The 44,977-nt window shown below is 64.6% G+C and carries 51 protein-coding genes, 1 tRNA gene and 1 pseudogene (1 of these 53 running past the window's edge); 35 read left to right on the top strand and 18 right to left on the bottom strand.

The window, feature by feature from the left end; translation table 11 throughout:
- The 4 genes from OLX23_RS22195 to OLX23_RS22210 form a co-directional block, all read left to right on the top strand.
- On the top strand, positions 1-717 hold the 3' portion of the coding sequence (locus OLX23_RS22195; protein ID WP_264447409.1) for a dicarboxylate/amino acid:cation symporter. It extends 597 nt beyond the left edge of the window; 717 of the gene's 1,314 nt are visible here — the last part of the coding sequence; the start codon falls outside the window, past its left edge; its stop codon occupies positions 715-717.
- A 49-nt stretch (positions 718-766) separates the two neighbouring features.
- Complete coding sequence (locus tag OLX23_RS22200; RefSeq protein ID WP_264447410.1) at positions 767-1,693, top strand: alpha/beta fold hydrolase; 927 nt, start codon at positions 767-769, stop codon at positions 1,691-1,693.
- A 47-nt stretch (positions 1,694-1,740) separates the two neighbouring features.
- Positions 1,741-2,457, top strand: coding sequence for a tRNA (guanine(46)-N(7))-methyltransferase TrmB (gene trmB / locus OLX23_RS22205; protein ID WP_264447411.1), 717 nt, complete (start codon positions 1,741-1,743; stop codon positions 2,455-2,457).
- Positions 2,458-2,555: 98 nt separating this feature from the next.
- Positions 2,556-3,320, top strand: a complete 765-nt coding sequence (locus tag OLX23_RS22210) for a sulfite exporter TauE/SafE family protein (protein WP_264447412.1) — start codon at positions 2,556-2,558, stop codon at positions 3,318-3,320.
- A 258-nt stretch (positions 3,321-3,578) separates the two neighbouring features.
- Here OLX23_RS22210 and OLX23_RS22215 read toward each other — a convergent pair whose 3' ends face one another.
- Together OLX23_RS22215 and OLX23_RS22220 are read right to left on the bottom strand one after the other, a co-directional pair.
- Positions 3,579-4,559 (bottom strand): acyltransferase family protein, encoded by a 981-nt coding sequence (locus OLX23_RS22215; RefSeq protein ID WP_264447413.1) that lies wholly within the window; start codon positions 4,557-4,559, stop codon positions 3,579-3,581.
- Between the two features lie 96 nt (positions 4,560-4,655).
- Entirely contained in the window at positions 4,656-6,917 is a 2,262-nt protein-coding gene (locus tag OLX23_RS22220) for an NADP-dependent malic enzyme (RefSeq protein WP_264447414.1), read from the bottom strand.
- 190 nt (positions 6,918-7,107) lie between these two features.
- On the opposite strand from OLX23_RS22220, the gene mutS reads away from it, so the two are divergent.
- Both mutS and OLX23_RS22230 read left to right on the top strand, forming a co-directional pair.
- Positions 7,108-9,711, top strand: coding sequence for a DNA mismatch repair protein MutS (gene mutS / locus OLX23_RS22225; RefSeq protein WP_264447415.1), 2,604 nt, complete (start codon positions 7,108-7,110; stop codon positions 9,709-9,711).
- 23 nt (positions 9,712-9,734) lie between these two features.
- Entirely contained in the window at positions 9,735-9,956 is a 222-nt protein-coding gene (locus tag OLX23_RS22230) for a hypothetical protein (protein WP_264447416.1), read from the top strand.
- Positions 9,957-9,971: 15 nt separating this feature from the next.
- Here the strand turns inward: OLX23_RS22230 and OLX23_RS22235 are convergent, their stop codons facing one another.
- The 5 genes from OLX23_RS22235 to gluQRS all read right to left on the bottom strand — a co-directional run bounded on the left by OLX23_RS22235 (position 9,972) and on the right by gluQRS (position 12,948).
- The gene (locus OLX23_RS22235) at positions 9,972-10,295 is read right to left on the bottom strand and encodes a hypothetical protein (RefSeq protein ID WP_264447417.1); all 324 of its coding nucleotides are present in this window, start codon (positions 10,293-10,295) and stop codon (positions 9,972-9,974) included.
- A gap of 52 nt (positions 10,296-10,347) precedes the next feature.
- The gene (locus OLX23_RS22240) at positions 10,348-11,217 is read right to left on the bottom strand and encodes a 3-hydroxyacyl-CoA dehydrogenase family protein (RefSeq protein WP_264447418.1); all 870 of its coding nucleotides are present in this window, start codon (positions 11,215-11,217) and stop codon (positions 10,348-10,350) included.
- 85 nt (positions 11,218-11,302) lie between these two features.
- On the bottom strand, positions 11,303-11,872 hold the full coding sequence (locus OLX23_RS22245) for a cob(I)yrinic acid a,c-diamide adenosyltransferase (protein ID WP_264447419.1): 570 nt from the start codon (positions 11,870-11,872) through the stop codon (positions 11,303-11,305).
- A gap of 3 nt (positions 11,873-11,875) precedes the next feature.
- The gene (locus OLX23_RS22250) at positions 11,876-12,097 is read right to left on the bottom strand and encodes an HIG1 domain-containing protein (protein WP_264447421.1); all 222 of its coding nucleotides are present in this window, start codon (positions 12,095-12,097) and stop codon (positions 11,876-11,878) included.
- Positions 12,094-12,948, bottom strand: coding sequence for a tRNA glutamyl-Q(34) synthetase GluQRS (gene gluQRS, locus OLX23_RS22255; RefSeq protein ID WP_264447423.1), 855 nt, complete (start codon positions 12,946-12,948; stop codon positions 12,094-12,096). Before gluQRS ends, OLX23_RS22250 begins: the two co-directional genes overlap by 4 nt.
- A gap of 314 nt (positions 12,949-13,262) precedes the next feature.
- Here gluQRS and OLX23_RS22260 point away from each other — a divergent pair, with 314 nt between their 5' ends.
- Together OLX23_RS22260 and OLX23_RS22265 are read left to right on the top strand one after the other, a co-directional pair.
- The gene (locus OLX23_RS22260; protein ID WP_264447424.1) at positions 13,263-13,871 is read left to right on the top strand and encodes an HNH endonuclease; all 609 of its coding nucleotides are present in this window, start codon (positions 13,263-13,265) and stop codon (positions 13,869-13,871) included.
- Between the two features lie 254 nt (positions 13,872-14,125).
- Positions 14,126-15,196, top strand: a complete 1,071-nt coding sequence (locus tag OLX23_RS22265; RefSeq protein ID WP_264447425.1) for a hypothetical protein — start codon at positions 14,126-14,128, stop codon at positions 15,194-15,196.
- Between the two features lie 93 nt (positions 15,197-15,289).
- On the opposite strand, the gene OLX23_RS25775 is transcribed toward OLX23_RS22265, so the two are convergent.
- On the bottom strand, positions 15,290-15,652 hold the full coding sequence (locus OLX23_RS25775; protein WP_319641341.1) for a DUF2171 domain-containing protein: 363 nt from the start codon (positions 15,650-15,652) through the stop codon (positions 15,290-15,292).
- A 94-nt stretch (positions 15,653-15,746) separates the two neighbouring features.
- Positions 15,747-16,469 carry an alpha/beta fold hydrolase gene (locus OLX23_RS22275; RefSeq protein WP_264447427.1) on the bottom strand — a complete coding sequence of 241 codons (723 nt, stop codon included), beginning with the start codon at positions 16,467-16,469 and terminating at the stop codon, positions 15,747-15,749.
- Between the two features lie 73 nt (positions 16,470-16,542).
- Between OLX23_RS22275 and OLX23_RS22280 the strand changes: the two genes are divergently transcribed.
- From OLX23_RS22280 to OLX23_RS22290, 3 genes are read left to right on the top strand one after another with little or no spacing between them, the layout of a single operon-like run.
- On the top strand, positions 16,543-17,319 hold the full coding sequence (locus tag OLX23_RS22280; protein WP_264447429.1) for a glutathione S-transferase family protein: 777 nt from the start codon (positions 16,543-16,545) through the stop codon (positions 17,317-17,319).
- On the top strand, positions 17,312-17,767 hold the full coding sequence (locus OLX23_RS22285) for a cupin domain-containing protein (protein WP_264447431.1): 456 nt from the start codon (positions 17,312-17,314) through the stop codon (positions 17,765-17,767). Before OLX23_RS22280 ends, OLX23_RS22285 begins: the two co-directional genes overlap by 8 nt.
- 20 nt (positions 17,768-17,787) lie before the next feature.
- Positions 17,788-18,228, top strand: a complete 441-nt coding sequence (locus tag OLX23_RS22290) for a cupin domain-containing protein (protein ID WP_264447433.1) — start codon at positions 17,788-17,790, stop codon at positions 18,226-18,228.
- 119 nt (positions 18,229-18,347) lie between these two features.
- On the opposite strand, the gene OLX23_RS22295 is transcribed toward OLX23_RS22290, so the two are convergent.
- Complete coding sequence (locus OLX23_RS22295; RefSeq protein ID WP_264447435.1) at positions 18,348-18,521, bottom strand: hypothetical protein; 174 nt, start codon at positions 18,519-18,521, stop codon at positions 18,348-18,350.
- A gap of 107 nt (positions 18,522-18,628) precedes the next feature.
- Here OLX23_RS22295 and OLX23_RS22300 point away from each other — a divergent pair, with 107 nt between their 5' ends.
- Together OLX23_RS22300 and OLX23_RS22305 are read left to right on the top strand one after the other, a co-directional pair.
- Positions 18,629-19,366 (top strand): glutathione S-transferase family protein, encoded by a 738-nt coding sequence (locus OLX23_RS22300; RefSeq protein ID WP_264447436.1) that lies wholly within the window; start codon positions 18,629-18,631, stop codon positions 19,364-19,366.
- 557 nt (positions 19,367-19,923) lie between these two features.
- The gene (locus tag OLX23_RS22305) at positions 19,924-20,982 is read left to right on the top strand and encodes a ribonucleotide-diphosphate reductase subunit beta (protein ID WP_264447438.1); all 1,059 of its coding nucleotides are present in this window, start codon (positions 19,924-19,926) and stop codon (positions 20,980-20,982) included.
- 28 nt (positions 20,983-21,010) lie between these two features.
- On the opposite strand, the gene OLX23_RS22310 is transcribed toward OLX23_RS22305, so the two are convergent.
- Positions 21,011-21,826, bottom strand: coding sequence for a hypothetical protein (locus OLX23_RS22310; protein WP_264447439.1), 816 nt, complete (start codon positions 21,824-21,826; stop codon positions 21,011-21,013).
- A 171-nt stretch (positions 21,827-21,997) separates the two neighbouring features.
- Here OLX23_RS22310 and OLX23_RS22315 point away from each other — a divergent pair, with 171 nt between their 5' ends.
- The 7 genes from OLX23_RS22315 (at position 21,998) to OLX23_RS22345 (ending at position 25,709) form a co-directional block, all read left to right on the top strand.
- Entirely contained in the window at positions 21,998-22,261 is a 264-nt protein-coding gene (locus OLX23_RS22315; protein ID WP_264447440.1) for a DUF1294 domain-containing protein, read from the top strand.
- 73 nt (positions 22,262-22,334) lie between these two features.
- Positions 22,335-22,562 carry a hypothetical protein gene (locus OLX23_RS22320; RefSeq protein ID WP_264447441.1) on the top strand — a complete coding sequence of 76 codons (228 nt, stop codon included), beginning with the start codon at positions 22,335-22,337 and terminating at the stop codon, positions 22,560-22,562.
- Between the two features lie 186 nt (positions 22,563-22,748).
- The gene (locus OLX23_RS22325) at positions 22,749-23,705 is read left to right on the top strand and encodes an endonuclease/exonuclease/phosphatase family protein (protein ID WP_264447442.1); all 957 of its coding nucleotides are present in this window, start codon (positions 22,749-22,751) and stop codon (positions 23,703-23,705) included.
- A gap of 111 nt (positions 23,706-23,816) precedes the next feature.
- Positions 23,817-24,017 carry a hypothetical protein gene (locus OLX23_RS22330; RefSeq protein ID WP_264447443.1) on the top strand — a complete coding sequence of 67 codons (201 nt, stop codon included), beginning with the start codon at positions 23,817-23,819 and terminating at the stop codon, positions 24,015-24,017.
- Positions 24,011-24,535 carry a DUF2314 domain-containing protein gene (locus tag OLX23_RS22335; protein ID WP_264447444.1) on the top strand — a complete coding sequence of 175 codons (525 nt, stop codon included), beginning with the start codon at positions 24,011-24,013 and terminating at the stop codon, positions 24,533-24,535. Before OLX23_RS22330 ends, OLX23_RS22335 begins: the two co-directional genes overlap by 7 nt.
- Before the next feature lie 278 nt (positions 24,536-24,813).
- Entirely contained in the window at positions 24,814-25,242 is a 429-nt protein-coding gene (locus tag OLX23_RS22340) for an MAPEG family protein (RefSeq protein ID WP_264447445.1), read from the top strand.
- A gap of 206 nt (positions 25,243-25,448) precedes the next feature.
- Positions 25,449-25,709, top strand: a complete 261-nt coding sequence (locus OLX23_RS22345; RefSeq protein ID WP_264447446.1) for a YjhX family toxin — start codon at positions 25,449-25,451, stop codon at positions 25,707-25,709.
- 151 nt (positions 25,710-25,860) lie between these two features.
- On the opposite strand, the gene OLX23_RS22350 is transcribed toward OLX23_RS22345, so the two are convergent.
- A complete protein-coding gene (locus OLX23_RS22350; protein ID WP_264447447.1) occupies positions 25,861-26,445 on the bottom strand; it encodes a nitroreductase family protein in 585 nt (194 codons plus the stop codon).
- A gap of 81 nt (positions 26,446-26,526) precedes the next feature.
- Entirely contained in the window at positions 26,527-27,225 is a 699-nt protein-coding gene (locus OLX23_RS22355; RefSeq protein WP_264447449.1) for a pirin family protein, read from the bottom strand.
- 105 nt (positions 27,226-27,330) lie between these two features.
- Here OLX23_RS22355 and OLX23_RS22360 point away from each other — a divergent pair, with 105 nt between their 5' ends.
- The 3 genes from OLX23_RS22360 to OLX23_RS22370 all read left to right on the top strand — a co-directional run bounded on the left by OLX23_RS22360 (position 27,331) and on the right by OLX23_RS22370 (position 31,075).
- A complete protein-coding gene (locus tag OLX23_RS22360; protein WP_264447451.1) occupies positions 27,331-28,233 on the top strand; it encodes a LysR family transcriptional regulator in 903 nt (300 codons plus the stop codon).
- A gap of 134 nt (positions 28,234-28,367) precedes the next feature.
- Positions 28,368-29,411, top strand: a complete 1,044-nt coding sequence (locus OLX23_RS22365) for a rod shape-determining protein (protein ID WP_264447452.1) — start codon at positions 28,368-28,370, stop codon at positions 29,409-29,411.
- Positions 29,412-29,566: 155 nt separating this feature from the next.
- Complete coding sequence (locus tag OLX23_RS22370) at positions 29,567-31,075, top strand: class I adenylate-forming enzyme family protein (RefSeq protein ID WP_264447453.1); 1,509 nt, start codon at positions 29,567-29,569, stop codon at positions 31,073-31,075.
- Between the two features lie 14 nt (positions 31,076-31,089).
- Here OLX23_RS22370 and OLX23_RS22375 read toward each other — a convergent pair whose 3' ends face one another.
- Positions 31,090-32,538: an AMP-binding protein gene (locus OLX23_RS22375; protein WP_264447455.1), complete on the bottom strand. Its 1,449-nt coding sequence runs from the start codon at positions 32,536-32,538 to the stop codon at positions 31,090-31,092.
- Between the two features lie 2 nt (positions 32,539-32,540).
- The gene (locus OLX23_RS22380; RefSeq protein ID WP_264447456.1) at positions 32,541-33,425 is read right to left on the bottom strand and encodes an enoyl-CoA hydratase; all 885 of its coding nucleotides are present in this window, start codon (positions 33,423-33,425) and stop codon (positions 32,541-32,543) included.
- 173 nt (positions 33,426-33,598) lie between these two features.
- Here OLX23_RS22380 and OLX23_RS22385 point away from each other — a divergent pair.
- Positions 33,599-33,674, top strand: a tRNA-Thr gene (locus tag OLX23_RS22385).
- 244 nt (positions 33,675-33,918) lie between these two features.
- Here OLX23_RS22385 and OLX23_RS22390 read toward each other — a convergent pair.
- Both OLX23_RS22390 and OLX23_RS22395 read right to left on the bottom strand, forming a co-directional pair.
- Complete coding sequence (locus tag OLX23_RS22390; RefSeq protein WP_264447457.1) at positions 33,919-34,917, bottom strand: restriction endonuclease subunit S; 999 nt, start codon at positions 34,915-34,917, stop codon at positions 33,919-33,921.
- Positions 34,904-36,841 (bottom strand): class I SAM-dependent DNA methyltransferase, encoded by a 1,938-nt coding sequence (locus tag OLX23_RS22395; RefSeq protein ID WP_264447458.1) that lies wholly within the window; start codon positions 36,839-36,841, stop codon positions 34,904-34,906. The genes OLX23_RS22390 and OLX23_RS22395 overlap by 14 nt, the downstream gene beginning before the upstream one ends.
- Positions 36,842-37,347: 506 nt before the next feature.
- On the opposite strand from OLX23_RS22395, the gene OLX23_RS22400 reads away from it, so the two are divergent.
- The 10 genes and pseudogenes from OLX23_RS22400 to OLX23_RS22440 all read left to right on the top strand — a co-directional run bounded on the left by OLX23_RS22400 (position 37,348) and on the right by OLX23_RS22440 (position 43,397).
- Positions 37,348-37,929 (top strand): DUF805 domain-containing protein, encoded by a 582-nt coding sequence (locus OLX23_RS22400; protein WP_264447460.1) that lies wholly within the window; start codon positions 37,348-37,350, stop codon positions 37,927-37,929.
- 70 nt (positions 37,930-37,999) lie between these two features.
- A complete protein-coding gene (locus tag OLX23_RS22405) occupies positions 38,000-38,374 on the top strand; it encodes a hypothetical protein (RefSeq protein ID WP_264447461.1) in 375 nt (124 codons plus the stop codon).
- A 125-nt stretch (positions 38,375-38,499) separates the two neighbouring features.
- On the top strand, positions 38,500-38,889 hold the full coding sequence (locus OLX23_RS22410; RefSeq protein WP_264447462.1) for a hypothetical protein: 390 nt from the start codon (positions 38,500-38,502) through the stop codon (positions 38,887-38,889).
- Complete coding sequence (locus tag OLX23_RS22415) at positions 38,886-39,125, top strand: hypothetical protein (protein WP_264447463.1); 240 nt, start codon at positions 38,886-38,888, stop codon at positions 39,123-39,125. Before OLX23_RS22410 ends, OLX23_RS22415 begins: the two co-directional genes overlap by 4 nt.
- A gap of 248 nt (positions 39,126-39,373) precedes the next feature.
- Positions 39,374-39,634 (top strand): hypothetical protein, encoded by a 261-nt coding sequence (locus OLX23_RS22420; protein WP_264447464.1) that lies wholly within the window; start codon positions 39,374-39,376, stop codon positions 39,632-39,634.
- A gap of 17 nt (positions 39,635-39,651) precedes the next feature.
- Positions 39,652-40,935 (top strand): virulence-associated E family protein, encoded by a 1,284-nt coding sequence (locus OLX23_RS22425; RefSeq protein WP_264447465.1) that lies wholly within the window; start codon positions 39,652-39,654, stop codon positions 40,933-40,935.
- Between the two features lie 265 nt (positions 40,936-41,200).
- On the top strand, positions 41,201-42,373 hold the full coding sequence (locus OLX23_RS22430) for a tyrosine-type recombinase/integrase (RefSeq protein ID WP_264447466.1): 1,173 nt from the start codon (positions 41,201-41,203) through the stop codon (positions 42,371-42,373).
- Positions 42,374-42,431: 58 nt separating this feature from the next.
- Positions 42,432-42,830 (top strand): hypothetical protein, encoded by a 399-nt coding sequence (locus OLX23_RS22435; RefSeq protein ID WP_264447467.1) that lies wholly within the window; start codon positions 42,432-42,434, stop codon positions 42,828-42,830.
- Positions 42,831-42,908: 78 nt separating this feature from the next.
- A pseudogene (locus OLX23_RS25860) lies at positions 42,909-43,094 on the top strand (helix-turn-helix domain-containing protein); the annotation flags it as partial.
- A gap of 57 nt (positions 43,095-43,151) precedes the next feature.
- Positions 43,152-43,397, top strand: coding sequence for a hypothetical protein (locus tag OLX23_RS22440; RefSeq protein ID WP_264447468.1), 246 nt, complete (start codon positions 43,152-43,154; stop codon positions 43,395-43,397).
- A 316-nt stretch (positions 43,398-43,713) separates the two neighbouring features.
- Here the strand turns inward: OLX23_RS22440 and OLX23_RS22445 are convergent, their stop codons facing one another.
- Entirely contained in the window at positions 43,714-43,875 is a 162-nt protein-coding gene (locus OLX23_RS22445) for a helix-turn-helix domain-containing protein (RefSeq protein WP_264447470.1), read from the bottom strand.
- A gap of 368 nt (positions 43,876-44,243) precedes the next feature.
- Between OLX23_RS22445 and OLX23_RS22450 the strand changes: the two genes are divergently transcribed.
- Positions 44,244-44,894 (top strand): hypothetical protein, encoded by a 651-nt coding sequence (locus OLX23_RS22450; RefSeq protein ID WP_264447471.1) that lies wholly within the window; start codon positions 44,244-44,246, stop codon positions 44,892-44,894.
- Positions 44,895-44,977: the final 83 nt, after the last annotated feature.

The raw sequence follows: 44,977 nt of genomic DNA on the forward strand, positions 1-44,977 counted from the left end.
GTCGGCCTGGTCATGCGAGCGGCGCCGATCGGTGCTTTCGGCGCCATGGCCTTCACCATCGGCAAGTACGGCGTCGGCAGCCTCGCCAATCTCGCGGCGCTGCTCGCCACCTTCTACCTGACCTCGCTGGTCTTCGTGCTCGTCGTGCTCGGCGCGGTGGCGCGGGCGGCGGGCTTCTCGATCCTGCGGTTGATCGCCTATCTCAAGGGCGAACTGCTGCTCGTGCTCGGCACCTCCTCGTCCGAGAGCGCATTGCCCGCGCTGATCGAGAAGATGGAGCGCGCCGGCTGCCCCAAGGCGGTGGTCGGCCTGGTCGTGCCGACCGGCTATTCGTTCAATCTCGACGGCACCAACATCTATATGACCCTGGCCGCGCTGTTCATCGCCCAGGCCTGCAACGTCGAGCTGAGCCTCGGCCAGCAATTGCTGCTGCTGTCGGTGGCGATGCTCTCGTCGAAGGGCGCGGCGGGGGTGACTGGTGCGGGTTTCATCACCCTCGCGGCGACCTTGTCGATCGTGCCCTCGGTGCCCGTCGCGGGCATGGCGCTGATCCTCGGCGTCGATCGCTTCATGTCCGAATGCCGCAGCCTGACCAACTTCATCGGCAATGCCGTGGCGACGGTCGTGGTCTCGCGCTGGGAGGGCACGCTCGACCGCGCGCGGTTGGAGGCGGCGCTGGGCGGAGAGGCCGAGCCGGACGCACCCGCTGCCGTTTAGGACAAGTGCACCGGCTTTACCCGAGCCGTGCCGGCGCTAGGCTGGCGTGATGGCATCGCTGTCACCCGAAACGCCCGACTGGCTCGCGCGCACGCTCGCGCTTCCCGGCACCAGCCGCACGGTCGAAGTTGCCGGCTGTCCGATCCACTATCTCGAATGGGGCACCCGCGGCGCGCCGGGCCTGCTGTTCGTGCCCGCCAGCGCGGGTCATGCGCATTGGTACGATCACGTCGCGCCGCTCTTCGCCGACCAGTTCCACGTCGTCGCGATCGACCTGTCGGGCTGCGGCGATTCGGGGCGGCGCGAGGTCTATACGACCGAGCTGATCGCGGCCGAGATCTTCGGCGTCTGCACTGACGCGGGCCTGCTCGACGCCGCAGTGCCGCCCGTGATCGTCGGTCACAGCGCCGGCGCCCAATACGCCATGCGCGCGGCGATCGCGCACGACGACGCGCTGCTCGGCGTCATCACGATCGACGGGCTGCGCTATGCGCGGCTCGAGAAAGACCATGCGGTCAAGGTGCTCGATGGCGAGCGCGCACCGCCCCGGCCGCCGCGGATCTATGCCGATCGCGACGAGGCGCTGGCGCGCTTCCGGCTGATGCCGCAGCCCTTGGCACCGATCGAGGCCGACGCCGTGATCGCGCATATCGCGCGCCATTCGTTCCGCGCGGTCGAGGGCGGCTGGGCGGTCAAGTACGACTCCGCGCAAGGGGCGACGATCGGCCTCGCGCTCGAGCTCGTCGATGCGCTCAAGGACCTGCGCTGCCGCTCGGCGGCGGTGTTCAGCGAACATACCCATCTCGCCGACGAGACCGCCGCCGAGGTGATCGGCGCGGCCTCGGGCGGGCGCACCGTGGTCTTCACCATCCCGGGCACGACGCATTACCCGATGATCGACAGCCCCTTCGCGTTCGTCGCCGCGGTCAAGGGCGTGGTCCTGTCGTGGATCGCCGAGTACCGCACCCGCGGTTGACCGGCCCTGGTTGACCGGAGCCGGCTTTTCCGCCACGCGCCCGCCCCATGACCGCGAACAAGCCCGGCGATCCGACCACGCTCAACCGCCTCTATGGCCGTTCCCAGGGGCGCCCCCTGCGCAAGTTCCAGCAGGAGCTGGTCGATACCCTGCTGCCGCGCATCGCCGTGCCGGCCGAGGGCGAGGTCACGGCCGAGCGGCTGTTCGGCCAGGACTGCCCGCTGCACTTCGAGATCGGCTTCGGCGGTGGTGAGCACATGGCCTTCCGCGCCGACATGCTGCCCGACCACGGCTTCATCGGCGCCGAGCCGTTCCTCAACGGCGTCGCCCAGGCGCTAGCCCACGTCGACGGCGACGGCGGCAAGAACACCCCGCTCGGCAATGTCCGCATCCAGCACGGCGACGCGCTCGAGGTGCTGAGCCGCATTCCCGACGGCGCGCTGTCGTTCATCTACCTGCTGCATCCCGATCCCTGGCCCAAGGCGCGCCACGCCAAGCGGCGGATGATGAACGACGGCCCGGTCGACATGTTCGCGGCCAAGCTCAAGCCCGGCGGCGAATTCCGCTTCGGCACCGATCATGCGATCTATCTGCGTCACGCGCTGATGGTCATGCGGCGCCACCGCGATCAGTTCGAATGGCTCTGCGACAAGCCGCAGGACTTCCAGAAGCGCCCCGGTGGCTGGCCCGAGACGCGCTACGAGCACAAGGCGCGCACGGTCTACGGTCACGAGGTCTGGTACTTCCGCTACCGCAAGCGCTGAGGCCGAGCCTAAGCAAGCGGGCGGCACAAAGAATTTCTTTTTTCCGTGCGCGGCCAATCTCAATCTAATGCGTCGACATTACGATTCGTGGGGCTGCGATGGATTTGGGTTTTCTGGATGTCGATAGCCTGCTGCCGTTCATGGCGGTCGGCTTTGCCGCGCAGCTGGTCGACGGTGCGCTGGGCATGGCCTTCGGCGTCATTTCGAACACCTTGATGGTCGGCGTGCTCGGCATTCCGCCCGCGCTCGCCTCGCAGCGCGTGCACTTCGTCGAGTGCTTCACCACGGCGACTTCGGGCATCAGCCACCTGCTCCACGGCAACATCGACAAGGGCCTGTTCTTCAAGCTGCTGATCCCCGGTGTGATCGGCGGCGTGCTCGGCGCCTATGTCCTGACCTCGATCGACGCCGGCGTGATCAAGCCGTTCATCCTCGCCTACCTGTCGTGCATCGGCCTCTACATCCTGTGGCGCGGCCTGTTCTATCCGCCCAAGGTTAAGGACGCGAAGATCGTGGCGCCGCTGGGCCTGATCGGCGGCTTCCTCGACGCCGCCGGCGGCGGTGGCTGGGGCCCGGTGGTCACGTCCAACCTGCTGCTCCAGGGCGCCGATCCGCGCAAGGTCGTGGGCACGGTGAACTCAGTCGAGTTCTTCCTGACCCTGACCGTCTCGGCCGTGTTCATCTGGCATCTGGGGATCGCCGATCTCGCCGGCGCGACGCTGGGCCTGCTCATCGGCGGCCTGCTGGCCTCGCCGCTCGGCGCCTGGGCGGCCAAGCACCTGCCGGCCAAGCAGATGCTGATCCTGGTCGGCATCGTGCTGTCGCTGACCAGCGCTTACGGCGTCTACCGCGCGCTGAGCTGATTTGGGGCGGGTGTGATTGGCGGGGTGGCCGGTGCTGCCCCGCGGATCGAAACGCGGGGCAGCTTTCGGCCGAAGGTGGAGCGCCTTCGCCAAAGTGAGGTTGCTGTCGCCGAAATCCGTCCAGATAACCCCCCGGTGCGACCCGATCCGGTGATCCGCGACGACAGCGATTGCTCAGCTATGCCGGGTCGGCCCGTCTGTAAATCACCCGGGGCCGCTGCTGCTACCAAGGTCTAAGACCTGGCTGCGATTGATGCCTCAGGCGGCTGCCGGGGCGGCGCGGTGGCGGTTCAACAGGGTCAGCAGGTGGCGGCGAAGCGGCACGTCGATTCGCGTGTTCAACCACCAGGCGGCGGCGATCAGCAGGGCCCAGAGATAGCCCGGCGATCCCCCCATCCCGTTGCAGGTCTGCACGATGACGCCGTGAATGCAATAGAGCGGATAGGACAGCCCACCGATCTCCTCGACGAGGCGGGTGCGCGGGGCTTCCCAGATCGTCCCGAACCAGAGGATCAGCGGCAGTAGCACGAAGGCGCTGGCCAGGTTCCAGGCGGTGTCGGTGGCGCTTACCTGCAGCGTCACCAGGATCAGCGCGATCGGCAGCAGCCAGGCGAGCTTGGTCTCGCGACGGCGGATCGCCAGGCGAAGGTGCAACCGGTGCATGGCCACGCCGAGCGAAAAGGAGAACAAGGTCCGCGCCAGGCCGAAACCGATCGTCTGCCAGAACGCGCCGAGTTCGGCCAGGCCATAGGTCAGGCCGCCGGCGAGGAAGATCGCTCCGCTCGCCAGGATCAGGGTCGTGAGCCCGCGCCAGCCGAGCCGGACGATGACGAGCGCGAAGACGAGATTGGCGAGCAGTTCGAGTGCCAGCGACCACATCGGGCCATTGCCGGGATAGAGCGGTGCGAGTTCGGGATAGCGCACCGCCATCCCTTCGAGGTTGGGCAGGAGCAGCAGCGATTCGAAAAAGCGGCCCGACAGGACCACGCCGATCACCGCGCCGACGAAGGCCATCGGATAGACCCGCACCAGCCGCAGCAGCACGAATTCGCGCAGCGGCATGCTGTCGCGCAAGCGGGCGTCGTAGGCATGGGCGAGAACGAAGCCGCTGAGCGCGAAGAACAGATCGACGGCGAGATAGCCGCCGGGGATCCGGATCGGCGAAAACGGCCCCAGATGGTAGAGGAGCACGAGGATCGCGGCGATGCCGCGCAGCCCGTCGAGAGTGTTGAAGCGCATTCGCTTGTCCGCCTGATCCGCGATGCGCCGGAATAGACGGTTATGGTAAACGAAGTGCTACCGCCCACCCCGAAGGGCGGGCGGCGATGCGTGATATTAGCCGGTGATGCCCGCCGCGGCGAGCACGGCCAGGGTCAGCACGTCGGGGGCGATCGCGGTCATCGGTGCGATCTGGACGGGCTTTTCCATGCCGATCAGCATCGGGCCGATCGTGGTGTTGCCGCCGAGCTCGCGCAGCAGCTTGGCCGAGATGTTGGCCGACTGCAGCCCCGGCATGACCAGCACGTTGGCCGGTGCCGACAGGCGGCTGAACGGATAGTTCTTCATGATGTTGGGGTTGAGCGCCGCGTCGGGGGCCAGGTCACCCTCGTACTCGAAGCCCGGATCGCGTGCGTCGAGCAGCGCCACCGCGTCGCGGATGTTGTCGAGCCAGCGACCCGCGGGATTGCCGAAGGTCGAGAACGACAGGAAGGCGACGCGCGGCTCGTGGCCGAGGCGGCGCGCAACGGCGGCGGTCTCGATCGCGATGTGCGCGAGATCCTCGGCCGAGGGGCGCTCGTTGATCGTCGTGTCGGCGATGAACACCGTGTTGTTCTTGGCGATCGTCAGGTGGATGCCGAAAGGCAGCGCGCCGGGCTTCGGATCGAGAACCTGGCGGACTTCCTTGATCGACTGCGAGAACGGCCGCGTCACGCCCGAGATCATCGCATCGCCGTGGCCCAGCGCGACGAGCAGCGAAGCGAAGACGTTGCGGTCCTGGTTGACCATGCGCTTGACGTCGCGTTCCATGAAGCCGCGGCGCTGGAGGCGCTGGTAGAGATAGTCGACCATGGCCGGCACGTGCGGCGAGGTCGCCGAATTGTGGATCTCGAAGGACTCGGGATTGCTGATGCCCAGCTCGAGCAGCTTGTCGGTCACCGCCTGGGTGCGGCCGACGAGCACCGGCGTGCCATATTCGAAATCGCGGAACTGGATCGCCGCGCGCAGCACGACGTCTTCCTCGGCCTCGGCGAAGACCACGCGCTTGGGATTGGCGCGCGCCTGGGCATAGACGTTGGTCAGCACCGAGGTGGTCGGGTTGAGCCGTGCCTTGAGGCTGTGACGATAGGCGTCGAAGTCCTCGATCGGCAATTGCGCCACGCCCGAATCCATCGCCGCCTTGGCCACGGCCGAGGAGACGACTTCCATCAGCCGCGGATCGAACGGCGCCGGGATGATGTAGTCGCGGCCGAACTGGTGGTTCTGGCCATAGGCCGCGGCGACTTCCTCGGGCACCTGCTGGCGCGCGAGTTCGGCGATGGCGCGGGCGGCGGCGATCTTCATCTCCTCGTTGATCGCGGTCGCGCGCACGTCGAGTGCGCCGCGGAAAATGAAGGGAAAGCCGAGCACGTTGTTGACCTGGTTCGGATAGTCCGAACGGCCCGTCGCCACGATCGCGTCGGGGCGCACCGCCTTGGCGTCGGGCGGGGTGATCTCCGGATCGGGATTGGCCATGGCGAAGATGATCGGCTCGTCGGCCATCGTCTTGACCATGTCCTGCGTGACCGCGCCCTTGGCCGAGAGGCCGAGGAAGATGTCGGCGCCCTTGATCGCTTCGGCCAGGGTGCGCTTGTCGGTGTCGATCGCGTGGGCCGACTTGAATTGGTCGATGCCTTCGCGGCCCTTGTAGATCACGCCCTTGGTATCGCAGACCGTGACGTTCTCGTGCCGCACGCCCATCGACTTGATCAGCGCGGTGCAGGCCAGCGCCGAAGCGCCGGCGCCGTTGACCACGACCTTGACGTCTTCGAACTTGCGGCCGGTGATGAAGCAGGCGTTGACCAGGCCGGCGGCGGCGATGATCGCGGTGCCGTGCTGGTCGTCGTGCATGACGGGGATCTTCATCCGCTCGCGCAGGGTCTGCTCGATGATGAAGCACTCGGGTGCCTTGATGTCTTCCAGGTTGATGCCGCCGAAGCTCGGCTCCATCATCGCGATCGCTTCGATCAGCGCCTCGACGTTCTCGCTCGCGAGCTCGATGTCGATCGAATCGACGTCGGCGAAGCGCTTGAACAGCACGGCCTTGCCTTCCATCACCGGCTTCGAGGCCAGCGCGCCGAGGTTGCCCATGCCGAGGATGGCGGTGCCGTTCGAGATCACCGCGACGAGGTTGCCCTTGGCGGTGTAGTCGTAGGCCGTGGCGGGATCGTCGGCGATCGCCTGGACGGGCACGGCGACGCCGGGCGAATAGGCCAACGACAGATCGCGCTGCGTCGCCATCGGCTTCGAGGCGATGATCTCGATCTTACCGGGGCGGATCGTCTTGTGATAAAACAGAGCTTCGCGCTCGGTAAAACGGACGTTGCTTTCGTCGGCCAATGGAATTCTCCCCGCTGTCGGGCCTGCCCTAACCAATGTTAGGCCCCGGCGATAGGGGTTTGCGTGTTTCGGCTCGGTAATAATCGAAAATAATTTGCCGCTCGCGGAGCAGTGATGTTGCGCGGCATTTTGGGGGAAAGCCGAGGGTGCCGGCATTCCGAATCGCCCGCCCGCCCGCTACCGCAGCAGCATGTCCGCCCCCGTGACCCCGATGATGGCCCAGTACCTCGCGCTCAAGGCGCAGGCCGAGGACTGCCTGCTGTTCTACCGCATGGGCGACTTCTTCGAGCTGTTCTTCGACGACGCCAGGACCGCCGCCCAGGTGCTCGACATCGCGCTGACCAGCCGCGGCGAGCATGGCGGCGCGCCGATCCCGATGTGCGGCGTGCCGGTCCATTCGGCCGAGGGCTATCTGGCGCGGCTGATCAAGGCCGGCTGCCGCGTCGCCATCGCCGAACAGGTCGAGACGCCCGAGGAAGCCAAGAAACGCGGTGGCTCGAAGGCGCTGGTCGCGCGCGACATCGTCCGCTTCGTCACCGCCGGCACCCTGACCGAGGAAGCCCTGCTCGAACCGCGCCGCGCCAACGTGCTCGCCGCGGTCTGCGAAGTGCGCGGGCTGGTCGGCATTGCCGCCTGCGACATTTCGACCGGGCGCATGGAGCTCGAGGAATGCGCGCCCGACCGGCTCGGCGCGGCGCTGGCGCGCATCGGCGCGAGCGAGGTCGTCGTGCCCGAGGGGTTCACAGATGGCCCGATCGACGCGATCCCGCGGCCGTCGCGCGATTTCGGCAGCGACCAGGGCGAGACGCGGCTCAAGGACGTCCACGGCGTCGCCACGCTCGACGGCTTCGGCAGCTTCACGCGGGCGATGCTCGGTGCGGCGGGCGGCCTCGTCGCCTATCTCGACCACGTCGGCCGCGGCGCGCTGCCCTTGCTGCTGCCGCCGGCGATGCGATCGGGCGAGGCCCATCTGGCGATGGACGAGGCGACGCGCGCCAGCCTCGAGATCCTGCAGTCGAGCCAGGGCGGTCGCCGCGGCAGCCTGATCGACGCGATCGACCGCTGCGTCACCGGCGCCGGCGCGCGCCAGCTGTCCGAAGACCTGTCGGCGCCGCTGACCGACCTCGCGGTGATCTCCGAGCGGCTCGAACTCGTCCAGTGGCTCCACGCCAATTCGCTGCTGCGCGGCGATCTGCGCGCGGTGCTGCGCGCCTTGCCCGACGTCGGCCGCGCGCTGGGGCGTGTCGTCGCGGGACGTGGCAGCCCGCGCGATCTCGGCCAGCTGCGCGACGGCCTGACCGAGGCGCGCCGCGTGCGCGACCACCTGCTCAAGCTCGGCGACCGGCCGGCCTTGCTCGACCGCCTGCTGCCGAGCCTCGGCGGCCACGGCGCGCTGACCGATCTCTATGCGCGCGCGCTGGTGCCCTCGCCGCCGACCGAGCGCGGGCAGGGCGGCTATATCGCCGAGGGCTACGACGCCGCGCTCGACGCGCTGCGCGACACCTCGGGCCACGCGCGCCGCGCGATCGCCGCGCTCGAGGCCAAGTACCGCGACCAGACCGGTGTGGCCGCGCTCAAGATCAAGCACAACGGCGTGCTCGGCTACTTCATCGAAGTGCCCGCCAAGCACGGCGACGCGCTGATGCAGCCCGACTCCGGCTTCACCCACCGCCAGACCATGGCCGGCGCGGTGCGCTTCAATGCCCTGGCACTGCACGAGGAGGCCAGCCGCATCGCCGAGGCCGGCGGCCACGCGCTCGCCGCCGAAGAGGCGCATTTCGAGCAGCTGGTCGCCGAAGCCATCACGGCGCGCCACGCGATCGCCGCCACGGCCGAGGCGCTGGCGCGGATCGACGTCTCCGCCGGCCAGGCCGAGCGCGCGGCCGAGGGCGGCTGGAGCCGGCCCGAGATCGTCGACCATCCCTGCATCGAGATTTCGGGCGGCCGCCACCCGGTGGTCGAGGCGGCGCTGGCGCTCAAGGGCGACCGCTTCGTCGCCAACGACTGCCGGCTCGCACCCGACGACCGGCTCTGGCTGATCGGCGGCCCCAACATGGGCGGTAAGTCGACCTTCCTGCGCCAGAACGCGCTGATCGTGCTGCTGGCCCAGGCCGGCGGTTTCGTGCCCGCGCTGGCTGCGAAGATCGGCCTCGTCGATCGCCTGTTCAGCCGCGTCGGCGCCTCGGACAACCTCGCGCGCGGACGCTCGACCTTCATGGTCGAGATGGTCGAGACCGCGGCGATCCTGGCCCAGGCGACCGAGCGCAGCTTCGTGATCCTCGACGAGGTCGGCCGCGGTACCTCGACCTACGACGGCCTGGCGCTGGCCTGGGCCGTGGTCGAGGCGGTGCACGAGACCAACCGCTGCCGCTGCCTCTTCGCGACGCATTACCACGAGCTGTCGCGCCTCGCCGAAAGCTGCGACGCCTTGTCGCTCCACCACGTCCGCGCGCGCGAGTGGAAAGGCGATCTGGTGCTGCTCCACGAACTGGCCGAGGGGCCGGCCGATCGCTCCTACGGTCTCGCCGTGGCGCGGCTCGCGGGCGTGTCGCCGGCGGTGCTGTCGCGCGCCAAGACCGTGCTCGACCGGCTCGAAAAGGGCCGCGCCGAGACGGGTGGGCTCGCCGCGGGGCTCGGCGACCTGCCGCTGTTCGCCGCGGCCTTCGAGGCCGATTCGGAAAAGCTCGACACGATCCGCGAGCGGCTCAACGGGCTCGATGTCGATGCGCTCAGCCCGCGCGAGGCGCTCGACCTGCTCTATGAGCTCAAGCGCGAGGCCGGCACCGATCATTAACCGCGCGGCGCTATGCTACGCGCATGTTCGGACCGCGCATCACCACCGTCTTCCGCAGCAAGTGGCGCGCGCTATGGTTCGCGGCGAGCGTGCTCGTCGGTGTCTGGTTCTCGGTACCCAAAGAGGGTGAGAAGGCCGATCCGGCGCAACAGCAGGCGGTCGAGGCCGTGGCCGGGCTCGTCGGTCAGAACCAGCCCGCGCCCGAGCACAAGCACGTCAATCCCTGGGCGAAGACGCCGCAGTAGGCGCCAGATTAGACGTTAGTCGTCCTCGCCGGCTTCGCCGAGCAGGTCTTCCTCGTCATCGTCGTTGCGCTCGCCGCGGAAGGCATCGTTGTCGATGCGGCCGCTCGAGACCATCTGCTCCATGTGATCGACGAGGTCCTGCGCGTCGTCGCTGTCGTCGCCCGACGAAACCTTGTCGCTGTCGCCAGTGGCGAAGTCGCCAGAGCTGCGGCCCAGCGCCTCGTCGGCCAGTTCCTGCGCCTGGCTGGCCTCGTCGTTCTGCTCGGAGTTCCGGTTCTCGGGAGCCAGCTCTTCGGTCTGCTGGTCTTCGCCGTCGAACTTGCGCGGGTTGTCGGTCATGGGAGTCTCCTTCGCCGGACTCAACGAGCCGGCGAAGGGACAGGTTCCCCGATCAGCGCGTCGGGACGGGCACTTCGCCCGAGTAGTCGTAGAAGCCGCGGCCGACCTTGCGGCCGATCCAGCCGGCTTCGACGTACTTCACCAGCAGCGGGGCCGGGCGGTACTTGCTGTCGCCGGTGGTCGAGTAGAGCACCTTGATGATCTCGAACAAGGTGTCGAGGCCGACGAAGTCGGCAAGGGTCAGCGGGCCCATCGGGTGGTTGAGGCCGATGCGGCAGCCCTTGTCGATGTCCTCGATCGAACCCATGCCCGCGCCGAGCACGAAGATCGCCTCGTTGAGCATCGGGCAGAGGATGCGGTTGACCACGAAGCCCGGCTCGTCGCCGGCGAGGACGATTTCCTTCTTGATCGATTCGCCGAAGGCGCGCGCCTTGGCGGTCGTCTCGGCCGAGGTCGGCAGGCCCGGGATGATCTCGAGCAGGCCCATGACCGGCACCGGGTTGAAGAAGTGCATGCCGATGAAGCGCGAGGGATCGGGCACGCGCGCGGCCATGCGGGTGATCGGGATCGAGCTGGTGTTCGAGGCGAGGATCGCGTCGCTCTTCAGGACCTTGACCACTTCCTCGAAGATCTTGTGCTTGATCTCCTCGCGCTCGGTCGCGGCCTCGATGACGATGTCGGCCTCGCCCAGCGGCGCATATTCGCCCACGGCGGTGATGCGCGCGAGCACGGCCTCGGCCTCGGCGGCGTCGAGCTTGCCGCGGCTGACCAGCTTGTCGAGCGTCTTGGCGATCTTGGCCTTGCCCTTTTCCGCGATCTCCAGCGAGATGTCGGTCAGCAGCACCTTGTGGCCAAATTGCGCGGAAGTCTGGGCGATGCCCTGACCCATCATGCCCGCACCGATCACGCCAACGATAGACATATTCCGTTCCTCTTCGCACCCGCAGCAATGGCGCGCGATTTAGCGTGCGCGGGGTGGCTTGGCTAGCTCTCCATTAAGCGGGCGATTAACGATTCTGGCCGGGCACCCACAGGACGTCGCCCGAGCCGGCAGCGTTGATTGCCCGGGTCAGCACGAACAGGAAGTCCGACAGCCGGTTCACATAGGCCAGCGCGGCCGGATTGGTCGGCGCTTCGGCGGCGAGCGCGGTCATCGCCCGCTCGGCGCGGCGCGTCGCGGCGCGTGCGACGTGGACGCGGGCCGCGGCCTCGCTGCCGCCGGGCAGGATGAAGCTGGTCAGCGGCGCCAGATCCTCGTTGAGCGCGTCGATTTCGGCTTCCAGCCATGTCGCCTGGGCCGGAACGATACGCAGCATCATCTCCGACGGGGTGAAATCGTCTCCCGGAGTCGCGAGGTCGGCGCCGAGGTCGAACAGGTCGTTCTGGATCCGTGTCAGCGTCGCGGCATGCGGGCTATCGGGCAGCGCGCAGACCGCGAGGCCGATCGCGCTGTTCGCCTCGTCGACCGCGCCGATCGCTTCCATCCGCGCGGCGTGCTTGGGCAGGCGCGAGCCGTCGACCAGACCGGTCGTGCCCGCATCGCCGGTGCGGGTGTAGATCTTGTTGAGCTTGACCAAGGTTTAGCGCGCGACGGCCATCAGGATCACGACCACGGCGATCGCCGCGCCCTGATACTTGATGCGCGCCCACATCATCTTGTTCTGCTTGAGCTGGAGCAGATGCGCGCCTTCGGGATCGACGTCGGCATCGAGCGTCTGGCGGAAGGCGTTGAGGCCCTTGAGCAGGCTGAACAGCGTCATGCCCATGAGCAGGATCAGCGCCGGGATGAGAATGTAGATCATGGCGCTCCATCTAGGCTTTGTGACAGCGAAATGCCAGCGGGGAAGCGATGCGCGCGCAGCCTGTCGGCGACGGCGGCGCCGTCCTCGCCGGCGCGGCGGCGATCGGCCAGCGAGGGGGAGCCGCGGCGCTTGGCCAGCTTCCTGCCGTCGGGCTCGACCAGCAGGCCGTGGTGGTGCCAGGCGGGCACGGGCAGATCGAGCAGGGCCTGGAGCAGGCGGTGGACGTGGCTTGCGGCGAACAGGTCGGCACCGCGGGTGACCAGGGTGACGCCGTCGGCCGCGTCATCGAGCGTCGCGGCGAGGTGATAGGAGGCCGGCGCTTCCTTGCGCAGCAGCACGACGTCGCCGAAGATCTCGGGTGTGGCGATCTGCGGCCCGGCGATCTCGTCGACCCAGGCGAGCGGACCGGCCAGCGCGGCGGCCTTGGCCATGTCGAGCCGCCAGGCCGCGCCCACAAGATCCTTGGCCGGATCGACCTCGCGCCCGCGGCAGGTGCCCGGATAGAGCGCACCGTCGGGACCCTGCGCGGTCGCCGCGGCAGCGATCTCGGCGCGGGTGCAACGGCACGGATAGAGCAGGCCCAGGGCCTTCAGCCGCTCGCCCGCCGCGGCATAGGAGGCGAGCCGTTCCGACTGGCGCACCACCGGTCCGTTCCAGGCGAGGCCGAGCCAGGCGAGGTCGGCCAGGTGCTCCTCGGCGAGTTCGGGCCGGCTGCGCGTGCCGTCGATGTCCTCGACCCGCAGCAGGAATTCGCCGCCGCGCGCGCGCGCCAGATCGTGCGCGACCACCGCGGCATAGGCATGGCCGAGGTGCAGCGAGCCGTTGGGGCTGGGGGCGAAGCGCGTGCGCATAGGGTCGCCGTAGCACGGTTTCGGGCAATGCGCCGAGGCACGGCGATAGGGAAGATAGTTTCACACGAAGACACGAAGATGGAGCGCTGGCCGCAGGCCCTTGTTCATTCTGAGACTGCGGAATGAGAGCGGCTTCGCCGCGGTCACGGCGTCTTCGTGTCTTCGTGTGAGATCCCTTCTCTCGTCCTCACTTCACCAACGTCATTCCCCGCCTGTGGATTCTCGCGCAGCAGCCTTGACGTCAAATTCGGCGAGGCTCAGAAAACACCCATGCGTTGCCATCAAATCGCAACAGCGGCCTGCGACAGGAGGCCATGCTCAAGTCGGAGCTGATAGAGCGCGCGGCCCGGTTCCGCAGCGCGGGGGATGATCCCTCCCGGCATTTGTCCGACTGTCCGGCGCTCGTGCTCAACGCGGATTACACCCCGCTCTCCTACTACCCGCTCAGCCTCTGGCCCTGGCAGACCGCGATCAAGGCGATCTTCCTCGAACGTGTCGACATCGTCGCCTCCTATGAGCGCGTGGTCCACTCGCCCTCTTGGTCGATGCAGGTGCCTTCGGTCATCGCGCTGCGCCAGTTCGTCAAGCCGAGCGAGTTCCCGGCTTTCACCCGCTTCAACCTGTTCCTGCGCGATCGCTTCGCCTGCCAATATTGCGGCAGCCCGCAGCACCTGACCTTCGATCACGTCGTCCCGCGGCGGCTCGGCGGGCAGACCAGCTGGGAAAACGTCGCCACCGCCTGCGCCCCGTGCAACATGCGCAAGGGCGGGCGCACGCCGCGGCAGGCGCGCATGCCGCTGCTGATCGAGCCGATCCGTCCGACCAACTGGCAATTGCAGGAGCGCGGCCGCGGTTTTCCGCCGAACTACCTGCACGAGACCTGGCGCGACTGGCTCTATTGGGACATCGAGCTCGAGGCTTAGGCCGGTCCACCCTCATCCAAGCTTCGCTAGTCCGCCTTGCGGACAAGCTGCGCTATCCTTCTCCCGCCAGCGGGAGAAGGCGACAAGAACCCTTTCCCGCTGGCGGGAGAGGCGCGAGACTTGGCAGCTCGCTGCCTAGTCGCAGCGGTGAGGGTGGCAGCGTGCGGGAATCGTCTCTCTGAGGCCTCGCACTAAGGGCGCTCCTAGGCTCCGATTAACCTGTCTTCGCTATCCTCGATTCCATGGGTCGGGCATTGTCGCATCGGGGGTGGCGCGCGGGGGCGCTGGTATGGGCGCTCGCGCTCGCCTGGCTGCCATCGGTGGCCTCGGCGAATAGTCGGACGTCCGATTTCGCCGCGCTCGATCTGCTCGACACGCCCAACGAAATCCAGGCCGACATGGACAGCGATGCCGCGCCGCTGCGGCTCTCCACGCTCGCCATGCGTACCTATCGACCGATCCCGGCGGAGCGGGCCGCGGCGAACTGGACCTTCGGTGAGACGGCCGCACCCGCGATCGGCGGCGGCTGGCGCGAGGACGCCACCTTGGTCCGCTTCGAGCTAACCGGCAAGCGCCGGCTCGGCGGCCATGTCTTCGCGGCGACGATCGGCGGTGTCGATCTCGGCCGCGGCAATCTTGGCCCCAGCAATCTCGGCGGCGTGCCGGCGACGGCGAACTTCGCCACGGGACTCGGACCGATCCGTCAGCCGATCCCGCTCTCGGGCGATGTCATCGACTACGTCCAGCCGCGCTACGGCCATCCGTTGCTCGATTTCGCGCCGGGCGCCTTCAAGCGTCCGGGCTTCTACGGCAAGCTCGCCTGGACCGCGCCGGTGCCGGTGCGGGCCGAACTCATGCATTTCGACAGCAACGCCGATCCGATGGTCGCGGGCGGCGATCGCGAATGGGGTCGCCGCACCTTGTTCGACGCGCTCGGCGTCGTGGCCGAGCTCGACCGCGATTGGGAACTGCGCGCCCAGGCGCTCGCGGGGCGCACGCGCCAGGGCGATCGCACCGGCGGCGACAACTGGATCGATATGCGCTTCCACGCCGCTTACGGCATGGTCACCCGCCGCTTTGCGCGCACCGCGCTGTCGGCGCGGGTCGATCTCTACCAGACGCGCAACGCGGGCAGCGCGGGGCTGGCCGACGACGAGGCTGGCTGGGCGGTGACCCTGGCCGCGCGGCGGCAGATCGGCCCGCAACTCGCCGCCCTGGTCGAAGTGCTCCACGCCGAATGCGACGGCGAGGCCCGTCTGCGCCCCGCCGGGGCCTTTGCCGGCCGCCGCAGCCAGGTGATGATGGCGATGCGCGCGCACTGGTAGCGCCCAGATTCCTTGCCCCATGCAAAACGCCCCTCGCGAAGGAGGGGCGTTCCGGCGCGACGACCTCGAAAAATCGTCGAAACTGGGTATCGGTCAGGCTTCCTGACCGAAATCGTTGTCGCCGCGTTCGCGCAGGCGAATCTTGTCGCCCTCGATGCCCGCGACCTGGCTCAGCTGGACGTAGTGGTGCTGGCCGTCGCTTGAATCCGACCGCGAAAGCTTGATGCGGTCGCCATCGACGTGATCGACCGTGCCGACGTGCTGGCCGGCATCGTCGATCACTTCCTGGTGTTCGCGGATCTGGTCGGCGAAGCGATCGGTGCCGCCACCGCCCGACTGCTGGCCGCCGGTCTGATCGAACTGCTGCTGCTGGCCGCTGCTGCGTGCGGCCTGCGAATCGCCGAGCGGGCTGACGTTCTGCTGGCCCTGCTGTTGCTGGTTACGGCGGTCTTCCATCGATCTTCTCCGAGATTGGGCCGCGAGGACTGTCGCGGCGTGGGGGTACTCGGAGAACCGCGGCGCGGGGGCTTCCGTTCCGCGTCGCGGGTGCTCAGGCGACGAACCGTGCAGCGATGGCCAGCAGGGCCTCGGTCAGCGCCTCGGGCGCGCAGAGGAAGGGCGAGTGATCGGCCGCCAGAGTCACCACCGGATCGCAGGGCGCGGCCGCCTGCATGTCGCGCTGCTTGGCCAGCGAGACCGTCGCATCCTCGCTGCATTCGACGAAGGCGCGCGGCATTTTGCCCCAGCGCTCCCAGGTCACCGTCGCGGGCTCGTGCATGACGCCGAGCGGCTCGCGGTGAAGCCGCGCCAGCGCCCAGGCGGCGTCGGCGTCGCTGCAGCCCGAGTAGAACTGCGTGCGGGCGATCGCGGCAAGCGCTTCGGGCGCGAGCGGCGGCGCGTCGGGATCGGGGCGGTGGCCGGTGACCTGGGCCAGGCTCTGCCCGGGCGGAACGATCAGCGCGGTCAGGTAGACCAGCCCGGCGATCAGCTCGGGCACGCGTTCGGCCGCCTCGCCGATCACCAGCCCGCCGCGGCTGTGCCCGACGAGCACCACCGGTTGCCCCGTCGACCTATGCGCTGTCCGCACGGTCTCTGCGACGAAGTCACCCCAGTCGGCGAGCGTCACCTGGTCCACGGGGATCGCCTGGTTGGTGCCCATGCCGGGCAGGTCGGGCGCGATGACGATGTGGCCCGCGGCTTCGAGCCGCGGCACGATGCGGTCCCAGGTCCAGCGCCCGTGCATCGCGCCGGGGATCAGCACGAAGCTTGCCATGGCCTCTCTCCTCTTCTGTTATCGGCACGAAGCGAGCAGGCGGCGGAAGGCCTGTCAATCGGTGAGGAACAGCATGGGTCAGCCGCTGACGTTCTACGGCATGTCGAGCCCCAACGCGCGCAAGGTCGCGATCCTGCTCGAGGAGATCGGCCTGCTCTACCGCACCGAGCACGTCGCCGTGTTCCGCGGGCGCCAGTTCGACGAGCGCTTTCTCGCGCTCAGTCCGATGGCCAAGGTGCCGGTGATCGTCGATCCCGACGGGCCGGCCGGGGCGGAGCCGATCTTCGAATCGGGGGCGATCCTGATCTACCTCGCCGAGACTTACGCGCCGCAGTTCTATCCCGCTGACGGTCCCGAGCGGTGGCAGGTGCTCAAGTGGCTGATGCTGCAGATGAGCCAGGTCGGCCCGGTCTTCGGCCAGCATTCGCACTACCGGCTGCTGCAGGGCCAAGACTATGCCGCAGGCCGCGCGCGGCGGGGCATGGCGCAGATCTTCCAGGCGCTCGAGCGCCGGCTCGGCGAGGCGCAATGGCTCGGCGGCGGGTCCTATTCGATCGCCGACGTGGCGACCTATCCCTGGGCCAAGCGGCTCAAGCGCTATGGCCTCGATCCCGCCGAATACCCGCAGGTGACCGCTTGGCGCGCGGCGATCGAGGCACGACCGGCGATCGGGCGCGCGCACCGCGTGATCGCCGAATGGGCCCGTCAGGACACGGCCGACCGTGCCGCCGCGACACATGAAGAAAATGAAATGTTTCAGGGGCTTCACATTCGCGCGCCGAGCGCGCAGGCTGCTTCCGCACATAACGGCCAGATCGAATCCGAACGGGAAAGGAACGGGCATGGCTGAGCTAAACAGGCGGCGCGTCGTCACGGGTCTCGACGCGCAGGGCCGCAGCACCGTCCTTATCGACGGCCCGATACCCCACGCCGAGGAGACGACCGCGGCGCTCGTCTGGCGGACCCACGCGCACCCCGCCGACAACGCCGGCAGCGACGATCCCGTCGCACCCTACGAGACGGCGATGCTGCACACGCCGGGCTCGAACTTCGCGATCTGCCAGTTCCGCCCGCGCACGCCCGAGATCATGCACGCGACCAACACGATCGACTATCTGGTGATTCTCTCGGGCCGGGTCACCCTCGTGCTCGAGGAGGGCGAGACCGAACTCGGCGCGGGCGACTGCGTGGTCGATCGCGGCGTGGTCCACGGCTGGCGCAACCCGCACGACGAGCCCTGCGTGGCAGCGGTGGTCAACCTGCCGGCTTATCCGGTAGGCAAGGGCCGGACGATATAAGCGACAAGGGGCGAGGACCGATGCGGCGGGTGGTTACCGGGCTCAATGCCGAGGGCAGGTCTTGCATCGTGTTCGACGGCGAGGTGCCGCGCCACCAGCCCGCGGCCAACCTGATCTGGCGCAACACGCTGCCCGCCGATAATTCGGGCGAAGCCGAAGCCGCGGTGCCTTACGACATGGGCCTGCTCCACGACGGCGGGGTCAACTTCATCCTGACCGAACTGCCCGCGGGGCTCGGCGGCGAGGCCTTCCTCCACGCCACCGACACGATCGACTACCTGGTGATGATTGCGGGCGAAGTCGTGCTCGTGCTCGAGACCGGCGAAGTGACCCTGCGCGCGGGCGACTTCATCGTCGACCGCGGCGTGATCCACGGCTGGCGCAACGACGGCACCGAAACCGCGGTCTTCGCCTCGGTCACGGTGCCGGCCCTCCCTGTCGGCAAAGGGCGGACGGTCTAGATCAAACCATCGTCCAAAAACCATCGTCATTGCGAGCGTAGCGAAGCAATCCAGGGCGGCAGAGCATGGCGCTCTGGATTGCCGCGCCGCTTCGCGGCTCGCAATGACGAAGCAGAATCCTAGATCCGCTCTTCCTCGATCGTCGGATCCTCTTCCTTGCGCTTGACCTCCTCGGGAGTCGGCTGGCTGCCGTCGGCCTTGGGCGGGGCGCCGTCGGTGTTGGTCCAGCGGCCGTCTGGTGTCGCGGCCGTGCCGGTGACGTTGCGCGAATCCTCGGGTTCGTACTCGCCCATGGCTTATCTCCTTGGCTAAAGGCCGCGCGGCGGCCATCCTGTACACAACCACAGGAAGAGCGGCGCGGTTCCGCGCGTCGCCGCAGCGGGAAAGGTATCCGTCCGAAATGTCCGAGAAACTCGTCCTCCACGGCATGCAGAGCCCCAATGTCATCAAGGTGATCCTGATGCTCGAGGAGTGCGGGCTGGACTACGAGCTGCGCCACACCGCGGTGTTCAGCCAGGCGCAGTTCGAACCGGAATTCCTCGCCAAGAACCCGCTCGGCAAGGTCCCCGTGCTCGAGGACCCGCGGCTCGGCCAGCCCTTGTTCGAATCGGGCGCGATCCTGCTCTGGCTCGCCGAACGTGAGGGCAAGTTCCTGCCCACCACCCAGCCGCAGCGCGCCGAGGTCATGCAGTGGCTGATGGTGCAGATGGCCAACGTCGGCCCGATGATGGGCCAGGTGAACCACTTCAACATCGCCCCGCCCGAGACCGCGCCTTACGCCAAGGCGCGCTATCAGGCCGTCGCCGCCAAGCTCAACCGCCTGCTCGACGAGCGCCTGCAGAGCCGTGACTGGCTCGCCGGCGGCGAATACTCGATCGCCGACATGGCGACCCAGCCCTGGGCCTTCTACGTCGAGCGCCACGGCTTCGACCCGGCCGACTACCCGGCGCTGATCGCCTGGCGCCAGCGCATCCAGGACCGCCCCGCCACCCAGCGCGCGATGGCACGCGTCGCCGAGGCCTTCGACGACGTCGCCAACCGCACGCGCAAGGGCGCCTCGCGCGAGGATCTCGACCGCTTCTTCGGCCGCACCGACACCGTCCCCGCGACCGACTTCACCGCCGTCCAGCAGATGTGAGGGCAGGGCGGTGATCACCCTTCCCCCTTGATGGGGGAAGGATGCGGAGACTTGGGAGCTTGCTCCCTAGTCGTAGCTGGATGGGGGTGAGCGCGCCGCCAACGCAGGGCCCGTCGGCACGCTCACCCCCACCCAACTCCGGCTAGGCGGCTGCGCCGCCAAGCCTGCGTATCCCTCCCCCATCGAGGGGGAGGAAGGTCGCGTGCCGCACCCCGCCCCATTTTTCGTCATCCCCGCGAAGGCGGGGATCCATCTTCCGCGCTTGCCGATCGCACCGCGGTGCAGGACGAGAACCTTGGTGATGGATCCCCGCCTTCGCGAGGATGACGGGTGTTTGCGAGGTGTGACGAGGCCCGGAACCGGGTCGGTCGTCCACTTCCCGCCACACCCCATCCAGACTGTTGATAAACGCCACATCCTGTGGCGAGCGACCCTGCGAAACACTATGTAGGGTGTTCGGCCGCGGTTCCGCGGGTGCCGGTTTACGCCGGAACGCCTGGAGAACAGCGGCCGAATCGTCTACACTCGCAGCCGTCCGATCCGAAAGGTCGCTCCAGATGCCTCTTCTCGAAGCCCGCAAGACCTACAAGCCCTTCGAATATCCGTGGGCCTACGAGTTCTGGAAGCGGCAGCAGCAGATCCACTGGATGCCCGAGGAAGTGCCGCTGGGCGAGGACTGCCGCGACTGGGCGCAGAAGATCTCCGAGCATGAGCGCAACCTGCTGACGCAGATCTTCCGCTTCTTCACCCAGGCCGACGTCGAGGTGCAGGACTGCTACCACGACAAGTACGGCCGCGTGTTCAAGCCGACCGAGATCAAGATGATGCTCGCCGCCTTCTCCAACATGGAGACCGTGCACATCGCCGCCTATTCGCACCTGCTCGACACGATCGGCATGCCCGAGAGCGAGTACGGCATGTTCCTCGAATACGAGGAGCTCAAGGCCAAGCACGACTACCTGCAACAGTTCGGCGTCGACAACGACGAGGACATCGCCCGCACCCTCGCCATGTTCGGTGGCTTCACCGAAGGGCTCCAGCTCTTCGCCTCCTTCGCCATGCTGATGAACTTCCCGCGCTTCAACAAGATGAAGGGCATGGGCCAGATCGTTTCGTGGTCGGTCCGCGACGAGAGCCTCCACTGCGAGGGCATCGTCAAGCTGTTCCACACCTTCACCAAGGAACGCGGCTGCCTGACCAAGGCGGTCAAGGAAGACATCATCGACTGCTGCCAGAAGACCGTGCGGCTCGAGGACGCCTTCATCGACCTCGCCTTCGAGCAGGGCCCGGTCCCCGGCATGAGCGCCAAGGAGATCAAGCGCTACATCCGCTACATCGCCGACTGGCGCCTGGGCCAGCTCGGCCTGCCCGAGATCTACATGATCGATGAGCACCCGCTGCCCTGGCTGACCCCGCTGCTCAACGGCGTCGAGCACGCCAACTTCTTCGAGACGCGCGCAACCGAATATTCGAAGGGCGCGACCAAGGGCAACTGGCAGGACGTCTGGTCGAGCTTCGACCAGCGCCGCAAGGCCAAGGGCTCCGACGCCGCCAACGAGGCCGGCGAGACCGAGGGGCCGGACATGTTCGCCAAGGCGGGGATCGCGGCGGAATGAATATTTGGAAGCTGGTGGGAAAGATTTTCTAGGGATTCTGGTTCCTGTAGGCGCAATCTGCAAGAACTAGGCGCTTAGGGTCTCCTTTTGCGGATTCGATTTTTGAGGCCCAGAAACGTAGTTCTTTCTCACCAGATACAGTGTTGCCATGCAACGACCATGTTAGCAGTCCTCGTTTATTGTCTGGAAATGCGGCGCCGGGACGAAATGGTAAAACTCTCTGGAGCTCTCGCACGAATGCGCGCCCATTCCCGCTTATAGAATTGTAGCGCGTGATGCTCCCGGTGAATTCTTCGACATTGGGGTTCTCATCCCTTGTGTTGACCCATTCACTAGTGCTCTGGTTAAAAACAACAAGTTTAGATCTAGGTCTCTCTAAGGTCACTTGGTTGACGCCATGGTCAATGGCACGATGGGCTCTTTGAAGGCTGCCTTCGAGAGTTTCTGCTAGATGGTCGAAAAAGGTTTCGTCGATCGACAGTTTTTGTACTGCAGGTGTTTCCGGTTTCGTTCCGAGGTATCCTGCTGCCTTGGAAAATGCCGTTTTCATGAAATCATAAAAAACAGCTCCTCCGAGAGCTGATGTCGCAGGATATTGCTCAATTACGGTAATAATATCAAATAAAACGCTACCCCGCCTTGGAGCTCCGAAATACATTTCGGCTCCCTTCATCGCTGTAGCCCGTGATACTACCTCGCCGGTCATATAGGCGTGGACGGCTATCTGAAGTGCCTGGGAGAAGCCATAAAAGGACGTTGCTCCATCGTATAGATCGAGCCCATTTTCCTCAATGTCCTTACCGCTAAAGCGCAGCTTTAAAGAGAATTTGCTTAATTCAGGCATGGTGTCCCCTTTGCGCTCATGGTGACACACAAAAAGACAAATTCAACCCTTCTTTAATTAGTTTTTACTATGTTCTCGTCTGACGGAGGCGGTGCGCAAAATGCCAATCATTTCGCAATAGGCGTGTCTATTTCCGTCCTTCTCTCTGTGTGTCACTTCCGTCTCGATCTGATGACCGCGCTGATCGCCATCAATCTCCTCACCTTCGCCGCCTTCGGTCTCGACAAAATGCTCGCCAAAACACACTGGCGGCGAATGCGCGAGACGGCCTTGCTGTGGTTCGCCGCGCTCGGTGGGACGCCGGGCGCCTATGCCGGCCGCGCGCTGTTTCGCCACAAGACGCGCAAGCAGCCGTTCTCCCGCCGGCTCCACGCCGTTGCCGCGTTTCAGCTCCTGCTGCTGGCCGGTGCACTCGCCTGGGTCATGGCGGGCTGAGCCGCAACCGGCGCGGCTAGGCCGCACGACACCGGCATTTTCCTACACGCCGCGCTTCTGTCATGGTCGCGCCATGCCCACCCGTCGCCGCCCCAGCCCCGCCTATCATTGGACCGACGAGAAGATGATCGCCTTCATGGAAGCCCTGGCCGCGACCGCCTCGGTTACCGCGGCGGCGGCGAAAGTCGGGATGAGCCGGCAATCGGCCTATCGCCTGCGCGCGCGGCTCGACCCCGAACGCGCGGCGCTCTGGGATGGCGTGGCCGTGCTGGCGCGTCGCCTGCGCACCGCGCGGCGGTAAACCCGATGGACAAAGTGACACGTCGCGCGGCTCGCCCCCTTGTCACTTTCGTCACTTTCGTCACTTTCGTCACCTTATCCGGTCTCGGGCAGCGCCCCAGCCATCGCCCCAGTCACCGCCGGGGTCATCGCCCGGTCAAGATCGCCGGCTAACCTGGTTCGGCCCCAGCAACGAGGAACCCCGCCCATGTTCCACGGCAACCTCCCCCTCGAGATCGCCGAAGGCCTGCGCACCTTGCGCAGCCGGATCGAGGCCGCGGCGATCCCGCCCTCGAAGCTCGACGAGACGCTCAACGTGGCCACCTGGAACGTCCGCGAATTCGGTACCAAGCGGCGCAGCCAGGCGGCGATCCACTACATCGCCGAGGTGATCGGCCAGTTCGATCTCGTCGGCCTGGTCGAGCTCAACGAGAACCTGCAGGACCTCCAGCGGATCCTGCCGATCCTCGGGCCCTATTGGGACGTGGTCTATTCGGACGCGATCCGCGACTACGGCGGCAACTGGGAGCGGATCTGCTACCTGTTCGACAAGCGCGCCTGCACCTTCAACGGCATGGCCGCCCAGGCCTTCCCGCCGCGGGTGAAGAAGGGCGCCGAATACCTGCCCGAGACCTCGTGGTGGCGCATGCCCTACGTCGCCTCGTTCAAGGCGGGCAATTTCGACTTCCTCGCCTTCACCACTCACGTCCGCTGGGGCAAGAGCGAGGCCGAGCGCGCGGTCGAGATCCAGGGCCTGGCCAACTGGCTCGAGGCGAAGATCAAGGCCAAGCATGCCGAGGACCAGGACGTCCTCGTCATGGGCGATTTCAACATCCCCGCGCGCGACCACCCGACCTTCAAGGCGCTGACCTCGACCGGGCTCAAGCTGCCCAAGGCGCTCCTCCACGACGATTTCGGCACCAACCTCGCGCGCGACAAGCGCTATGACCAGATCCTCCACTTCGCCCGCTTCGACGAGAGCTTCACCGACAAGGGCGGCGTGCTCGACTTCTACAAGGGCGATCACAGGCCGCTGTTCCCCGACCTGACCAAGGACCAGTTCACCTACCAGATGTCGGACCACCTGCCGCTGTGGATCCAGATCAACACCGACATCGACGGCGCCGTGCTCGACCAGCTGATCCAGCGCAAGCGCGGGGGCTAGCGGCTCCACGCCCGCCCGAGTTTGGACGGTTTCGGACCCATCCCGGGGGTTCCCGGATTGTACCGCCCGGCCGATGCGTCATGCTCGTGCGCATCAGTGGGAGTGCAGCCGATGGGCGCGGGAACGGAGGGTAACGGGACGGCGGAGAAGGTCCGCATGGTCTGCAGTCATTGCGGCTCGGACGAGGTCACCCGCGATGCCTGGGCGGCCTGGGATCCGCAGGCGCAGCAATGGGCGCTGCGCGCGACCTTCGACTACGCCTTCTGCCACCGCTGCATGACCGACGCCCGGATCGAGGAGGTGCCATGCTGAACCTGACCCCCATGCTGCCGTCGGCGCTCGCCCTGGCTGCGCTGCTGTCGACGCCCTTGGCCGCGGCCGAACCGCGCGCCGAGCCCGACGAGACCGTCGACGTCCGCACCGACGACCGCCGGATGAACGCGGCCAAGGCCAAGGCGCGGCAGACCCTGCCGACCTTCCTCGCCGTGCTCGCCGCCCCGGCCGGCGCGCGCGACCTCGCGTTCAAATATCCGCTCGAGGGGTGGGAGCACATCTGGGTCGAGCAGGTCGCGCGCCGCGGCGACAGCCTGACCGGGCGGCTCGCCAACAATCCGCGCGCGCCCGGCTATCGGCTCGGCCAGAGGGTCACCGTGCCGCTGAGCGCGGTCAGCGACTGGGCCTACCGCGACACGGCCGGCGTCATGCAGGGCCACTTCACCACGCGCGCCCTGCTGTCGCAGCTCGCCCCCGACGACGCGCGCCAGATCCGCGAGGCCTTCGGCTGGCCCGCTCCGCGCCGCCGCGCCGCCGTGACGAAGCCGCCGCCCTGACCCTGCCGCCTGACAGTGTCGCGCGGCGCCCGCAGGGGCCGCAGCGAGGCCGCACGCTCCGGCAAGGTCGCTGCCGGCGCGCCGCGGGCGGCGAGGTGTGGGATGCCCAGGGGGGGCCTAAAGGGATGGGCGCCTCGCCGTGCAAACACCCTCGCTGCGGCCCCTGCGCGCGCCGCGCGAAAGGACCGGCCTGGCCTTTCCGCTTGCACCCCGCGCGCCACCGGGCATGTTCGCGCTCGGCGGCGGGGAGGCCGCTGGAAAACAAGGGGGAATTGCCGATGCTCACCAACCAGGTCGCGATCTTCGTGCCGATGCTCGTCGTCGTCGCGCTGACCTTCGTCGCCTTCCTCAAGATGGGCGCGGCGCGCGGCGCGGCGGTCAAGGGCGGGCACGATCCCAACTACTACAAGGCGCATCTCGGCACGCCCGAGCCCGAGGCGACCGTCGCCGCGGTGCGCCACTACGGCAACCTGTTCGAGCTGCCGACCCTGTTCTACACCGCCTGCCTGACCGCCTTCGTGCTCGGCGTGGTCTCGACCTGGGTCCTGGTCTTCGCCTGGGGCTACGTCATCGCGCGGCTGGTGCAGAGCGCGGTGCACATGACCTACAACAACCCCGGCCACCGCGGCGGCGCCTTCGTGCTCGGCGTGTTGTTCCTGCTCGCGCTGTGGGTCACCCTGGGCCTGGCGATCCTGAGCAAGCTCTGACGCCAGAAGGGAGCGGGCTCGCGGCGCCGGCCGTTGACAGGCCGCGCGCCGCCGCCCTATCCGGGGCCTCTATGCAGGAGATTGTCACCCGCTGAGCCGATGGCCGGAGCCGCCAGGCTCCCGTGCCGTCACGCAACGTGCCCGGTCCCCGTCGCCTAGACGGGGTCATCCGGGCGCGTCCGTGCACGCCAGCAGGGACAGACCCTTTGAACATCTCGAAATACGAACAGCGCGTGCTCCACGCGCTCGCCCAGGGCGGCTGCATCCGCCACACGCGTTGCCCGCAGACCGGCGACGTGATCGCCGCCGACTGCTTCAGCCGCGACGGCCACCGCCTAGCCGACTGTACCCTAGCGCTCTTCCGCCGGCTCAAGCGCCGCGGTCTGATCGCCAGTCAGCAGGGCATGCCCTACCGCGTCACGCGCCTCGGCCTCGCCGCGGTGCGCGCGCAGCTCGACAACCGGTAGGTCTTTTGATGCCGTGATTTCCGAGCCGGCAGGTGATTCCACCTGCCTTGAAATCACTCCAAACGAGAAGCGCCGCCGTCTCGGGAGAGGCGGCGGCGCTTCGGTGTCCCGGCGCGGGAGTGGGAGGGGCGTGCGCCGGGCGGGGGGAGGATCAGCGGTAGTTGCCGGCCACGGCGATCTCGGAGACCGGCTTGCGCGGGCTCGGCACTTCGCCGCCACGCAGGCCTTCGGGCAGCCGCTCGGGTGCATCGCGCCGGCCGATCGCCACGGCGGCCTCGAGCCGGATGTCGTCGGGCAGGCCCAGCTCGGTGCGCGCCTTGTCGAACTCAAGCCCGGTCATGCCGTGGGCGTGATAGCCGAGCAGGCTCGCCTGCAGCGCCATCTGCGCCCAGGCCGCGCCGGCATCGAACGAGTGGCTGTAGAAGTCGGCGTGATCGGCGCCCTCTTCCTTGCGGTGCTTGGTGTCCGAGACGATGAACACGAGCACGCCCGCGTCCTTGGCCCACGACTGGTTGAACGGGATCAGCAGCGACAGGAAGCGCTCCCAGTTCGCGTCGCCGCGGCGCGCGTAGAGGAACTTCCAAGGCTGGTAGTTGAAGGCCGAGGGGGCGAGGCCGGCGGCGGCGAAGATGGCTTCGAGGTCCTCGTCGGGGATCGCGCTCTCGTCGAAGGCGCGCGGCGACCAGCGGTCGACGAAGACCTGGTGGACCTTGGGGTGAGCGGTGCGGGTGGTCATGGTGGAAACTCCTGGAATGCGAAGGGGGTGGCCCCTCCCCGCGGGGGGAGGGAAAGGGGAGGGGCCCGGGGGGGGGGGCTCTTAGGCGGCGTCGACGAGGACGATTTCGCTGTCCTCGATCGCGGTCAAGGTGATGCTGTCGACACCGGTGACGGCGACGCCGTCGCGGGCATTGGCTTCGACCTCGTTCACGCGGATCTTGCCCGTGGCGGGGACGAGATAGGCGTGGCGGTCGGCGGTCAGCGGGTAGGTGACGCTGTCCCCGGCCTTGATCGTCGCACCGACGACTCGGGCGTTGCTGCGGATCGGCAGCGCGCCGTCGTCGCCCGCGATACCCGAGGCGAGCGTGACGAACTTGCCGGCGCGGTCACCCTTGGGGAAGGGCTGTGCGCCCCAGCTCGGCTCACCGCCGCGACCGTCGGGCAGGACCCAGATCTGGAACAGGGTCGTTTCCTCGTCCTCGAGGTTGTACTCGGCGTGCTGGATGCCGGTGCCGGCGCTCATCACCTGGACGTCGCCCGCTTCGGTACGGCCCTCGTTGCCGAGGCTGTCCTTGTGGGTGATCGCACCCTTGCGGACATAGGTGATGATTTCCATGTCGCTGTGCGGGTGCGGCGGGAAGCCGCTCTTCGGTGCGATCGTATCGTCGTTCCACACGCGCAGCCGGCCCCAATTGGTGCGGGCGGGCTCGTGGTAGCCGCCGAACGAGAAGTGGTGGTGCGCGTCGAGCCAGCCGTGGTCGGCGGCGCCGAGGCTCGAGAAGGGGCGGAGTTCGATCATTTGTTGTCTCCTGCTGGAGTGTGTCTGTTGCAGCCGAGATAGCCCTTGCCGCTTTCCAACATAATTGAGATAAAATCGGCCATTATGTTCGAGGAAGTTGAATAGATGGATGTCGGCCAGCCCAGCCTCGACCAGCTCCGCGTGTTCCTGGCGGTTGCCGAGGAAGGCAGCTTCAACCGCGCGGCGCAGCGGCTGGGCCGCGCGATCTCGGTGGTGTCCTATGCGATCGGCCAGCTCGAGGGGCAGCTCGGCGTCTCGCTGTTCGCGCGCGAAGGCTCGCGCAAGCCGACCCTGACGCGCGAGGGCCAGGCGCTGCTCGCCGAGGCGCGCGCCGTGGCTAGCGACGTCGATGCACTCGTCGCCAAGGTCCGCAGCCTGCAGCAGGGGCTCGAGTCCGAACTGGCGCTCGCGGTCGACGTCATGGTCCCCGGCGACGCGATCGCGCGGATCCTGCGCGAGTTCCAGCGCATGTTCCCGACCGTGCCCTTGCGGCTCCACGTCGAGGCCTTGGGTGCCGTCGCGGCGCTGGTGATCGACGGCCAGGCCGACATCGCCATCGGAGGCCCCGTCGCCGCCGACTGTCCCGAGGTCGAGCGTCAGGTGATCGGTTCGGTCGAGCTGATCCCCGTCGCCGCGCCGTCGCATCCGCTGGCGAAGATGGCGACGATCCCGCCCGGCGAGACGCGCAAGCATTCGCAGCTCGTCCTGACCGATCGCTCGCCGCTGACCGAAGGGCGCGATTTCTCGGTGCTCAGCGCCCATTCGTGGCGGCTCGCCGATCTCGGCGCCAAGCACGTCCTGCTGCGCGAGGGGCTGGGCTGGGGCAACATGCCGCGCCACCTGATCGCCGAGGACCTGGAGCGCGGCACCCTGGTCCATCTCGACGTGCCCGAAGGCCCGCGCTTCGATTTCCAGCTCAGCGCGCTGTGGCGCCGCGATCGCGTGCCCGGCCCGGCTGCCTTCTGGATGCTCTCGGCCTTCCAGGAGGCGCGGTTCGGCCAGGCCTGAGACACGTCTGGCCGACCGTTCCTCGGCTCGTCGCTTCAGGCCTTCCCTCCGGCGCGCGCCGCTTGCGCCTTGCGCGGGTGCGGCGAAGGTCGTCGGTGGGGGCATGATGTCATGAGGGACGGGTTCGCGCACAAATGTCGCTATTCAATAGGTTTTCCTTGTCGCCCTGCGATCTCGCGATCGATCTGGGCACCGCCAACACGGTCGTCTACGTCAAGGATGAGGGTGTAATCCTGGCCGAGCCTTCGGTCGTCGCGATTCAGACGACCAACGGCATTCCCAAGGTCATCGCCGTGGGCGCCGACGCCAAGCTGATGCTCGGCAAGACGCCCGACAACATCAAGGCGATCCGCCCGCTGCGCAACGGCGTCATCTCGGACCTCGAAGTCGCCGAGCAGATGATCAAGCACTTCATCGAGAAGGCGCAGGGCGGCCGCGGGCGCATGCGCGGTGGCCCCGAGATCGTCATCTGCGTGCCCTCGGGCTCCACCCAGGTCGAGCGCCGCGCGATCCGCGACGCCGCCTCGAACGCCGGCGCGCGCAAGGTCTGGCTGATCGACGAGCCGATGGCCGCGGCGATCGGTGCCGACCTACCCGTGACGCATCCGATCGGCTCGATGGTGGTCGATATCGGCGGCGGCACGACCGAGGTCGGCGTGATCTCGATCGGCGGCATGACCCTGTCGACCTCGGTCCGCGTCGGCGGCGACAAGATGGACGATGCGATCTCGTCGCACGTCCGCCGCACGCACAACCTGATGATCGGCGAGGCCACGGCCGAGCGTGTGAAGAAGGAGATCGGCACCGCGCGGATCGGCAAGTCGAAGCCCGCGATCAAGACCTTCATCAAGGGCCGCGACGTCGCCCGCGGCGTGCCGCGCGAGATCGAGATCACCCAGGCCGAAGTGCTCGAGGCCCTGGCCGAACCGCTCGGCGCGATCGTCGAGATCGTCCGCACCGCGCTCGAAAGCACCGCGCCCGAGATCGCCGCCGACATCATCGACGCGGGCATCATCATGACCGGCGGCGGCTCGCTGCTGGCCGAGATCGACACGGTGCTGTCGAAGGAGACCGGCCTGCCCGTGCGCGTGGCCGAGAACCCGCTCGACTGCGTCGCGCTCGGCGCGGGGCGCGCGCTCGAGGATTCGTCGTACCACTGCGTGCTGCACGCGGCCTGATCTTCGGCGGCCCGGCGGCATCGTCGCGCGCGAACCTCCAGAACGGGGGTTATCCGCGTTGACGGTGCTGCCGGCCTTGCCCATGCCCGTTCGACGAACGGAAAAAACAGCGCGGAGTCGCCGGACATCAGGGAGGTCGATGTCAGGAGACGGACATGGACGAAACCACGCCGCTGGGTAGCTGGCTGGACCGCATCGACCAGATCGCGCGCGAGCACCCGCAAGTCACGGCCCTGATCATGGCCGGCAAGTCGCCGGCGAGCGGCCACCGCGAAGTTCTCACCTGGCATGATCTCGCCTGGCGCTCGGCTGGCGTCGCGCGCCTGTTCGCCGAGTGCGGGGTGACCTTGGGCTGTACGGTGGCGATCCAGCTGCCGAGTTCGGTGCCCTTCGTCCTCGCGGCGCTTGCCGCCTGGCGGCTCGGTGCCACGGTCGTGCCGATCCGCTGGGACCTGTCTGCCGAGGATCGCGCGCAGCTCGTGGCGATGGCCCGCCCGCTGCTGATCGTCACCGCCGACGGCGCCGGTGCGGATGAGATCGCCGGCGACGAGGTCGCGCAGGCGCCGCCCGTCGATCCCACGACCTTGCCCTGCTCGCTGATCGCCGCGCCGGCCTGGATGACCGCGTCCGAAGCCTTGAGCTCGACGCCCACCCTGGTCGCGCCGAAGGTCACCACCGCGCTTGGCAGCGCCAGCGGCATGGGCTTGGTCGGCGGCCGTTCGAGCTTCGCCGACAACAGCCACCATCGCCATCCGGTCCATCTCGTCTGCACGCCGCTCTACCAGATGCAGGGTTTCGCCCTGCTGTTCCGTGCGCTGACCGAGGACTTCCGCGTGATCCTCATGGAGCGGTTCGAGCCCGAGCCGTTTCTCGATCTCGTCGAGCGCGAGCGGGTGAACTTCGTCGCGCTGGTGCCCGACATCACCGTGCGCTTGCTCAAGAGCCCGACGATCGTCGATCGCGACCTGACCTCGATCGAGAACGTGATCCTCGGCGCCGGAGCCACGCCCGACTGGGCGATCCGCGCGCTGATCGAACTGACCAGTCCCGAGACGATCAAGCTCGGCTACGGCATGTCCGAGGGTGTCGCCGCGGCCTTCCTGCGCGGCGACGAATGGCTGCAGCACCCAGGAAGCGTCGGCAAGCCGAGCGGGGTCGAGACCCTGGTGGTCGACGCCGAGGGGCATACGGTGCCGCCCGGCGAGGAGGGCGAGCTGTTCTTCCGCCCGCTCGGCGGCACCGGCGACAGCTTCAAATATGTCGCCGAGGACGAGACCCATCGCCTGCCCGGCGGCTGGACGTCGAGCGGCGACCACGGCCGCGTCGATCTCGATGGCTATCTCTACATCACCGATCGTGGCGACGATGCCTTGGCCAGCGGCGGCAATGTCTTTGTCAGCGAGGTCGAGGCGGCGCTACTCCAGCATTCGGACGTCGCCGACGTCGCGGTGATCGGCCTGCCCGATCCCGAATGGCAGCGGCGCGTCCATGCGATCGTCCAGCTTCGGCCGGGTGTCGACGCGGCCGGGATGGACACCGCGCTGCGCGCCCATGCCAAGCAGCATCTGGCCGCCCACAAGGCGCCGCAGAGCTATGAATACGTGGCCGAACTGGCCCCCGCCGAGGGCGATCGCGAGCGGGCTGATGGTTCGAGCGAGCGATAGCCGTCGCTGCCGGTCTAACTGCGATCCTCGCGCAGCTTGCCGCGACGAACCTTGCCGGCCTCGTCGCGCAGCGGCGCGTCGGTGAACTCGACTGCGCGCGGCAACTTGTAGGCGACCAGGCGCTCGGCCGCGAAAGCGAGGAGCGCTGCGGTATCGGTGTTCGCGCCTTCCTCCAGTCGTACCACGGCATGGACGCGCGCGCCGAGATCATCGTCGGGCAGGCCGATCACCACGGCCTCGGCGACGGCGGGATGCTCGAGCAGCGCGCCCTCGACCTCGGCCGGATAGACGTTGTGCCCGCCCGAGACGATCAGGTCGGTGCGCCGGTCGGCGATGTAGAGATAGCCGTCGTCATCGACCCAGCCGTGGTCGCCGAGCGATTCGAAGCCGTCGTCGAGCCGCCGCGATTCGGCGCCGACGTAAGCATAGCTCGGCGCGCTGGCACCTGCCCTGCGCATGAAGATCTCGCCGATCTCGCCCGGGGGCAGTGCTGCGCCGTCCTCGCCGCGGATCAGCAGTTCGCCGCCCGCGGGGCGACCGACCGAGCCGCGATGCGCGAGCCATTCGGTGCCGTTCAGCTGGGTCGTGCAGAAGCCCTCGGTGCCGCCGTACATCTCCCAGATCCGCTCGGGACCCAGCCAGTCGATCCAGAACTGCTTGAGCGCGGCGGGGATCGGCGCGGCCGTGTGCCAGACCGTTTCGAGCGAGGACAGGTCGTGCGCGCGCCGCAAGGCCTCGGGCAGGCGGGCGATCCGCTGCATCATCGTCGGCACCAGGCTGACCCATTGCACGCGATGGCGCTCGACCAGCGCGAGGAACTCTTCGGCGTCGAACTTCGCCATGCCGACCACCGAGGTGCCGTGCAGCATCATCATGTGCGTCATCGCGAAAGGGAAGTTGTGATAGAGCGGCGCCGGATTGAGCATGACCCCGTCTGCGGGCATGCCGAGGCCGCGAAAGCCGTCGTCGATCCGCGAGGGCAGGGCATCGACGATCAGCTTGGGCCGTCCGGTCGACCCGCCCGAGGTCATCGCCTTCCAGTGCGGCGCTACCTTGCTCGCCAGCGGCGCGCGTTCGGCATGGTCGCGGCCGAAGTCCTCGGGCAGGGCGCCGAGTGCGCTCCGAAGCGCGGGATCGGCGGCCACCACCGCGCGCGGCTCGGCCAGTGCGACGATCGCCACGAGCTCGGCCGCGGGCAGTCGCGGCGATACCACCGTCGGCGTCGCGCCGAGCTTCCACAGCGCGAAGGTCCATTCGTAGAAGGCGTTGGCGTTGGGCAGGGCCAGGACCACGCGATCGCCTTGCGCCACGCCCTGTCCGGCCAGCGCATGGGCGCGGCGCAGCGCACGCTCGGCGAGTTCGCCCCAGGACAGCACGTCCTCGCCGTGCCGCACCGCCCAGCGATCGGCGCCGAGCCGCGCGGCGTTGCGTTCGGGTACGTCGCCGAGCAGGACTTCGGCCACGATCAGCCCTCGGTCTTGGTCGCGGCCAGCGCGGCTTGGAGATGCCGGCGCACCGTTTCGGGCAGCTTGGTCACGTCGATGGGAAAGCCGTGGAGCAGCATGTTCTGCAGGTGGCCGATCTGGTGGTTGGCGAAGGCCGCCTTCATCGCTGCGCCGCGGCCCATCGCGTCCTGCGCGGTGTTGATCGAATCCTTGATCAGCTTGAGCGCGAAGCGATCGGTTCGCGCGATCTCCTCGGCCAGCGCCAGGGCGCGGTCCTGCAGTTCGGCGCGCGGTACGACCTCGTTGACCATGCCCGCCGCCGCCGCCACATGCGCCGAAAGCCAGCCGCCGGTAAACAGGAACTGCTTGGCGCGGCGCACGCCGAGCTCGAACGGATGGTTGAAGAACTCGACCCCGGGCACGCCCATGTCCGAGCCGGTGTTGTCGCGGAAGCGCGCGTCGTCGGCGGCGACGATGATGTCGGCCATCCACATCAGCATCAGTCCGCCCGAGATGACGCTGCCCTGGACCGCAGCGATGACCGGCTTGGGGGCATTGCGCCAGCGCTCGGTGATCTCGAGATAGACCTCGCGCTCGCGCGCATAGAGCCCTTCCCAGCCGGGGCCCTGGTATTGGCCCCAGAGCGTGACCCGCTCGGCTTCGGGCGCGGCCGGCGGCTCGGACATCGACAGGTCGTGCCCGGCGCTGAAATGGTCGCCCTCGGCGGCGATGATGATGACGCTGACCGAATCGTCCTGGCACGCACGGCGCATCGCCGCGTCGAGCTGGTAGGTCATCACCGTACCCTGGGCGTTGCGCTTGTCCGCCCGATCGAGCACGATCCGCGCGACCTTGGGTGCGGGCGTCTCGTAGCGCACCTGCGGGCGATCTGCGGTATCGGCCATGTCTCTCTCCCGGCGGCGCCGTTTCGGCCGCTTTCCTTTGCCGCGAGCATATCGGGACGGCGCGGGGCGGCAAGAATGATTGCGCGATCGCAAAATCACGCAAAACGACCCTTGCGCCCGGCGCAGGTGCTGGCTAAAGGCCTGCCCCTGCCGAAGGCAATGTCCGGGGGCACGCCGCTTTAGCTCAGCCGGTAGAGCACATCATTCGTAATGATGGGGTCAGGTGTTCGAGTCACCTAAGCGGCACCATCCCTTCCCTAGGGAAATCCGACAGATTGAAGGAAAGAGCTTTCCCCTGTGGGGAGAGACTGGGTCCTGTTTGGGGCGCTTTGTGTAGGAAAATGGCTCGCCCGTGCCGATCCCGCTCTGAGGTGGTTCATGAGGTGGGCATGGCTTAACCCTGGGCCACGGGGTCCAGTAGATACCTATGCTAGCCTGCACCTCAAACGCAGGAGGCTTTCGCGCAAGCTGGCTGAGCGCGCAGCTACGGGCATCAAGAAGGTGTATGCTCCGCAGCATTTATCGCCGCTTCAATTTGCTCAACTGTCGTTGCGCACCCACCGTACACCCAGGCAGGAATTGCCTCGGGTGCCGGAACGAGCAGGGACTTCAACGTGCGATTCGCTTGACGCCCGTAACTGTAGCGAAACATGTTGGCACGGATGCAGGCGCAATAGAATAAAAGCTCATCGATGCAAAATTTTTCCCTGGGCTTCAGATAATAAAGATCTCTGCCCGAGTAAAATCTCTCCGTCTGCAGGAAGGTTTCAAGAACGGATCCGCCTCCTGCTACAGTCAAAACGCCACCGTCGATCGGCTTAATATGCGGGACTTCTTTTACCTTTGCAGAGACCCCGTTGTTTTTTGAAGTCCTGGACACAAAATTTATGCCGTTTGGATCCTGTTGTAGTTTGTTTAGCTCTAAGTTTGAGCCATATATTACATCGAAGAGATCGCTGACCATAACGCGCGATTCGCCAATCTGCGGCTGAGCCGCATATGGTGCCGGAATATGTTCAATTAGCGGGCTGAGCCTGCCTTCAAAATCCTTGTGAGCGGATGTAAGTGCCTCTCGAAGCCATGCCGGTGCGGAACTGATTGAAGGAACGCGGAGGACTTTGATGGTCCTGTTCGCCTCTCTTCCAAACGCACTGTACCGAAACCTATTGTGCCTAATGGCAAGGCAAACGTAAATTTTCTGCTCGAAGCTCATTGCCACCTTTGGCTTTAGAACGGCAACGTTTTGCGCGGTGTAAAACGGAGCAGGCTGGACAAAGGCGGAAAGCAGCTTGGTACCGCCTAGTGCGACAGTGATCATGCCGGCCTCAAACGGCGGCACTGCGGACACCTCGGCTACTGTGGCGGAAACACCCAAGTTTTGGCTCGATCGACCAACAAAGTTCACCCCTCCGGGCAAACGGCTCATTTTGTTGAGATCGAATTTATTACCGTAGCTGACGTCAAAAACAGACTGCAGTTCAATCGTTTGCATCTGCTTCTTCTCCATCTGCCGCACTAGCGCTTCCGTTTTGATTCATCACATGGAAGACAAGATATTTCTTCACCTCTTCCTCGAAATCGGATTGCGATACACCACTGTAATCCGTTTCGAGATATGCTTCGGCGCACCATTCATCGCTTGCGCCAACCTGTACCATTACACTTTCTCCAGCGTGAACCTCACGGTTTCTGTAGCTGGATACCCACCGCTCCCGAATTGTCGGCCATTTGCCGTCCTGGTCGATGCGGCCAAGATGTTTGGTTTTCACGAAACCGTCGTCGCGCCAGTAACCGAACCACGTTTTCCGCTTGCTGGAAGCGTGCGGCACCCCAGCGGTGAAGACCATGACGCACGTCACGGTGCCAACGGGCGAAAACAATTCCAAGGGCATGGACATAACGGCTTCAAGCGTATGCGCCTTCAGCAACTCCGTCTTTGCTGGGTGTGGAGATATAGCACACGAAATGGGAACAATGGCCACACCGACGCCATGCTTATTGAGGCAATCAAGCATCTGCTTGACAAAGTATAGTTCGTGAAGATCTGCATCCCCCTGAGAAAATGGAGGATTTAGAAGTCCGACTGTGCACTTGTGCGTCTTAATGGCAGAAGAAATTGCATCGTCGAAGCAAGATCCCTGATGCAGGTTGGCTTTACCATCTCCACGAAGAATCATGTTGGATGCAGCGAGCGCGAACATATTTGGCTGTTGCTCCACACCGATAAGGCCACTCGACTTAATATTAAATATTTCTCCTTCAGTGCTGGCATCTTTGATCATTTCTCGCATTGCCGAAATAAGAAATCCGCCAGTTCCCGCGCAGATGTCAAGAACCCTGCTTTCCTTGTTGACGTTTGCCAGTAACGCGAACAGCTCTGTTACATGGCGCGGCGTCAATACTATTCCAAGAGCCTTTTTATCTCCGCCAGTGTACTTGAGAAATTCTCCATAAAACTGGCCAACGACATCGTACTCGTGGTATACCGATATAAACGGCCAAACCTTTTCTCTAAGCCTACGGATTAGCTCATGTAAAACACCGCGTGGCCAATTCTTTGTTTTTTTAGAAAGCTCTGGATGGACTGCGATGCTCGAGTACGGTTGTGCCATATTTGCTTTTTTTGCTTTGGGAATGTCGGCTTTCTGAATTTCGTCCTGGATCACCTGCATCCATTGTTTTTGTAGATCTTCTGGAGCATATTCGTCGAACGCCTTTGCAAACGCTTTATTTCGAAGAGCAATCAGCGTGCCGCTTACCATCAACGGCTTCTCGCTTTCGGTTAGTTTAGCGTGATCTCGCATGAAATCATGAAGTTCACGTGAAAACGCCATCAGTTCGTCAAATCTAACCTTTTGAATAGCCGGATCGAATTCCGCATGACTGATATAATCATGCCATGGAATAATTTCGTCAATGTTATTTCCAGATGGCGTGTGAAGCGGGCGCGGCGCACTTTGTCCTTTCCCAAACAGGAATGTGGAGATCTTAAGAGAGCCCTTAGTTTCGCCGCTAGCCGCTATAGCGATCACGTTGAATTCGCGTGCAAGGTGCTGCGCATAATGAGCCACGCCGTCTGTGGCGAAGCGCTGCAACCGCTTTGTTCTCTCGGGACCAGTTTCAAGTACAGGACTACCTGCCACGACTGCCGCAAACGCGGCGCTGCAGTGATCTTTCGTCGATGCTTTGCATTCAATAATAATGAGAAAGTCTGGGTGGCTTGGCGAACTTACGATGAATTCGGGAGATCCTATGCCGCCACCCCCCGATTTGCTCGCAGCTTTTAGGAGTCTCTTTACCGCGTCGATGTGGCTCTTTTGCTCTTCAACCTGTATGTCATTCCCGTCATCGTAATATTCGAACTTACGCAGCGCATCACGCACCAGGTTTTCCGTATTGCGCTCATTCTTAGCCAAGACTGCCCCCATTCTCCGTTCGCAAAGTGGCTCCTACGGAAATCGACTCTCGGGATCAACGGCCAGGGGGCAAGCACCTTTGCGTTACGGTTTGGTTGATGCTGGTAGCAAGGTGCGCAAATCCAACCATCTTATATGAACAGGCATGGGCTCTTGCGATTGCCCTGAACTCCCGCCAGAACCGTCCTTGCCTTCCGTGAAAGCCGGAGGGTGGGGCGTGGAAACCCCAACACACATGAACTCGGTCACCGAACACGGAGGCCGGGTGGCATGCGCGTATGTCCAGCCGGCAACGGTAAAGGCGCATGCGCCTGTCTGTGTGTCAGGTTTCCAACATCCGGCTTCGGCCGTCGCTCCAAGAGGTACATAGGGGCGGCACAGGGTCAAAGCCGACGTCGCTCCTCAGCGCAGGGGGCGAGACGATGAACAATCCAGAGCCATAGCCGCCTGTTCAGCCGTGCCCACGGGGCCGGTCATCTCCCCTATCGCTGAAAGGAAACGATCGCGTGATCGATCAAGAATCATTGAAGAGCATTGAGGACCTGCACCGTCTGAAAACGGAGGGCATCATCACCGAAGCCGAGTTCGACAAGGCAAAGGCAGACATCCTGTCTGGCTCCACCACGCGCAGGCCGAAGCCCCATATTCCAACTGCGCAATCCAACTTTCAGTTGGCAAGCGATCTGCCCAGGGTCGATGATCTCGTGTCGTGGGCTATGCGGCCCCTTCAACTGTATGCGACCTTCACGGGTCGATCGACACGTAAGGAATTCTGGACCTACATCCTGGCGCTGGCCGTCGTCATGCTGCTTATCAGTATGTTCGTAGCCATTGATGAGTATGGTCCGACCGGTCGGAATGGTGAACTCGTTCTCGCCTTGCTGATCGTAGCTACCGCAGTCCCCAGTTTCGCGGTCCAAGCTCGCCGCTTTCACGATCAGGATTTGTCCGGCTGGTTGGTCCTGCTGAATATCATTCCGTACCTCGGCTCCTTGATCGTGTTCGTCTTTATGCTTCGTGACGGCACTCCCGGTGAGAATCGGTTCGGACCGGATCCAAAGGGGCGGGAACCGCTGCCAGCCGAATAATTCACCCACCCCCTCCCCCACCATGGGCCCTCGGACGACCTCCGGGGGCCTTTTTCGTTGGAGTTGCCCAATGCGCATCATTGCTACAGCAGAAGACGCTCTCGCCATCTGCGACCAGCCGATCGATCAAGAGTTAGCCCACCTCTTGCGTCGGTACTCGGCCATCCTGGACGAATTTGGAGAAGGCGCCGACGCCAAGATTTTGGTGATCCAGGAAGGCGAAGGGTCGGCCCTAGCTGAACAGATCTGCGGCCGTCCGATCCTCGCCGATGGGCGTTTCGCATTTCCGGTCGAGCTGATCACCCGCCATGATCATTGGTTTGAGGTGGTCTGGATCATCGCCGACGATGGCTCAGGCCTTGTGCTGCTCATCGAAATAGCGGCTGACACGGAGCAAGCTTGGATCACCGCCTGTCACAGGGCCTTGGCAGAGATGGCGCCTTAGCAGGATTCCGCACCATCTGACCTAGGCAGGTCTCTTAGTTCAATACCTCAAAATCGCGTCTTACGGGACGTCAGTCAGCCTCTTGGCCCGCCGCCGAGGGGCTTTTTTCATATCTGGAGAGCACGATGATCTCACTTCCTGACCGGGAGGCGCTGGGTGCTGCGCTCTCGATGCCGCTACCAGCCGCGCTTTATAGCTTGTTGTCCGATGCCATAGCCCTGGCAACCGAAGGCAACCTGCTCGATCTGACATACGTGGTTATCATCGAAGAGGGCGATACCGAAGCCGACATCATTGAAGAGATCGGTTTCTCGCCGCTGGTCCACCCGATCGACGGGCATCGATACGGGGATGCTCAGTTTCAACCCTACTGGGCTTACCTTCAAGAGCGGGGCGGCTGGTTCGAGCTGATCCATACGGTCAGCAACGACGGTTTCGCTTTCGTGCTGCTCGTTGACGGTGACGCCGAATCCGACCTCGTCCGCATGTGCCGTCGATGGAAGGACGAGGGGTGAGGTTCCTTGTTCCAATCATCATATTCTCGCTGGCGATCGCGGCATTCAAGGCTGCGATTGCGGTTCTCATGGCGAGCTACCTGTTGATGCTTGTCGTAGCCGCGCTGGTGAAGCCGGCCGAGACCTTCGGACTCTTCGCGTTCTTCGTGATCTGCTTCCTGCTCCGAGAACACCCCGCCGCGACGTTGTCGGTCTTGGGTCTGGTGATCCTACTCGGTTTGATTCGCGGGCGTTAGCCGATCCACCGGGCTCACGAAGAACAAAACGGGAATAGTGACCTACTTTGTGACGGATCTTTGTACAGACAAGCCACCTCAGGCTGGCCATTATCAAAGGACGTCGCATGGAACGACGGCCTGCAATTGCTCCACTGTAGGTAAATTAGAGTGATGGGATGGAGACCCATCAATGGAAGGAAATAGGGATGCGAAATAGTACATAGAGACGCACTCTCATTTCGTTCTGGTACATAAGGATAAAAATCATGCCAGACACATATATCAAAACTACACTCGCCTCTGTGGGTGCGATCGATCAGATTATTAAAGATCTTGGGCAGTCGCGTCACAAGGCTCTGAAGCTCTTTGCAGCCGCCCTGTTGTCGAAACACGGCAGTGCCGAGACAGCTGTCAGAGAAGCGGAGCGGCTTGGGGGCAACGACCTCGGCTGCGACGTGGAGCAGGCATTAGGAGGCCAAGAGAGCAGGGTCTTTGAGCGACCTTGGCTAGCTTGGGTGCAAGGTTGAATCGGATGTCGGATACAATGACTGAAATTTCACCGAGCACAGGTCGGGTAGCCAAGCGTCGTTTGGACCCGAACTCGTTCCCAGATGCTCCTTCTGCTGGATCACAACGGCCACCGTTGACCATTGAGAACGTTGAACATCTCTTGCAGGAAACGGGTCTCAAAACCCGGTTCGACGTGATCAAGAAGCGCGTGGAGGTAAGGTGGTCCGACGGGAGTCAGGCTAGCGAGAATGACATCGTCAGCATCGCGAACCTGAACCACGTATCGGGGCAATGGTTGCAGGCGTTCATCTACGAGATCGCGAACCGCAACCGTTACAACCCCGTCGCTGATTGGATCAGCACGAAAGAACGGGACCGCATCGATCGCCTTCCCGAATTCTGTGCGACGATCCAAGCCGCAGAGGAATACCCAACGGAATTGAAGGCGGCGCTGTTGCATCGTTGGATGCTTAGCGTTGCCGCGGCAGCCACGCGACCCGGTCGAGTGTGCTGTAGAGGGGTGCTTACCCTCCAAGGTCCGCAGGGAATTGGGAAAACCAGTTGGGTGGCAAGCCTGCTGCCCGCTGGGCATTTGCGGGAGAGCTTCATCAAGCGGGATCACCATCTCGACGCGACGAGCAAGGACTCCATTCTGGGTGCGGTGTCTCACCTCATCACGGAAATTGGAGAGCTAGACAGCTCGTTTCGAAAGGACGTGGCTCGTCTCAAGGGGTTCTTGACCAACGACTGCGACAAGCTTCGCCCACCATACGCGCGTAGCGAGGTCGAGTTTGATCGAAAGACGGTGTTTGCCGCGACGGTCAACGATGGAAATTTCCTCGTCGACTCTACCGGGAACACGCGGTTCTGGACGATCGCGGTCGAACGTCTCGATTACCAGCATGGCATAGATTTGCAGCAGCTGTACGCGCAGCTCGCTGCGGAACTGGCCGATGGTGCTCAATGGTGGCTTACTGCCGACGAGGATCAAGCTTTAGGTGTCTACAACCTGCGTCACCGCAGTGTCAGTGCCATCGAAGAGCGGCTGGCCGATTTCGTCGATCACGAACGGATCGGAAGGGATGAAGGCGCCTACATGACAGCGATCCAGGTGCTGAAGCAGATGGGCGTTGCAAATCCTTCTAACCGCCAATGCAAGGAATGCGGCAGCGCGCTCCGTGACCTCCTCGGAGATCCGAAACGCGTAAGGGGGCGCGACAGGTGGCGCGTACCAATTGCCGTGGACGAAGACCCGAGTGTGGCCACGCTAAATTACCCGGTCGCCGCGTCACGATACGCACCTGAGGATCGTTTCTAGCGCCCTGGGTGGGGTAGGGGGCGGCAAGTCTCTGCTCCCTACCTTTTTCTCACTCAGGTCGCACGCGGCGATGTCAATTTTTACCCGCACCCTGCCCCCCCACCAGCACAGGACGATAGCGCCAGGTTTGCGCTGGGTGGGCTGCCCTGAATTTCCGCCTCGAAGGCCTGCTGAACACCAAATCGGTGTGGTCGGCACGTTACCTCTCGCTCTGTGGCGAGCGGTCCTTGGCGGCAATTTTCCAACTCTATGCAGGAGATCACACATGCCAAAGATTAAGCTCGATTCCGCATTCTGCCGCGTCGCGCTTTGCGAAGCCGCGAAACGTAAGACCGACTACTACGACACCCAGACCACCGGGTTCACCCTTGAATGTCGCGCTAGTGGCGGGAAGACCTACTACCTGAGATACAGCGATGAGCACGGAAAGCTGCATCAGATCAAAATCGGCCGGTACGAAGACATATCGTTCGATGATGCCCGCAAACGCGCCAAGATTTTTCGATCTGAGGTGGTGCTTGGCGGTAACCCGGTCACGCAAAAAGCCGAGCGCAAAGCCATACCGACCTACGGTGAGTTGGCCGATCAGCACATCGCCGATGCCAAAACCTACCTAAAAAGGCCCGAGAACATTGAGCAAGTCATTGAAGGTCATATTCGGCCTCGCTGGGGGCATCTGCGGCTCTCCGAGATAACACAACAGGCCATCGCATCCTGGCTTGCAGAAAAGCTGGCGTCCGGCTTGTCGCCCGCGACGATCGAGAAGATCCGAATTACCTTCAACCGTAGTTTCGAGCTTGCCGCCAAATGGGGCATCCCCGGTGGGCAGGTGAACCCGGTCAAGGGCGTGGCGCGTCGCAAGTACAGCAATGCTCGTCAACGCTATCTTACGACCGACCAGGCCAAGAGTCTCCATAAGGCGGTCGAAGCCTCGTCCAACACCCAGCTCCGCTACATCGTCGGCTTGCTGCTGCTGACCGGTGCTCGAAAGTCCGAGCTGATGCTCGCAAAATGGGAGCATATCGACCTTGAACGGAAGGCGTGGTTCATCCCGGATACTAAGACTGGCGCGCCTCGCCATGTCCCACTTTCCCAAGCGGCAATCTCGCTAATCGAGCAGCTGCCGAAATTCGAGAAGTGTGACTGGCTTCTCCCGAATCCGGACACGAAAGAACCCTTTGTCTCCATAAAACGGGCCTGGGACACCGCACGTAAAGACGCCGGCCTGGCTGGGCTGCGATTGCACGATCTCCGCCACAGCGCAGCAAGCTTTATGATTAACGCGGGCATCGATTTGTACGCGGTCGGACGCATCCTCGGCCATGCCGATCACAAGAGCACAATGCGGTACAGTCACCTCGCAAATGACACGCTGCTCAAGGCGGTAGAGGCCGGGGCGTCTGGCATGAACGTCTCCTGGGCCGAGGCCGCTGCCTGAGTGTCTCCTCAAATTCGGGCAGGAATCACGCCTGCCTCAACATTTACAGGATGAAGATATGACGAACCTGTCCGATGACAATTCACCGCCCTGGGAGCAAGAAGTGCCGAACATCGAAAGCCAGTCAGAGGGTCTGATAATGCGGCTACGCCGTGTCGCGAAAGATTGCGGCGATGGGGCGAACATCAACGACCGCATCACGGCGATAATCGCAGCTTGCATAGAGGAAGGCATTCATGGCGAGGGGCAGATAGTGGCCGTGCTTATGGGCCTCGGCTTCAATAATCGTCACGTCGGTGCGATCCTCAATGGTCATGCCGGTAGAAACGGGGCCCATCATCTCTGGCGGAAGGAGCCGGGCAAAATTTATAGATTGAATGAGCCGGGCGAGGTCGCCCCGGTAATCTGCTCTACGGCCGAAATCAAAGTGCCTCCGCTTCGACACTCTAAAGAATGAACCCACTTGCTCGTTGCAGTAGCAGAATCGCGACCTGCAATCTAATAGGCTCATAATGAAAATGTGGATTGCGCGGTTATGAATGTTTCGACCATCGGTGCCAACATCCGGAGGCTTCGGGAGGAAAGGGGACTCTCTATGCGAGACCTTGCAAAGTCCTCCAAATTATCGTACAATACTATATATAATATAGAAAATGGTAAGACCAGTAAAATAAACCCTCATACCGCGCAATGTCTTTCAATTGCTTTCAATTTGTCTGTTTCTCACATAATAGATGTAGGCGGTCGACCGCATCCGGCGCTGAAGAGTCGGGAAGAGATGGATATCCTGACGGCCGCCTTGGCGAATCTCGCATCAATCGGTCGGAACATCTCGGAGATTTGCGCGCGTGACCAGGTCGATATGGTGGACGAACAGGGTTTTTGGATCGTCAGAAACGGGACTTGGGTGGCGGGGTTGAACATTCGTGCTGAAGGGTTCGATCCGTTGCCGCAGGAGGGCGTTGCGCCGATCGTCAGCGAGGCCATCGTGGCATCATCTGATCCGGAGCCGAATCCACTTTAGTGCCAGAGGCTTGTCCTTGCCCAGACCGCTTTCCCCCTCGGAGCGGTCTGGGTTTCACCTTTATATTTTTTTTCGGCCGGATCTGCGGCTGGGCGCACATCCGCTCGAGCCGATATCGTCCCCGTCCCCGCTCGCGATTTATGTCAATTCTGCCCGAGGAAGCCCGCTAAGCGCGAAAACTGCCGCGTCCCGCCCCTTGCCATGCCCGGCGGCCAGCGGCGCTAAGCGAGCGATTGGTTTTCGAGCTTTCAGTCATGACCGCCGACTTATCCTAAGAAAAGTGCGATAATGAGGTCGGGGAATGGCCTTGTTCGTCTCAGGGATCGCCTAACGCCCTCAGCGACTTGAGCACGACCAGCCGTCGTCGACCGATTGTGATCGTCTCCACCGTGCCCCGATCGAACAGGCTGTACATGGTGGTGCGCCCGACGCCGATGAGCCGGCAAGCTTCGGTGACAGAGACGTATAGCTTTTCCATGATTGAGGTGTCCTTCTCTGCGATGCCATAAGCGTGCAGCGATGGTCTCAATCAGGGCAAAGCAGATCGGCTATCCAGCGGCAAAGGCATCGCCGTTCGCATTTTAGGCTTGATGCTCCTATCATCGCGAACAGCCAATGTGAGTCACCCGCTCGGACTCGAACACCTGACCGTAGTGGGGCAGGTGGGAGCGACCCAAGCATCCCTCGGAATGCCGGTTGAGAACGGATTTTATGTTCAGAATCAGCAGATGAAGGCTAAGCAGCAGGCGGAGGGGGGCTGCGATGGCACAGGGAAACATCTACGCGGTTGATGCGAACGGAGAGCTTCGGAGGATGTCCCCGGCCGCTCCAGAAAACGAAGATCGAATGCAGGAGCTCGTCGCGAGGTATCCGGAGCTCATCACCGATGGAGATGGCGATCTCCTGCTCATCCGCCGCGAGCAGGCAATCCGCGACAGCGAAGATGGAACTGGTCGATGGTCGGTGGATCACCTGTTTGTGACGCGTGATGCCGTCCCTGTTCTCGTCGAGCTAAAGCGAGCGGTTGATACCAGGCTGAGGCGGGAAGTGGTGGGGCAGATGTTGGACTATGCGGCCAACTCGACCGCATATTGGCAGGCCGGTCGGATCGCAGATTCTTTCGCACAATCCTTTGTCGGCGCTGAAGCTAGTCCAGAAGAGGTTCTGGCAGAGTTCATCGGAGACACAGAGCCAAGCGCGTTTTGGGAGCAAGTCGACTCAAACTTCTCTGCAGGGCGTATCAAACTCGTCTTCGTCGCTGATGAGATTCCTCGCGAACTGGCTCGCATCGTAGAATTCCTCAACGACCAAATGCGTGCAGATGTCCGGGCGGTAGAACTGAGGTGGTTTGCGGATCAGCGGGGCAACATAAGCTTGAGTCCGCGGGTCATTGGCGAAACAGAGCGCACCGCTGTGGCTAAGCGCGCGGGCGCGAATGCATCCGCAGAGCAATCGGCTGTGTTTCGGCGTGCAAGTGGTGCCCACCTGACTCGGTGATCGGCGCCTAATCGGGGACCACCCCCGGGTCATCTATGGTCGTCAGCTTTTTTGGTTGGCGACGAGGCGGAGGATGACGACGG

Source organism: Novosphingobium sp. JCM 18896 (assembly GCF_025938095.1).
Classification (GTDB): Bacteria; Pseudomonadota; Alphaproteobacteria; order Sphingomonadales; family Sphingomonadaceae; genus Novosphingobium.

Bases quoted from the DNA above. Each gene is read 5' to 3' on its own strand.
- OLX23_RS22200 (WP_264447410.1), top strand. From the start codon at position 767: ATGGCATCGCTGTCACCCGAAACGCCCGACTGGCTCGCGCGCACGCTC.
- trmB (WP_264447411.1), top strand. From the start codon at position 1,741: ATGACCGCGAACAAGCCCGGCGATCCGACCACGCTCAACCGCCTCTAT.
- OLX23_RS22210 (WP_264447412.1), top strand. From the start codon at position 2,556: ATGGATTTGGGTTTTCTGGATGTCGATAGCCTGCTGCCGTTCATGGCG.
- OLX23_RS22215 (WP_264447413.1), bottom strand. From the start codon at position 4,559: ATGCGCTTCAACACTCTCGACGGGCTGCGCGGCATCGCCGCGATCCTC.
- mutS (WP_264447415.1), top strand. From the start codon at position 7,108: ATGTCCGCCCCCGTGACCCCGATGATGGCCCAGTACCTCGCGCTCAAG.
- OLX23_RS22230 (WP_264447416.1), top strand. From the start codon at position 9,735: ATGTTCGGACCGCGCATCACCACCGTCTTCCGCAGCAAGTGGCGCGCG.
- OLX23_RS22235 (WP_264447417.1), bottom strand. From the start codon at position 10,295: ATGACCGACAACCCGCGCAAGTTCGACGGCGAAGACCAGCAGACCGAA.
- OLX23_RS22240 (WP_264447418.1), bottom strand. From the start codon at position 11,217: ATGTCTATCGTTGGCGTGATCGGTGCGGGCATGATGGGTCAGGGCATC.
- OLX23_RS22250 (WP_264447421.1), bottom strand. From the start codon at position 12,097: ATGATCTACATTCTCATCCCGGCGCTGATCCTGCTCATGGGCATGACG.
- gluQRS (WP_264447423.1), bottom strand. From the start codon at position 12,948: ATGCGCACGCGCTTCGCCCCCAGCCCCAACGGCTCGCTGCACCTCGGC.
- OLX23_RS22260 (WP_264447424.1), top strand. From the start codon at position 13,263: ATGCTCAAGTCGGAGCTGATAGAGCGCGCGGCCCGGTTCCGCAGCGCG.
- OLX23_RS25775 (WP_319641341.1), bottom strand. From the start codon at position 15,652: ATGGAAGACCGCCGTAACCAGCAACAGCAGGGCCAGCAGAACGTCAGC.
- OLX23_RS22275 (WP_264447427.1), bottom strand. From the start codon at position 16,469: ATGGCAAGCTTCGTGCTGATCCCCGGCGCGATGCACGGGCGCTGGACC.
- OLX23_RS22280 (WP_264447429.1), top strand. From the start codon at position 16,543: ATGGGTCAGCCGCTGACGTTCTACGGCATGTCGAGCCCCAACGCGCGC.
- OLX23_RS22285 (WP_264447431.1), top strand. From the start codon at position 17,312: ATGGCTGAGCTAAACAGGCGGCGCGTCGTCACGGGTCTCGACGCGCAG.
- OLX23_RS22290 (WP_264447433.1), top strand. From the start codon at position 17,788: ATGCGGCGGGTGGTTACCGGGCTCAATGCCGAGGGCAGGTCTTGCATC.
- OLX23_RS22295 (WP_264447435.1), bottom strand. From the start codon at position 18,521: ATGGGCGAGTACGAACCCGAGGATTCGCGCAACGTCACCGGCACGGCC.
- OLX23_RS22300 (WP_264447436.1), top strand. From the start codon at position 18,629: ATGTCCGAGAAACTCGTCCTCCACGGCATGCAGAGCCCCAATGTCATC.
- OLX23_RS22305 (WP_264447438.1), top strand. From the start codon at position 19,924: ATGCCTCTTCTCGAAGCCCGCAAGACCTACAAGCCCTTCGAATATCCG.
- OLX23_RS22310 (WP_264447439.1), bottom strand. From the start codon at position 21,826: ATGCCTGAATTAAGCAAATTCTCTTTAAAGCTGCGCTTTAGCGGTAAG.
- OLX23_RS22315 (WP_264447440.1), top strand. From the start codon at position 21,998: ATGACCGCGCTGATCGCCATCAATCTCCTCACCTTCGCCGCCTTCGGT.
- OLX23_RS22320 (WP_264447441.1), top strand. From the start codon at position 22,335: ATGCCCACCCGTCGCCGCCCCAGCCCCGCCTATCATTGGACCGACGAG.
- OLX23_RS22325 (WP_264447442.1), top strand. From the start codon at position 22,749: ATGTTCCACGGCAACCTCCCCCTCGAGATCGCCGAAGGCCTGCGCACC.
- OLX23_RS22330 (WP_264447443.1), top strand. From the start codon at position 23,817: ATGGGCGCGGGAACGGAGGGTAACGGGACGGCGGAGAAGGTCCGCATG.
- OLX23_RS22335 (WP_264447444.1), top strand. From the start codon at position 24,011: ATGCTGAACCTGACCCCCATGCTGCCGTCGGCGCTCGCCCTGGCTGCG.
- OLX23_RS22340 (WP_264447445.1), top strand. From the start codon at position 24,814: ATGCTCACCAACCAGGTCGCGATCTTCGTGCCGATGCTCGTCGTCGTC.
- OLX23_RS22350 (WP_264447447.1), bottom strand. From the start codon at position 26,445: ATGACCACCCGCACCGCTCACCCCAAGGTCCACCAGGTCTTCGTCGAC.
- OLX23_RS22355 (WP_264447449.1), bottom strand. From the start codon at position 27,225: ATGATCGAACTCCGCCCCTTCTCGAGCCTCGGCGCCGCCGACCACGGC.
- OLX23_RS22360 (WP_264447451.1), top strand. From the start codon at position 27,331: ATGGATGTCGGCCAGCCCAGCCTCGACCAGCTCCGCGTGTTCCTGGCG.
- OLX23_RS22365 (WP_264447452.1), top strand. From the start codon at position 28,368: ATGTCGCTATTCAATAGGTTTTCCTTGTCGCCCTGCGATCTCGCGATC.
- OLX23_RS22370 (WP_264447453.1), top strand. From the start codon at position 29,567: ATGGACGAAACCACGCCGCTGGGTAGCTGGCTGGACCGCATCGACCAG.
- OLX23_RS22380 (WP_264447456.1), bottom strand. From the start codon at position 33,425: ATGGCCGATACCGCAGATCGCCCGCAGGTGCGCTACGAGACGCCCGCA.
- OLX23_RS22390 (WP_264447457.1), bottom strand. From the start codon at position 34,917: ATGCAAACGATTGAACTGCAGTCTGTTTTTGACGTCAGCTACGGTAAT.
- OLX23_RS22405 (WP_264447461.1), top strand. From the start codon at position 38,000: ATGCGCATCATTGCTACAGCAGAAGACGCTCTCGCCATCTGCGACCAG.
- OLX23_RS22410 (WP_264447462.1), top strand. From the start codon at position 38,500: ATGATCTCACTTCCTGACCGGGAGGCGCTGGGTGCTGCGCTCTCGATG.
- OLX23_RS22420 (WP_264447464.1), top strand. From the start codon at position 39,374: ATGCCAGACACATATATCAAAACTACACTCGCCTCTGTGGGTGCGATC.
- OLX23_RS22425 (WP_264447465.1), top strand. From the start codon at position 39,652: ATGACTGAAATTTCACCGAGCACAGGTCGGGTAGCCAAGCGTCGTTTG.
- OLX23_RS22430 (WP_264447466.1), top strand. From the start codon at position 41,201: ATGCCAAAGATTAAGCTCGATTCCGCATTCTGCCGCGTCGCGCTTTGC.
- OLX23_RS22435 (WP_264447467.1), top strand. From the start codon at position 42,432: ATGACGAACCTGTCCGATGACAATTCACCGCCCTGGGAGCAAGAAGTG.
- OLX23_RS22440 (WP_264447468.1), top strand. From the start codon at position 43,152: ATGGATATCCTGACGGCCGCCTTGGCGAATCTCGCATCAATCGGTCGG.
- OLX23_RS22445 (WP_264447470.1), bottom strand. From the start codon at position 43,875: ATGGAAAAGCTATACGTCTCTGTCACCGAAGCTTGCCGGCTCATCGGC.
- OLX23_RS22450 (WP_264447471.1), top strand. From the start codon at position 44,244: ATGCAGGAGCTCGTCGCGAGGTATCCGGAGCTCATCACCGATGGAGAT.